At 69.7% G+C, this 55,103-nt stretch carries 59 protein-coding genes, 2 tRNA genes and 1 other RNA gene (2 of these 62 running past the window's edge); 33 read left to right on the forward strand and 29 right to left on the reverse strand.

Going from position 1 to position 55,103, the window contains the following annotated elements; translation table 11 throughout:
- The 7 genes in view from AXZ95_RS07910 to AXZ95_RS07940 are tightly spaced (each overlapping or abutting the next) and all read left to right on the forward strand, a layout consistent with a single transcriptional unit that may run on beyond the window.
- On the forward strand, positions 1-589 hold the 3' portion of the coding sequence (locus AXZ95_RS07910) for an ATP-grasp domain-containing protein (RefSeq protein ID WP_018190492.1). The gene continues 425 nt to the left of window position 1, outside the view; the window shows 589 of its 1,014 coding nt (coding positions 426-1,014); the start codon falls outside the window, past its left edge; the stop codon is at positions 587-589.
- Complete coding sequence (locus tag AXZ95_RS07915) at positions 586-1,359, forward strand: PHP domain-containing protein (protein WP_018190493.1); 774 nt, start codon at positions 586-588, stop codon at positions 1,357-1,359. The genes AXZ95_RS07910 and AXZ95_RS07915 overlap by 4 nt, the downstream gene beginning before the upstream one ends.
- Entirely contained in the window at positions 1,356-1,550 is a 195-nt protein-coding gene (locus AXZ95_RS07920) for a hypothetical protein (RefSeq protein WP_018190494.1), read from the forward strand. Before AXZ95_RS07915 ends, AXZ95_RS07920 begins: the two co-directional genes overlap by 4 nt.
- Complete coding sequence (locus AXZ95_RS07925; protein WP_018190495.1) at positions 1,543-1,932, forward strand: response regulator; 390 nt, start codon at positions 1,543-1,545, stop codon at positions 1,930-1,932. The genes AXZ95_RS07920 and AXZ95_RS07925 overlap by 8 nt, the downstream gene beginning before the upstream one ends.
- A complete protein-coding gene (locus tag AXZ95_RS07930) occupies positions 1,929-3,707 on the forward strand; it encodes an ATP-binding protein (protein ID WP_018190496.1) in 1,779 nt (592 codons plus the stop codon). Before AXZ95_RS07925 ends, AXZ95_RS07930 begins: the two co-directional genes overlap by 4 nt.
- Entirely contained in the window at positions 3,704-4,540 is an 837-nt protein-coding gene (locus AXZ95_RS07935; protein ID WP_018190497.1) for a carbon-nitrogen hydrolase family protein, read from the forward strand. Before AXZ95_RS07930 ends, AXZ95_RS07935 begins: the two co-directional genes overlap by 4 nt.
- Positions 4,540-4,920, forward strand: a complete 381-nt coding sequence (locus AXZ95_RS07940) for a hypothetical protein (RefSeq protein ID WP_018190498.1) — start codon at positions 4,540-4,542, stop codon at positions 4,918-4,920. The genes AXZ95_RS07935 and AXZ95_RS07940 overlap by 1 nt, the downstream gene beginning before the upstream one ends.
- A 34-nt stretch (positions 4,921-4,954) precedes the next feature.
- Here AXZ95_RS07940 and AXZ95_RS07945 read toward each other — a convergent pair whose 3' ends face one another.
- Positions 4,955-6,151 carry an aminotransferase class I/II-fold pyridoxal phosphate-dependent enzyme gene (locus AXZ95_RS07945; RefSeq protein WP_018190499.1) on the reverse strand — a complete coding sequence of 399 codons (1,197 nt, stop codon included), beginning with the start codon at positions 6,149-6,151 and terminating at the stop codon, positions 4,955-4,957.
- 145 nt (positions 6,152-6,296) lie between these two features.
- On the opposite strand from AXZ95_RS07945, the gene AXZ95_RS07950 reads away from it, so the two are divergent.
- The 4 genes from AXZ95_RS07950 (at position 6,297) to AXZ95_RS07965 (ending at position 10,947) form a co-directional block, all read left to right on the forward strand.
- Positions 6,297-8,081 (forward strand): trypsin-like peptidase domain-containing protein, encoded by a 1,785-nt coding sequence (locus tag AXZ95_RS07950; protein WP_018190500.1) that lies wholly within the window; start codon positions 6,297-6,299, stop codon positions 8,079-8,081.
- A gap of 124 nt (positions 8,082-8,205) precedes the next feature.
- On the forward strand, positions 8,206-9,249 hold the full coding sequence (locus tag AXZ95_RS07955; RefSeq protein WP_018190501.1) for a glycosyltransferase family 2 protein: 1,044 nt from the start codon (positions 8,206-8,208) through the stop codon (positions 9,247-9,249).
- A gap of 2 nt (positions 9,250-9,251) precedes the next feature.
- Positions 9,252-10,070 carry a CDP-alcohol phosphatidyltransferase family protein gene (locus AXZ95_RS07960; protein ID WP_018190502.1) on the forward strand — a complete coding sequence of 273 codons (819 nt, stop codon included), beginning with the start codon at positions 9,252-9,254 and terminating at the stop codon, positions 10,068-10,070.
- The gene (locus AXZ95_RS07965) at positions 10,063-10,947 is read left to right on the forward strand and encodes a glycosyltransferase (protein WP_018190503.1); all 885 of its coding nucleotides are present in this window, start codon (positions 10,063-10,065) and stop codon (positions 10,945-10,947) included. The genes AXZ95_RS07960 and AXZ95_RS07965 overlap by 8 nt, the downstream gene beginning before the upstream one ends.
- A 27-nt stretch (positions 10,948-10,974) precedes the next feature.
- Here the strand turns inward: AXZ95_RS07965 and AXZ95_RS07970 are convergent, their stop codons facing one another.
- The 6 genes from AXZ95_RS07970 to AXZ95_RS07995 all read right to left on the reverse strand — a co-directional run bounded on the left by AXZ95_RS07970 (position 10,975) and on the right by AXZ95_RS07995 (position 15,274).
- A complete protein-coding gene (locus tag AXZ95_RS07970) occupies positions 10,975-11,979 on the reverse strand; it encodes a hypothetical protein (RefSeq protein WP_018190504.1) in 1,005 nt (334 codons plus the stop codon).
- A 27-nt stretch (positions 11,980-12,006) separates the two neighbouring features.
- Positions 12,007-12,315: a helix-turn-helix transcriptional regulator gene (locus AXZ95_RS07975; RefSeq protein WP_018190505.1), complete on the reverse strand. Its 309-nt coding sequence runs from the start codon at positions 12,313-12,315 to the stop codon at positions 12,007-12,009.
- Between the two features lie 150 nt (positions 12,316-12,465).
- A complete protein-coding gene (locus tag AXZ95_RS07980; protein WP_133638814.1) occupies positions 12,466-12,783 on the reverse strand; it encodes a hypothetical protein in 318 nt (105 codons plus the stop codon).
- 126 nt (positions 12,784-12,909) lie between these two features.
- Positions 12,910-13,644 (reverse strand): ABC transporter ATP-binding protein, encoded by a 735-nt coding sequence (locus tag AXZ95_RS07985; RefSeq protein ID WP_018190507.1) that lies wholly within the window; start codon positions 13,642-13,644, stop codon positions 12,910-12,912.
- Positions 13,645-14,508, reverse strand: a complete 864-nt coding sequence (locus AXZ95_RS07990) for an ABC transporter permease (RefSeq protein WP_018190508.1) — start codon at positions 14,506-14,508, stop codon at positions 13,645-13,647. It lies immediately after the preceding gene.
- A gap of 73 nt (positions 14,509-14,581) precedes the next feature.
- Positions 14,582-15,274 carry a phosphocholine cytidylyltransferase family protein gene (locus AXZ95_RS07995; protein WP_026307130.1) on the reverse strand — a complete coding sequence of 231 codons (693 nt, stop codon included), beginning with the start codon at positions 15,272-15,274 and terminating at the stop codon, positions 14,582-14,584.
- A 381-nt stretch (positions 15,275-15,655) separates the two neighbouring features.
- On the opposite strand from AXZ95_RS07995, the gene AXZ95_RS08000 reads away from it, so the two are divergent.
- The 3 genes from AXZ95_RS08000 to AXZ95_RS08010 are packed head-to-tail and all read left to right on the forward strand — an operon-like array spanning position 15,656 to position 18,544.
- Positions 15,656-16,654, forward strand: a complete 999-nt coding sequence (locus AXZ95_RS08000; RefSeq protein WP_018190510.1) for an ABC transporter ATP-binding protein — start codon at positions 15,656-15,658, stop codon at positions 16,652-16,654.
- A complete protein-coding gene (locus AXZ95_RS08005; RefSeq protein WP_231374381.1) occupies positions 16,630-18,207 on the forward strand; it encodes a hypothetical protein in 1,578 nt (525 codons plus the stop codon). The genes AXZ95_RS08000 and AXZ95_RS08005 overlap by 25 nt, the downstream gene beginning before the upstream one ends.
- Positions 18,208-18,265: 58 nt before the next feature.
- Entirely contained in the window at positions 18,266-18,544 is a 279-nt protein-coding gene (locus AXZ95_RS08010; protein ID WP_018190512.1) for a DUF3039 domain-containing protein, read from the forward strand.
- A gap of 27 nt (positions 18,545-18,571) precedes the next feature.
- Here the strand turns inward: AXZ95_RS08010 and AXZ95_RS08015 are convergent, their stop codons facing one another.
- Entirely contained in the window at positions 18,572-19,888 is a 1,317-nt protein-coding gene (locus tag AXZ95_RS08015; RefSeq protein WP_018190513.1) for a nicotinate phosphoribosyltransferase, read from the reverse strand.
- 72 nt (positions 19,889-19,960) lie between these two features.
- Here AXZ95_RS08015 and murI point away from each other — a divergent pair, with 72 nt between their 5' ends.
- From murI to AXZ95_RS08035, 4 genes are all read left to right on the forward strand, one after another.
- Complete coding sequence (murI, locus tag AXZ95_RS08020) at positions 19,961-20,779, forward strand: glutamate racemase (RefSeq protein ID WP_018190514.1); 819 nt, start codon at positions 19,961-19,963, stop codon at positions 20,777-20,779.
- 48 nt (positions 20,780-20,827) lie between these two features.
- Entirely contained in the window at positions 20,828-21,583 is a 756-nt protein-coding gene (gene rph / locus AXZ95_RS08025; protein ID WP_018190515.1) for a ribonuclease PH, read from the forward strand.
- 2 nt (positions 21,584-21,585) lie between these two features.
- Entirely contained in the window at positions 21,586-22,179 is a 594-nt protein-coding gene (gene rdgB, locus AXZ95_RS08030) for an RdgB/HAM1 family non-canonical purine NTP pyrophosphatase (RefSeq protein WP_018190516.1), read from the forward strand.
- A gap of 72 nt (positions 22,180-22,251) precedes the next feature.
- Positions 22,252-23,154, forward strand: coding sequence for a cation diffusion facilitator family transporter (locus AXZ95_RS08035; RefSeq protein WP_018190517.1), 903 nt, complete (start codon positions 22,252-22,254; stop codon positions 23,152-23,154).
- A gap of 49 nt (positions 23,155-23,203) precedes the next feature.
- Here AXZ95_RS08035 and AXZ95_RS08040 read toward each other — a convergent pair whose 3' ends face one another.
- From AXZ95_RS08040 to AXZ95_RS08055, 4 genes are all read right to left on the reverse strand, one after another.
- Positions 23,204-23,980: a VTT domain-containing protein gene (locus AXZ95_RS08040; RefSeq protein ID WP_231371057.1), complete on the reverse strand. Its 777-nt coding sequence runs from the start codon at positions 23,978-23,980 to the stop codon at positions 23,204-23,206.
- 69 nt (positions 23,981-24,049) lie between these two features.
- Positions 24,050-24,129: transfer RNA gene (locus AXZ95_RS08045), tRNA-Leu, on the reverse strand.
- 16 nt (positions 24,130-24,145) lie between these two features.
- Positions 24,146-25,183, reverse strand: a complete 1,038-nt coding sequence (locus AXZ95_RS08050; RefSeq protein WP_018190519.1) for an LLM class flavin-dependent oxidoreductase — start codon at positions 25,181-25,183, stop codon at positions 24,146-24,148.
- A 64-nt stretch (positions 25,184-25,247) separates the two neighbouring features.
- Positions 25,248-26,513, reverse strand: coding sequence for an MFS transporter (locus tag AXZ95_RS08055; protein ID WP_018190520.1), 1,266 nt, complete (start codon positions 26,511-26,513; stop codon positions 25,248-25,250).
- 89 nt (positions 26,514-26,602) lie between these two features.
- Between AXZ95_RS08055 and prfB the strand changes: the two genes are divergently transcribed.
- The 6 genes from prfB (at position 26,603) to AXZ95_RS08085 (ending at position 32,372) form a co-directional block, all read left to right on the forward strand.
- Positions 26,603-27,715 carry a peptide chain release factor 2 gene (gene prfB / locus AXZ95_RS08060; RefSeq protein WP_018190521.1) on the forward strand — a complete coding sequence of 371 codons (1,113 nt, stop codon included), beginning with the start codon at positions 26,603-26,605 and terminating at the stop codon, positions 27,713-27,715.
- Positions 27,716-28,139: 424 nt separating this feature from the next.
- Positions 28,140-29,306 (forward strand): cell division ATP-binding protein FtsE, encoded by a 1,167-nt coding sequence (ftsE, locus tag AXZ95_RS08065; protein WP_018190522.1) that lies wholly within the window; start codon positions 28,140-28,142, stop codon positions 29,304-29,306.
- Entirely contained in the window at positions 29,303-30,208 is a 906-nt protein-coding gene (gene ftsX, locus AXZ95_RS08070) for a permease-like cell division protein FtsX (RefSeq protein WP_018190523.1), read from the forward strand. Before ftsE ends, ftsX begins: the two co-directional genes overlap by 4 nt.
- 91 nt (positions 30,209-30,299) lie before the next feature.
- The gene (gene smpB / locus AXZ95_RS08075) at positions 30,300-30,776 is read left to right on the forward strand and encodes an SsrA-binding protein SmpB (protein ID WP_018190524.1); all 477 of its coding nucleotides are present in this window, start codon (positions 30,300-30,302) and stop codon (positions 30,774-30,776) included.
- A gap of 46 nt (positions 30,777-30,822) precedes the next feature.
- Positions 30,823-31,563 (forward strand): tyrosine-protein phosphatase, encoded by a 741-nt coding sequence (locus AXZ95_RS08080; protein WP_018190525.1) that lies wholly within the window; start codon positions 30,823-30,825, stop codon positions 31,561-31,563.
- 122 nt (positions 31,564-31,685) lie between these two features.
- On the forward strand, positions 31,686-32,372 hold the full coding sequence (locus AXZ95_RS08085; protein WP_231374382.1) for a DUF5666 domain-containing protein: 687 nt from the start codon (positions 31,686-31,688) through the stop codon (positions 32,370-32,372).
- A 19-nt stretch (positions 32,373-32,391) separates the two neighbouring features.
- On the opposite strand, the gene AXZ95_RS08090 is transcribed toward AXZ95_RS08085, so the two are convergent.
- On the reverse strand, positions 32,392-33,060 hold the full coding sequence (locus tag AXZ95_RS08090) for an SIMPL domain-containing protein (RefSeq protein WP_018190527.1): 669 nt from the start codon (positions 33,058-33,060) through the stop codon (positions 32,392-32,394).
- A 128-nt stretch (positions 33,061-33,188) separates the two neighbouring features.
- Here AXZ95_RS08090 and ssrA point away from each other — a divergent pair.
- The 4 genes from ssrA (at position 33,189) to AXZ95_RS08105 (ending at position 36,739) form a co-directional block, all read left to right on the forward strand.
- Positions 33,189-33,583, forward strand: a transfer-messenger RNA (tmRNA) gene (gene ssrA, locus AXZ95_RS08095).
- A gap of 149 nt (positions 33,584-33,732) precedes the next feature.
- Entirely contained in the window at positions 33,733-34,206 is a 474-nt protein-coding gene (locus tag AXZ95_RS08100) for a DUF6325 family protein (protein ID WP_018190528.1), read from the forward strand.
- A gap of 1 nt (position 34,207) precedes the next feature.
- Positions 34,208-34,363, forward strand: a complete 156-nt coding sequence (locus tag AXZ95_RS19595; RefSeq protein WP_018190529.1) for a hypothetical protein — start codon at positions 34,208-34,210, stop codon at positions 34,361-34,363.
- Between the two features lie 9 nt (positions 34,364-34,372).
- Positions 34,373-36,739 (forward strand): arylsulfatase, encoded by a 2,367-nt coding sequence (locus tag AXZ95_RS08105; RefSeq protein ID WP_018190530.1) that lies wholly within the window; start codon positions 34,373-34,375, stop codon positions 36,737-36,739.
- 57 nt (positions 36,740-36,796) lie between these two features.
- Here AXZ95_RS08105 and AXZ95_RS08110 read toward each other — a convergent pair whose 3' ends face one another.
- The 5 genes from AXZ95_RS08110 to AXZ95_RS08130 form a co-directional block, all read right to left on the reverse strand.
- A complete protein-coding gene (locus tag AXZ95_RS08110; protein ID WP_231374383.1) occupies positions 36,797-37,471 on the reverse strand; it encodes a copper resistance CopC family protein in 675 nt (224 codons plus the stop codon).
- A 4-nt stretch (positions 37,472-37,475) separates the two neighbouring features.
- A complete protein-coding gene (locus AXZ95_RS08115; RefSeq protein WP_018190532.1) occupies positions 37,476-38,210 on the reverse strand; it encodes a YcnI family protein in 735 nt (244 codons plus the stop codon).
- 102 nt (positions 38,211-38,312) lie between these two features.
- Complete coding sequence (locus tag AXZ95_RS08120) at positions 38,313-38,921, reverse strand: hypothetical protein (protein WP_231374384.1); 609 nt, start codon at positions 38,919-38,921, stop codon at positions 38,313-38,315.
- Positions 38,922-39,000: 79 nt separating this feature from the next.
- Positions 39,001-39,831, reverse strand: a complete 831-nt coding sequence (locus tag AXZ95_RS08125; protein ID WP_018190534.1) for an alpha/beta hydrolase — start codon at positions 39,829-39,831, stop codon at positions 39,001-39,003.
- Positions 39,828-40,844: an adenosine deaminase gene (locus AXZ95_RS08130; protein ID WP_018190535.1), complete on the reverse strand. Its 1,017-nt coding sequence runs from the start codon at positions 40,842-40,844 to the stop codon at positions 39,828-39,830. The genes AXZ95_RS08125 and AXZ95_RS08130 overlap by 4 nt, the downstream gene beginning before the upstream one ends.
- 80 nt (positions 40,845-40,924) lie before the next feature.
- Between AXZ95_RS08130 and AXZ95_RS08135 the strand changes: the two genes are divergently transcribed.
- Entirely contained in the window at positions 40,925-41,371 is a 447-nt protein-coding gene (locus AXZ95_RS08135; RefSeq protein WP_026307133.1) for a DUF2809 domain-containing protein, read from the forward strand.
- On the opposite strand, the gene AXZ95_RS08140 is transcribed toward AXZ95_RS08135, so the two are convergent.
- The 4 genes from AXZ95_RS08140 to AXZ95_RS08155 are packed head-to-tail and all read right to left on the reverse strand — an operon-like array spanning position 41,274 to position 45,274.
- Positions 41,274-42,254, reverse strand: coding sequence for an NAD(P)H-quinone oxidoreductase (locus AXZ95_RS08140; protein ID WP_018190536.1), 981 nt, complete (start codon positions 42,252-42,254; stop codon positions 41,274-41,276). The genes AXZ95_RS08135 and AXZ95_RS08140 overlap by 98 nt on opposite strands.
- On the reverse strand, positions 42,254-43,510 hold the full coding sequence (locus tag AXZ95_RS08145; RefSeq protein WP_018190537.1) for an ABC transporter permease: 1,257 nt from the start codon (positions 43,508-43,510) through the stop codon (positions 42,254-42,256). The genes AXZ95_RS08140 and AXZ95_RS08145 overlap by 1 nt, the downstream gene beginning before the upstream one ends.
- Before the next feature lie 2 nt (positions 43,511-43,512).
- Positions 43,513-44,448, reverse strand: coding sequence for an ABC transporter ATP-binding protein (locus AXZ95_RS08150; RefSeq protein ID WP_018190538.1), 936 nt, complete (start codon positions 44,446-44,448; stop codon positions 43,513-43,515).
- A 10-nt stretch (positions 44,449-44,458) separates the two neighbouring features.
- Entirely contained in the window at positions 44,459-45,274 is an 816-nt protein-coding gene (locus AXZ95_RS08155) for an inositol monophosphatase family protein (protein ID WP_018190539.1), read from the reverse strand.
- A gap of 59 nt (positions 45,275-45,333) precedes the next feature.
- On the opposite strand from AXZ95_RS08155, the gene AXZ95_RS08160 reads away from it, so the two are divergent.
- From AXZ95_RS08160 to AXZ95_RS08170, 3 genes are all read left to right on the forward strand, one after another.
- Positions 45,334-45,681 carry a hypothetical protein gene (locus AXZ95_RS08160; RefSeq protein WP_018190540.1) on the forward strand — a complete coding sequence of 116 codons (348 nt, stop codon included), beginning with the start codon at positions 45,334-45,336 and terminating at the stop codon, positions 45,679-45,681.
- A gap of 107 nt (positions 45,682-45,788) precedes the next feature.
- Positions 45,789-46,892, forward strand: coding sequence for an AI-2E family transporter (locus AXZ95_RS08165; protein ID WP_018190541.1), 1,104 nt, complete (start codon positions 45,789-45,791; stop codon positions 46,890-46,892).
- A gap of 77 nt (positions 46,893-46,969) precedes the next feature.
- A tRNA-Lys gene (locus AXZ95_RS08170) sits at positions 46,970-47,045 on the forward strand.
- Positions 47,046-47,121: 76 nt separating this feature from the next.
- Here the strand turns inward: AXZ95_RS08170 and AXZ95_RS08175 are convergent.
- From AXZ95_RS08175 to AXZ95_RS08200, 7 genes are all read right to left on the reverse strand, one after another.
- Positions 47,122-48,243 carry an acyl-CoA desaturase gene (locus tag AXZ95_RS08175; protein ID WP_018190542.1) on the reverse strand — a complete coding sequence of 374 codons (1,122 nt, stop codon included), beginning with the start codon at positions 48,241-48,243 and terminating at the stop codon, positions 47,122-47,124.
- Between the two features lie 99 nt (positions 48,244-48,342).
- Entirely contained in the window at positions 48,343-48,513 is a 171-nt protein-coding gene (locus AXZ95_RS19600) for a hypothetical protein (protein ID WP_018190543.1), read from the reverse strand.
- Between the two features lie 9 nt (positions 48,514-48,522).
- Positions 48,523-49,026 carry a hypothetical protein gene (locus tag AXZ95_RS08180; protein WP_133638816.1) on the reverse strand — a complete coding sequence of 168 codons (504 nt, stop codon included), beginning with the start codon at positions 49,024-49,026 and terminating at the stop codon, positions 48,523-48,525.
- Between the two features lie 23 nt (positions 49,027-49,049).
- The gene (locus AXZ95_RS08185; protein WP_018190545.1) at positions 49,050-50,159 is read right to left on the reverse strand and encodes an acyltransferase; all 1,110 of its coding nucleotides are present in this window, start codon (positions 50,157-50,159) and stop codon (positions 49,050-49,052) included.
- 26 nt (positions 50,160-50,185) lie between these two features.
- Positions 50,186-51,028: an NAD(P)-dependent oxidoreductase gene (locus tag AXZ95_RS08190; RefSeq protein WP_018190546.1), complete on the reverse strand. Its 843-nt coding sequence runs from the start codon at positions 51,026-51,028 to the stop codon at positions 50,186-50,188.
- 44 nt (positions 51,029-51,072) lie between these two features.
- Positions 51,073-52,353: a sigma-70 family RNA polymerase sigma factor gene (locus AXZ95_RS08195; RefSeq protein WP_018190547.1), complete on the reverse strand. Its 1,281-nt coding sequence runs from the start codon at positions 52,351-52,353 to the stop codon at positions 51,073-51,075.
- A 14-nt stretch (positions 52,354-52,367) separates the two neighbouring features.
- Positions 52,368-52,709, reverse strand: coding sequence for a YciI family protein (locus AXZ95_RS08200; RefSeq protein ID WP_018190548.1), 342 nt, complete (start codon positions 52,707-52,709; stop codon positions 52,368-52,370).
- A gap of 500 nt (positions 52,710-53,209) precedes the next feature.
- Between AXZ95_RS08200 and AXZ95_RS08205 the strand changes: the two genes are divergently transcribed.
- Positions 53,210-55,103 carry the 5' portion of an alpha/beta hydrolase gene (locus AXZ95_RS08205; RefSeq protein WP_018190549.1) on the forward strand. 80 nt of this gene lie beyond the right edge of the window, so 1,894 of the gene's 1,974 nt are visible here — the first part of the coding sequence; the start codon lies at positions 53,210-53,212; the stop codon falls past the right edge of the window.

The raw sequence follows: 55,103 nt of genomic DNA on the forward strand, positions 1-55,103 counted from the left end.
GGGCGTCGGCGCCGACTGGACTTTCCCGGTCATCATCAAGCCGCGCAGCGGCGCCGGATCACGGGGCGTCCGCCTCATCGCGGATCGCGGCACTCTGGAGGCCCTCGGCACCGACGAGAGCATCATCATCCAGGAGAACCTGCCCGGCGAGGAGTTCTCCGTCGACGTCCTCGCGGGGCTCGACGGCAACGTCATCGCGGCCGTCCCGCGGTCGCGGGAGCGCGTGGACTCGGGCGTCTCGATCGCCGGACGCACGGTGCGGCGGGCCGAGCTCTCCGACACCGCCGCGGCGGTCGCCCGCGCGATCGGCCTCACGGGCGTCGCGAACGTGCAGCTGCGGTACAGCACCGACGGCATCCCGGCGCTGCTCGAGGTGAACCCGCGCTTCCCCGGCGCCATGCCGCTGACCATCGCGGCCGGGGTCGACATGCCGTCCCTCCTGCTCGACCTGGTCCTCGGCCGGCCCGTGCCATCGGCCGTCGACTTCGAGGAGCTCGCCAACGTGCGGTTCCTGGAGGACGTCTTCCTCGCTCCCGGCGACGTGCTCGTCTCCGAGAACGCGGCGCACGCGGAGGGTCCGGAGGAGTGAGCGCGACGGAGGCCGGCCGGCTGCCCGCGCTGCTGCACGGCGACTTCCACGTCCACTCGACGTTCTCGGACGACGCGCGGAGCACCCTGGCGGAGAACATCGCCGCGGCGTCCGCCGTCGGCCTGCGGACGATCCGCCTCACCGACCACGTGCGCGCGTCGACGACCTGGGTCCCCGAGTTCCTCTCCGCGGTCGCGGGGGAGCGCGTCCCGGACGGTCTGACGGTGCTCACCGGGGTGGAGGCGAAGCTGCTGGATGCGTCGGGCGCCGTCGACATCCCACCCGGCCTGGTCGTCGGCTCCGGTGGGGTGGATGCCGTCGTCATCGGCGACCACCAGTTCCCCGGCACGGACGGCCCCTGGTCGCCCACGGCCACGCGCGAGCGGCTCGACGCCGGCCTGTCGGACGACGACGCGCTCGACCTGCTCATCGAGGGCAGCATCCGCGCGATGGAGCGCACTCCGCACGCGCAGCTGGCGCACTGGTTCTCGATCCTGCCGAAGGTCGGCCTCGATGAGACGCGGCTCGGGGAGCATCGACTGGCGGCCTGGGCTCAGGCCGCCGCGGCGACCGGGACCATCGTCGAGGTCAACGAGAAGTGGAACTGCCCCGGCCCGGACGCCATCGCGGCGCTGCTGGACGCCGGAGCGCGTATCGTCGCCTCCACCGACAGTCATGTCGCCGCCGATGTCGGGCGCTACGACCGCGTCCCCGCTCTGCTGGACGAAGCCGTCGCGCGGGTGGGCGCGGAGAAGGAGGACGCACGGTGAGCCCAGCCCGACACTCGTCCGGAGAACCCGCGGGGTATTCGGCCGAGCCCTCCGGTGAACTCCGCGAGCGCATCCAGGACGAGCTGGATCGTGACCGCCGCTGGGAGTTCCGCCTCCCGCTCTTCGGCGGGATCGCGCTGCTGATCTGCGCCGCGATCGTCGTCGTCCGGACGGTGTTCCTCCATGTCTGAGCGCAAGCGGGTCGTGATCGCGGACGACGATGACGACATCCGCGGGCTGATGACCATCGCCGCGAACCGTGCGGGGGTGGAGATCGTCGCGGCCGTCGACAACGGCTCCGCCGCCCTCGCCGCCGTCCAGGCGGGCGGGATCGACCTGGCCGTCCTCGACATCTCGATGCCCGGACTCAACGGCGTGGAGGTGGCCGAGGCGATCCGCGCGGACGACGGCACCCGCTCGACCCTCATCCTCATGGTGTCGGCGTCGGTCCAGCTGCTCACGGACCACGGTGTCGTGGCCGACCGGTCGGACAGCTTCATCGTCAAACCGTTCAGCCCGCGCGTGCTGTCGACCCGCATCCGCGAGATGCTCGAACTGGGGGAGCCCGCATGACCCTCGACCGGTGGCTCAGCCGCCTCCCGCTGGATTCGCCCTCGGCGTTCATGAAGCAGGTCCCGACGATCGTCGGCTTCGCGATCGCCGCGCTCATCGCCGCTCTGCCGAACGGCGTGCCCATCACGAACGCCCCGCTGTTCCTGGCCGGCATCGCCCTGGTGGTCGTCGCGACCGTGTTCTCGCTCATCATCCCGTGGCGGCATCTGCATCCGGAGTGGGCGGTCGTCATCCCGGTTCTGTCGTTGCTCGCGGTCGGGCTGCTGCGGCTCGGGACGGGCTCATCGGCCTCGCCGTTCGTCGTGCTGACCCTGCTGCCGTTCGTCTGGATCGCCTCCGAGGCGGGCCGGATCAACATCCTCATCGCCTCGCTTACGACGTTCGTCGTGCTCTTGGCGCCGCTCGTGGTGGACGGGGCCACCCGGTCGGCGGGCGACGTCGTCCGCGCGTTCTTCTCGCCGGTCATCTACCTGATCGTCGCGATCGTGATCAACGAGATCGCGCACAGGATGCGGGTGCAGCTGGCCGCGGCGCGGGAGGCCGGGGACCGACAGGAGACCCTGCTCGCCCAGGCCGTGCAGGCGCAGGACGAGCTGGTGCTCAACGAGGCGAGGCTGAAGACCGCGAACCGCCTCATCCAGAGCATCTGGAACGCCGTAACCGAGCAGTCCGTCATCGGCACCGACCTCGACGGACTCATCGACGTATGGAACCCCGGCGCGGAGAAGATGCTCGGCTTGACCGAGAAGCAGGTGCTCGACGGCAAGTACCACATCATCGACTTCCACCTGTCGTCCGAGCTCGCGGAGCGGCTGCAGGATATGGATGCGCGGTTCACGACCGTCTCCAGCACCGACGACTTCTCGGCCCTGGTCGACACCGTCCGTGCCGGATCGGCCGATGTGCGCGACTGGACGTACGTGCGGCCGGACGGCAAGCGCGTCGTCGTCCAGGTGGCGGCGACACCGCGCATCGACGAGAACGGCCACCGGGTCGGCTTCATCTTCGTGGCGACGGACATGACCGAGGCGCGCGAGTTCGCTCGGCTCAAGGACGAGTTCGTCGGGCTCATCTCGCACGAGCTGCGGACCCCGCTCAGCTCGATCCTGGGCTACCTGGAGCTGCTGCGCGACGATGACGAGGATCCGCTGTCGGAGGAGCAGCTGCAGTATCTGGCGGTCGCCGAGCGCAACGCGCACCGGCTGCTCCGTCTGGTCGGCGACCTGCTCTTCACCGCACAGGTGGAGTCGGGGCGGTTCCCGCTCGACATCAAGGACGTCGAGCTGAACACGGTGGTCGCAGCCTCCGTGGAGTCCGCCCGCCCGGTCGCCGCGAACGCGGGCGTGACCCTGGTCGCCGAAGTCCCCGACCACACCGTCGATGTCCGCGGCGACACGCTCCGGCTCGGCCAGGCGGTCGACAACCTGGTCTCGAACGCGCTCAAGTTCACGCCGTCCGGCGGCACCGTCACCGTGGCGCTGCGCCACGAGGGCGACGAGGCTGTGATCGCCGTGAGGGACACCGGCATCGGCATCCCCGCCGTGGAGTTGAGCCAGCTGTCGCAGCGCTTCTTCCGTGCGTCCACCGCGACCCGCAACGCGGTTCCGGGCGTCGGACTCGGCCTGACCATCACGAAGGCCATCGTGACCGCTCACGGCGGCCGCCTCGACATCGCCAGCGAGGAGGGGGTCGGAACGTCGATCAGCATCGTCCTGCCGGTGGAGACGCCGCGGCCCGTGACCGAGGCGATCCCGCACGTGGAGGTGGCGCCATGACCGACCGGCCTGCAGAGCTCACCGTCGACGACCGCACCATCGCGGTCGCGGTCGCCCAGTTCGCGCCGGGCGACGACCGGGTGCACAACCGGGATGTGGTCGCCGGCCTCATCGCGGTCGCGGCATCCCGCGGCGCCCGCCTCGTGATCCTGCCCGAGTACGCCTCGTACTTCACCGATCCGCTCGGGCCGTCGTTCGCCCGGAACGCCGAGCCGCTCGACGGCGACTTCGTCAGCTCCCTCTCCGCCGCCGCCCGCGAGCACGGGCTGTTCGTGGTGGCCGGCCTCGTCGAGCGCACCGATCAGGCGCACCGGTTCTCGAACACCCTCGTCGCGGTGGGTCCGTCGGGCGACGTGCTCGCGACGTACCGCAAGCAGCACCTCTACGACGCGTTCGGGGCGAAGGAGTCCGAGTGGGTCGTCCCGGGCGACCTGGACGAGCCGCAGACCTTCGAGGTGGACGGCGTGACCGTCGGCCTCCAGACCTGCTACGACCTGCGCTTCCCGGAGGTGACGCGTCGCCTCGCGGACGCCGGGGCGCTGCTGGTGGCCGTGCCCGCCGAATGGGTCCGTGGCCCGCTGAAGGAGTTCCACTGGTCGACGCTGCTCGCGGCGCGCGCCATCGAGAACACCCTCTACGTCGCCGCGGCCGACCACCCGCCGTCGATCGGGGTCGGCGCGAGCGCGATCCTCGATCCGATGGGGGTCACGCTGGCCGGACTCGCCGACACGACCGGTGTCGCCGTCGCCGACGTGTCGGTCGCACGGGTGCGTGAGGTGCGGGAGCGCAATCCCGCGCTCGCCCTGCGCCGCTACCGGGTGAGTCCGCTCTGATGGCGACGACGCACGACTTCTTCCTCACCGGCGACCACGAGCAGGGCCGCGGGATCGTCCTCGATGCCCTGCGCGGGCAGGGCTTCGCGGTGACGCCGGCGCCGAACGGCGCGTTCACCGTGCAGCGGGGGAGCACCGCCATGACCGTCCTCTTCGGCGGACTCGCCGGGTCGCAGCTGCGGATCACCTTCCTGCTGCGGTTCCAGGTCGATCAGGAGGGACGCCTGGTCGCCCGGCTGTCGCGCGACCAGGTGGGCGCGGCGGTGAGCGGCGGGGCGATCGGCGCCACCAAGGCCAAGGCCGTGTTCGAACAGTGCGTCGCCGACATCGGCGGCCGGCTTCGGGCGGCGCAGCTCTTCGCCGGCGAACTCCGCCAGTGACGGATCGGTCGATGCCGCTGCCGGTGTCGATCGCTCAGCGGGGCAGCGCGGCGAGTCGCCGTGCCGCCTCCTCGAGCACGTCGATGCGCTTGCAGAACGCGAACCGGACCAGGGATGCAGTCCGCGCCGAATACTCGCCCCGGCTGAACGCGCCGAGCGGCACCGCGACGACTCCGGCCAGCTCCGGCAGCCGACGGCACAGCTCGACGCCCTCCGGGAAGCCGAGCGGGGCTGCGTCGGCGACCACGAAGTAGGTCCCGTCCGAAGGAAAGACGCCGAAGCCGGCCGCGGCGAGCCCGGCGGAGAGCACATCCCGCTTGTGGGCCAGAGCCTCGGCGATGCCGGTGAAGTAGACGTCCGGGAGCCGCAGCCCCGCGGCGATCGCCGGCTGGAACGGCGCGCCGTTCACGTAGGTGAGGAACTGCTTCACGGCGAGCACCGCGGTGACGAGCTCCGGAGGGGCCGTCAACCAGCCGACCTTCCAGCCCGTCGTGTTGAAGGTCTTGCCACCGGACGAGATCGCGATCGTGCGCTCCCGGGCACCCGGCAGCGTCTCGATCGGGATGTGCTCTGGCCCGAACGTCAGGTGCTCGTAGACGGAGTCGGTGATGATCACGGCGTCGTGCCGCTCGGCCAGCTCTACGATCGCGGTGAGCGTCTCCCGGTCGAGCACGCTGCCTGTGGGATTGTGCGGTGTGTTCACGAGGATGGCGCGTGTGCGGTCGGTCACCGTCTCGCGCAGCCGGTCGAGGTCGGGGCGGAAGGCCGGCGGCTCCAGCGGCACGGTGCGGTGCACGCCGCCCGCCAGCGTGATCACGGCGCCGTACTCGTCGTAGTACGGCTCGAATGTGACCACCTCGTCGCCCGGTTCGAGCAGCGCGAGCAGCGTCGCCGCGATCGCCTCGGTCGCACCGGCGGTGATGAGGACCTCCCGGTCCGGGTCGAGCCCTATGCCGTAGAACCGCTTCTGGTGCTCGGCGACGGCGATGCGGAGGTCGGGGATGCCCATCCCGGGCGGGTACTGGTTCTCGCCGTCGCGGATGGCCGCCACGGCCGCCTCCAGCACCGCGGCGGGTCCGTCCTCGTCCGGGAACCCCTGGCCGAGGTTGATCGCGCCCGTCCGCGACGCCAGCGCGCTCATCTCGGCGAAGATCGTCGGCCGCACGGAGCCGTCGGCTCCGAGCAGTCCTGCACCCGTGGCGGCGCGCCGCCAGCCTCCCGTGATCGTCATAGGACAACGCTACGGCCTTACTCGCATCCAACCCATTGGGTACGTTGGGGAGAGTCATCGACACGCAGAAGGTCGCCCACAGCAACGGCAAATAGAACGCCCAGGTTCGCATCCCAAGCTGTCTGTGCTTGGAAGGAGCAACACCATGACCGACACCCCGAACACCCCGGAGCCCGCGAAGCCCCAGCACGACGCCGACACCGACGCGGTCGTGGATGCTGCCGGCACTGAGCGCACCAGCATCGAGCACACCGGCGCCGCGACCCCCGCAGCGCCGTCCGAGACCCCCGCCGCTCCGGCGGCGCAGACCCCCGCGGCCGAGACCCCGGCCGAGCAGGCTCCCGCAGCCGGCGCCGGATGGACCGCCCCGGCCGCGCAGAGCACCGGCGACACCGCCGCACAGCCGACGCAGCCGCAGCCCACCGCCGCGCAGCCGACCCAGCCGCAGCCCACCGCCGCGCAGCCGACGGTTCCGCAGCCCACCGGCGCGCCGTACCAGGCGCAGCAGCACCAGCCGCAGCCGCAGACCTACGGGCAGCCGTACGGCCAGCAGCAGCCGCCGCAGCAGCCGCAGCAGCCGCACTACGGCAACGGCGCCTTCGGCCAGCCCGCCGGGTACGGCCAGCAGCCGCAGCAGCCCTACGCCCCCAACGCCCACCAGCAGGGCTACGCCGGCGCACCGGGCGCCGCGACCGCCACGGCTCCGGCGAAGCCCGCCAAGAACCGCAGCACCGGCCTCATCATCGCGACGCTCGCCATCGGCGCGCTCGTCGGCGGCATCGCCGGCGCCGGAGCCGGTGTCGGCATCTACGCCGCCACCGACGGCGGCAACGCGACGATCAAGACCGTCTCCGGCCCGCAGAACATCACGGTGAACGACTCCAACGACGCGAGCACCATCACCGCGGTCGCTGCCAAGGCGTCCCCGAGCGTCGTCACCATCTCGGTGAGCGCGTCGAGCTCCGGCGGCACCGGCTCGGGCATCATCCTGACCTCCGACGGCTACGTGCTCACCAACACGCACGTCGTGACGCTCGACGGCCAGGCGGCCAACGTCAACGTGACGGTCACCGACAACGACGGCAAGATCTACACGGCCAAGATCGTCGGAACCGACCCGACCACCGACCTCGCCGTCATCAAGCTGGACAAGGCCTCCGGGCTGACCCCGATCAGCTGGGGCGACTCGAGCAAGCTCAACGTGGGCAACACCACGGTCGCCATCGGTGCGCCGCTCGGCCTCTCCGGCACGGTCACCGACGGCATCGTCAGCGCGCTCAACCGCAGCATCAGCATCGCCTCCTCGGCCGCTCCGAAGGACGACTCGAACAGCGACGGCGGCAGCCAGAACCCGTTCAACTTCGACTTCCCCGACCAGGGCGGTCAGCAGCAGCAACAGCAGCAGAGCGCCGGAACGATCTCGCTCCCGGTCATCCAGACCGACGCGTCCATCAACCCGGGCAACTCCGGTGGTGCGCTGCTCAACAGCAAGGGCGAACTGATCGGCGTCAACGTCGCCATCGCCAGCGCGGGCGGCTCGAGCTCCGACGGCTCGCAGTCCGGCAGCATCGGCGTCGGCTTCGCCATCCCGTCGAACCTGGCCAAGCGCGTCTCCGACGAGATCATCAAGAGCGGCTCCGCCACGCACGGCCTGCTGGGCGCGTCGGTCGCCGACGCGAGCACCGACAGCAAGGCCACCACCGTCGGCGCACTGATCAAGAGCGTCACCAGCGGCGGCGCCGCGGCGGGTGCGGGCCTCAAGGCCGGCGACATCGTGGTGAACCTCGACGACACCCCGATCACCGACGCCACCGACCTGACCGCCCAGGTCCGCGCGCAGGCGGCCGGCTCGAAGGTCGACGTCACCTACATCCGCGACGGTCAGACCAAGACCGCGACCGTGACGCTGGGGTCCCTCCCCGCCGAGTGATCGCGCCGACCGAGCACACCGAGAAGGGCCGTCCCGCAGGCGCGGGGCGGCCCTTCCCCGTTCCCGGCTGCGCCGCAGACCCGGCTGATAGGCTCGACGCCGACCCGCTACAGCGAAGGACCAGATGCCGGACGACATCGTGAACACCCTCCCCGGTGTCTCGTACGTGATGCCCGTGCTCAACGAGGTCACCCACGTGCGGGCCGCCGTCGACAGCCTTCTGGCGCAGGACTACGCCGGGCCGTTCGAGGTCACCATCGCCCTCGGTCCGAGCATGGACGGCACGACCCAGCTGGTCGAGGAGCTCGCGGCCGTCGACAGCCGCATCCGGGTCGTCGACAACGTCGTGGGCTCGACGCCCGCCGGTCTGAACCTCGCCATCCGCGAGTCGCAGTACCCGATCGTGATCCGGGTGGACGCGCACAGCGTCCTTCCGCCGGACTACGCGCGCGTCGCCGTGGAGACCATCCTGGAGACGGGCGCCGACAACGTCGGCGGACTGATGGATGCACAGGGCACCACCGACTTCGAGCGCGCCGTCGCGCGCGCATACGGGAGCCGCGTGGGCCTGGGCGGCACGAAGCTGCATGTCGGCGGCGAGGCCGGTCCGGCCGAGACGGTCTACCTCGGCGTGTTCCGCCGCGATCGCCTGATCGAGGTCGGCCTCTTCGACGAGGAGATCAAGCGCGGCCAGGACTGGGAGCTCAACCGGCGCCTCCGCACCACGGGTGGCACGGTCTGGTTCACGCCGCGGCTCAAGGTCACCTACCGCCCCCGCCCGAACCTGTACCGGCTCGCCCGGCAGTTCTTCTCCACCGGTATCTGGCGGGGCGAGCTCGCCCGGCGCTTCCCGGCATCCAATGGCCTGCGCTACTTCGCACCGCCCGTGATGGTGGTGGGCGTCGCCGTCGGCACGGTGCTCGGCATCGTCGGCATCATCCAGGCCCTCCTCGGCGCCGCGCCGTGGCTGCTCTGGGGCTTCGCCATCCCGGCTCTCTACGTGGTGATCGTCGTGATCTCCGCGCTGCTCTGGGGGCGACGCGACGGTTTTCGCCCGTTCCTGTGGTTTCTCGTAGTCTTGCCGTGCATCCACTTCAGCTGGGGGATCGGCTTCGTCCTCGGATACCTGTCGCTCACCCGCAACATCACGGCCCACACGGGAAGGTAGGCATGACCGCACCCGGACCTGCGGCGCACGGCGCCCGTCCGTCCTCGATCGCCGAGCTGAAGGCCGTCGCGCAGCCCCCAGAGGTGCGCGGACGCCGCAACGCGGAGCACTGGACGGCCTCGCTGTACCTCCGCAACCTGTCGCCGTATCTGACGTGGGTGCTGCTCAAGACCTCGATCTCGGCGAACGGCGTGACCGGCCTGATGATCCTGACGGGATGGGCGACCGCCGCGGCCCTGCTCATCCCGGGCATCGCCGGCGCGGCGCTCGCGCTGGTGCTCGGCCAGCTGCAGATGCTGGTGGACTGCTGCGACGGCGAGGTGGCGCGCTGGCGCCGCACGTCGTCGCCCGCGGGCATCTTCCTCGACAACGTCGGCCACTACTCGACAGAGACGCTGATCGCGATCGTCCTCGGCATCCGCGCGGCGGGCTATCCGCTGGAGACGCCGGAGGACTTCCTCTGGACGAACCTCGGCACCCTGCTCGCCCTGGTGATCGTGCTCAACAAGGCGCTGAACGACATGGTGCGCGTGGCGCGCGCCAACGCCGGACTGCCGAAGCTCGCCGACACGCAGTCGGAGTACGCGCCGACGCACGGGCTCATCGCGACGCTGCGGCGTGCGGCGAAGTTCCTCCCGTTCCACCGGCTGTACCACTCGGTGGAGCTCACCATCCTGATCTTCGTCTTCTCCATCGTCGGCCTGTTCATCGGCGCGACGCTCGCCGACCGCATCTTGCTCTGCGCGCTCGTCCCGCTGTCGATCCTGGCGCTGATCGGGCACTTCGTGACCATCATGGCGTCGCGGCGGGTCCGTGGCTGAGCTGCCCGCGGTCGCGGTCGTGGTGCTCACGCAGGGCGCCCGGCCGGTCGAACTGCGACGCGGCGTGGAGTCGGTGCTCGCCCAGGAGGGCGTGACCACCGACGTCGTCGTGGTCGGCAACGGGTGGGACCCGGCCACCGCAGATCCGGCGCTTCCCGCAGGCGTGCACGTGCTCGCCCTGCCCGACAACGTGGGCATCCCCGCCGGACGCAACGCGGGGGTGCCGCTGGTGCACGGCGAGTGGCTGTTCTTCCTCGACGACGATGCGGACATCCCGTCGCGCACGTTCCTGGCGGACGCCGTCGCCAAGCTCCGGGACGACCCCGGCATCGGGATGCTGCAGCCCCGGCTTCGCGTGCCCGACGGCGCGCCGGCGCCCCGGCGCTGGATCCCGCGCATCCGCAAGGGCGACCCGGAGCGCTCCAGCAATGTGTTCGCCGTGCTCGAGGCCGCCGTGTTGCTGCCGCGTGCCGTCTTCGAGCAGGCCGGCGGCTGGGCCGATCCGTTCTTCTATGCGCACGAGGGCATCGACCTCGCCTGGAAGGTCTGGGACCAGGGCAAGCGCGTCTGGTACGCGGGCGACCTCGTGGCGGAGCATCCGTCCGTGTCGCCGACCCGGCACTCGTACTACTACCGGCTCAACGCGCGGAACCGCGTGTGGCTGGCCCGCCGTAACCTCCCGGCTGTGCTCATCCCGCTCTATGTCGGATCGTGGACCGGCATCCAGTTGCTGCGCTGGTTCCGCAAGCCCGCCGTCCTGCGTGCGTGGTTCGGCGGCTGGGCCGAGGGCTGGCGCACCGACCCGGGCGAGCGACGCCCGCTGCGGTGGAGGACCGTGGCGCGGATGACGGCAGCAGGACGGCCACCGATCGTCTGAACACCCGGTGGCGCCCCCTGGACGCGGTCAGCCGACCTGGCGCCGGCTTCCCGCCTCGCCGTCGTCTGCGGAGCCCTCAGCGGCGGTCCCACCGCCTGTGGGCGCGTCGGCCGGAGCGCCGGAGGGGCCGGACTCGATGACGTACGGACCCCGCGGCAGTTCGGACTCGATGGCCTCCGTCGGCGCATCCTTCCGCCGCCCGCGGCGGGGGAGTGCGCCCCGGAGCACGGTGCCCACCCGGACCACGCGCGTGCCGGTCGCCGTACCGAGGCGACGCACCGCTCCCGGGCCTTCGTTCGGGGTGAGGACCTCGGGGATGACGAGCGGTGGCGGGCCGAACGCGAGACGCGCGTTCTGCACGACGCGTCGCCCGAGGATGTTGTTGCCCGTGCCGCCGATGACGGCACCGACGCCGAACGGGATGGCGCGGGCGAGGATGCTCGCCCCGCCGCGCACCGCGAACTGGCGGATGAACGCGTTCTTCAGCCGGTCGACCAGCGGACCGACGACCATGCTCGGAAGCGTCGAGGTGACGAGCTCGCCCCAGTAGGCGGTACGGGTCACACCGCCCCCGCCGAACTGGCCGGCCAACTGACGCACGAGGTCGGATCCCTCTTTGCCGAGCATCATCGTGAGCACCAGGGCCCTGGCGCGCTCGGGGTCGTCGACGGCGATGCCGTGCAACTCGCTCATCGACTGCGCGTACAGGGCGGTCGCCTCCAGGAAACCGGCCGTCTCCAGCCCGGAGAGGGCTAGGGTGATGCCGGTGCCGATCGCCGGGATGACGGCGGTGGCTCCGACCGCGGCCCCACCACTCGTCACGGCGGCGAGGTACCGGCGTTCGAGGATGCGGGCCAGTTCGTCCGCGGACGCGTCCGGGTGACGGCGGCGGATGCTGCGCAGGTGGGCCACCACGACCGGCCGTTGGATGCCGAGAAAGCGGTCCAGGGTCGTGTTCACCGCGCGCGGGGTGTCTCCGCCGCGCGACGGTCCTCCGGTGACGGAGATGATCGGTTGCTGCTTCTTAGCCATCTCCTCAGAGTGTAGGCCGGTTCCCGATCAAGACGACCGGCGGCGCCGTTCCCGTGCGCTCAGGTAGTCGCGCGCCGACAGCACGCGGACGTCGCTCGGCAGGTGTTCGGTCGAGATGTCCTGCGTGAGCGTCGACACGTCGGTCCCGAGCACCGCCGCGATGCGCATCATCGTCAGCAGGCTGGGGTTCGCCCCTCCGCGTTCGATCTTGCCGAAGTTGGTCACGTGCATGGCGGCGAGGCTCGCGATCGCCTCCTGGCTGAGGCCCAGGCGGACACGGGCACGACGGATGCGTTCGCCGAGCAGGAGGGCGGCGGTCCCTGCGGGGTTCTTCATAGTTCATCAGTGAAGAGCCGAACGCCCCTTCTGCTCCAGAGCACGAGCACCCCGAACGTCGAACCTCACGCGTTGGTCACAGAAAATGCCGGTGATACCGGTATTCCGCGGGAGCCCTCCGGGCCGCGCGTGCGACCCGGAGAGCGCTCGTCAGAAGCTGATCTGCCAGAGGTACTCGCGGCCGTCCGGCGGGAACCACCGCACGACCAGCACGGTGTCGCGGGCCGGTTCCGGGCCGGACAGGCTCGCCCGGACAGCCTCGCCCGGTGGCACGGAGGTGGGCGCGCTGACCCGCAGCCGGGCGCTTCCGGAGACGCTCAGGGTCACCCCGTTGAGCGTCTCCTTCCCCGCATTGACCAGGCGGTAGTGGGGTGCCGCGGAGCGGTCGACCAGCCACGGGACGGGGTACGCCAGGCGGCGCGGACGAGGGGCGGGAGAGGGGCTGCGAAGAAACCGGAGACGATTCATGCGACGACGCTAACCAGCCCCTCCGACGCTCGACGCCCCGAAATCGGGCACGAACACCACTTCCGGGGAGAACCCGCCGAAATCTTTTCTGGGGACGGTTTCACGCCCTGGGGAGAACGCTCGAACTCAGGTGCCGTAGTCGGCGTTGTACAGCTCCAGGACATCCCCGATCGGTCCGTCGAGCACGAGCGCGCCCTTGTCGAGGTAGAGCCCGCGTTCGCAGAAGCGCCGCAGGTCCTTCTCGTTGTGCGAGACGAAGAACAGCGTCCTCCCGCCCGCCAGGAGCTCCTCGATGCGCCGATAGCACTTCTCCCGGAAGCCGCGGTCGCCGACGGCCAGCACCTCGTCGACGAGCAGCACCGGCTCCTCCAGCTGCGAGATGACGGAGAACGCGATGCGCACCTTCATGCCGCTCGACAGATGCTTGTACGGGGTGTCGACGAAGTCGCCGATCTCGGCGAAGTCGATGATCTCGCCGAACCGCTCGTCGATCTGGGAGCGGGTCATGCCGTGCAGGCCGGCCGTCAGGTAGACGTTGTCGCGCACCGTGAGGTCGTCGACGAATCCACCCGTGATCTCGATCAGCGGGGCGACCCCGTCGCGCACGGTCACGGTTCCCTCGTCCGGCAGCATGACGCCGGCGACGAGCTTCAGGAGCGTCGACTTGCCCTGGCCGTTGCGGCCGACCACGCCGATCGCCTCACCCGGCTGCACGTCGAAACTGACGTTGCGGAGCGCCCAGAAGTCGTCCGGGCGCACCCGGCGCTCGCGGGTGGAGAAGAGATCCTTGAACGAGCGGCGGGCTCCGCGATTGCGGCGGAAGCGCACGCCGAGACCGTCGACGGCGATGACGGGGGGCACTCAGATCTCCTTCAGGACGTCGCGCTCGAAGTGCTTGAAGACGAGCCAGCCGATCCCCAGCAGCACCAGTGACATCGCCGCGCTGACGCCGACCAGGAACCAGTCCAGCTCCTCGGCGAAGAACGCCGAGCGGTAGAGGCTGAAGATGCCGGTGAGCGGGTTGAACGCCGACCAGAAATGCAGCGAGAACAGCACGTCCGTCTGCGCGCCGGGATGGGCGGTGAGGTAGGCGGCGCAGTGCCGCGCGGCGATTCCTGCCCCGCACCCGCCGGGCAGGTCGCGGGCGCTGTAGATGATGGGGGAGGCGTAGAAGAGGAAGCGGAGTGCCAGCTTCACGGCGCGCTCCAGGTCGCGGAAGAACACGACGAGCGGCGCCACGATCAGCCCGACGCCGATGGTCAGCACCGTCTGGATGAGGATCGCGACAGGGAACAGCAGCACGTCGACGTTGAGGCGCGCGCCCGTGAGCACGGCGAAGAACGCCAGCACCGGCAAGGACAGCAGGAACTCGATGCCTTTGGACGCAACGATCCGGTTCACCCAGATGGTCCGCGGGATCATCGTCGAGCGGATCAGCTTCGCCTCGCGGATGAACGCCCGCGTGCTGTCCGAGACGGCGCCGTTGAACCACATCCACGGCAGCAGGGCGGCGAGCAGGAAGACGATGTACGGGTTCTCACCGACATCGCGCTTGAAGATGACCGTGAAGACGAACCAGTAGATCGCGCTCATCACGAGCGGATCGAGGATCGACCACAGGTAGCCGAGGACGCTCGTCGAGTAGCGGACGCGGAGGTCGCGCTTGGTCAGCAGCCAGAGCGAGTGCCGGTAGCGCGAGAAGCGCGAACGCTGCGCAGGGCGCACTTCAGTCGGGATACTGGTCACGAGAACCCATCGTATTGATCGAAGCCGCGTGAAAGCTCACGCCGACATCCGACTATACGAAAAGATTCGCGCGCTCCAGGTCCTCCTGGAAGTCGACCTCGACGGCGTACAGGTCCGAGATGTCCACCGGCTCGACCAGCAGGCGGTCCTGCTCGATCGCCAGCTCGATGCCGCGCTCGAAGTAGTCCTGGTCGCCGACGCGCTGCAGCTGACGCAGCAGGGCGGCCTTGTCGCCGGAGGAGATGTAGTTGATGCCGACCGCCTCGCCGAGACCGCCCTTGACGGTCTTGGACAGCTCCTGGATGTAGCCCTCCGGGCCGGTCGTGTACTTGACCTCCTCGTCCGCGACGGACGAGGTGTTCACGGTGACGAAGGTCTGGTCGCGGGCCACCATGGCGGCACCGCGTACGAGGACGGCCGGGTCGAAGACCACGTCGCCGTTCATCCAGAGCACGCCGCCGGGGCCCGATGCCTGCAGGGCGCGCATGAGGCTCTTGGAGGTGTTGGTCTGGTCGTACTGCTCGTTGTAGACGAACTGGGCGTCCGGGAACGCCTCGATGATGTGCTCCAGCTTGTAGCCGACGACGATCGTCACCTGGGCGTCCTTGCCGAACGCCGCGTGGATGTTGTCGAACTGCTGCTGCATGATGGTGCGGCCGTCGTTCAGTTCGGTCAGCGGCTTCGGAAGGCTCCGTCCGAGTCGGCTTCCCATGCCGGCCGCGAGAATCACTACCTGGGTCGTCACAATCATCTCCTTGTCCTACGCGGCCCGGCCTGTGCAGCGACTTCCTTCGTCGCCGCCGGCCTCGCCCGGGAGAGGCTCACCCAGGAATTCATCCGCGCTTACGCGTTTAGACACCCCTTCATGCCTCCCACAGACTACCGGGGGGCATACGCGGGGGGCAGGGGTTGACGGATGTCGTTGTTGGGTCGTTATGTTCCTCACAGGACATTCGGAGCAGACCGATCGCGTCACGCTCGTGCGGGGGGTACGCAGGCGCGTGGGTATTGGTACGTTAGCGGGGTGAGTTCCGAGCACGCGCGTCCCCAGAGCACTGAGCCCGAGGAGGGTCGGGCGACGGAAGCGGCGGAGACGGCGAAACGGGGATCACAGAGGGGGGACACCATGGCGGAGGCTGCAGAGCCGACGACCGCGCAGGGCGGGGCCGACACCGGCCCGGCACCACGGGCGAAGCGTGCCCCGGCGAAGACGGCTGCGGCCGCCGCCGGCACGAGCACTCGCGCTCCGCGGACGAGAACGACCGCGGCGAAGCCGCGGCAGAGCACACGCACGAAGACCGAGACGGCCGCGGCGGGCGCCGCCCCGACCGTCGTGCTGGAGGCGCCGAAACCGGTGGAGACCCGGCCGACGGTGCTGACCATCAGCGGTGTGCAGAAGCGCTACGGCGACACGGTCGCCGTCGACGGGGTGACCCTCGACATCGCGGAAGGGTCCTTCTACGGGATCGTCGGACCGAACGGCGCAGGTAAGACGACGACGCTCTCGATCATCACCGGGCTGCTCCGGCCGGACGCCGGCCGCGTCGTCGTCCACGGCGTCGATGTCTGGGCGGAGCCGGTCCGTGCGAAGCACATCATCGGCGTGCTGCCGGACAAGCTCCGGCTGTTCGACCGCCTCACCGGCGCCCAGTTCCTCCGTTACGCCGGCACCCTGCGCGGGCTGAGCGCCAAGACCGTCCGTGCTCGGACAGGCGACCTCGCCGCCGCGTTCGGGATCGAGGACGCCCTCGACCGCCTCGTCGCCGACTACTCCGCCGGAATGACCAAGAAGATCGCCCTGGCCGCCGCCATGATCCACTCGCCGCGGCTCCTCGTTCTCGACGAGCCGTTCGAGTCGGTCGACCCGGTGTCGGCGGCGAACATCATCGACATCCTGCAGCGCTACACCGCGGCGGGCGGAACGGTCGTCGTCTCGAGTCACGGCATGGACATGATCCAGCGCGTGTGCGACAGCGTCGCCATCATCGTCCGCGGGCAGGTGCTGGCCTCCGGGACCATCGACGAGGTGCGCGGCGAGCAGACGCTCGAAGAGCGCTTCGTCGACCTGGCCGGCGGTCGCAAGGCAGCGGAAGGCATGGAGTGGTTGCACAGTTTCTCGGACTGAAGCTGCGGATCATGGGCAACGCCTTCCGGCGGAGCCCGTGGCAGATCTTCGGCCTGGTGATCGGGCTGCTCTACGGAGGCTTCATCACCGTCCTCGTCGTCGGCTCGCTGGTCGCCGCACGGCTCGTCCCGGATGTCGCGGCGACGCACAGCGTCCTCGTCGTCATCGGGTCGGTGGTGCTCGCGGGGTTCGCCCTGCTCCCGCTGCTCTTCGGCGTCGACGACACGCTCGACCCGCGGGAGTTCGCGCTCTTCGGCATCCCGAACCGATCGCTCGCCACCGGCCTGCTGCTGGCCGGCCTGCTCGGCATCCCGTCGCTCGTGCTCATCATCTGCGCGGCGACCACGGTCGTCACGTGGTCGCAGAACCCCGGAACGGTGCTGGTCGCCCTGATCTGCGCGGTCGTGGTGGTGCTCACCTGTGTGCTGGCCTCGCGCGTCACGACCGCGATCGCCCACTCGATGCTGTCGACGCGCCGGTCCCGCGAGGCGGGCGGCGTCATCGGCATCCTGCTGCTCGTGCTCATCGGCCCGGTGCTGCTCCTGCTTGTCACGGTCGACTGGGGCCGCGACGGTCTCGGAGCCCTCGGCGGCGCGGCCGGCTGGCTCGCGTGGACGCCGCTCGGCGCCATGTGGTCGGCGCCCGGCGCGGCCGCGCAGGGCGACTGGGGCGCTGCCGTGCTGCAGCTGATCATCGCGCTCGTCACACTCGGCCTGCTCTGGCTCGGCTGGACGGCGCTCGTCGCCTACGTCGTCGCGTCGCCGGAACGCGAGCAGCGGTCGAAGGACTACCACGGCCTCGGCTGGTTCGACCGGCTGCCCGGCGGCCCGACCGCCGCGATCGCCGGGCGCTCGATGACCTACTGGGGCAGGGATGCGCGCTACTGGGTGTCGATCGTCCTCATCCCGGTGATCCCGGTCGCGGTGGTGGTCGCGCTCGCCCTCGCCGGGCTCCCGTGGCACTTCATCGTCCTCGTGCCGCTGCCGCTGGTGTGCCTGTTCCTCGGCTGGAGCATCCACAACGACCTGGCCTACGACAGCACCGCGATCTGGCTGCACCTCGTGTCGGGCACGCGCGGCATGGCGGACCGCGCCGGGCGGATGTTCCCGCCGGTCGTGGTGGGCATTCCGGTGCTCGTGGTCGGCTCCATCGCCACGACGATCGTCTTCGGCGACTGGGCCGTGCTGCCGTCGGTCGCGGCGCTGAGCGGGGCGATCCTGGTCATCGGGCTGGGCCTCTCCAGTATCTCGTCCGCGCTGTTCCCGTACCCGGCGACGAAACCGGGCGACAGCGCGTTCACGCAGCCGCAGACCTCGGGCGCCTCCGCGGCGCTGGTCCAGTCGCTGAGCTTCTTCGCCATCCTGATCCTCGCCTCGCCAGTGCTGGTGTTCCTGGTCCTCGGGATCACCGTCAACGCGTTCTGGCTGGCGATCGCGCCGGTCGCGGCGGTGCTGATCGGCTTCGCCACCCTGTTCTTCGGGATCTGGCTGGGCGGCCGGGTGTTCGACCGCCGCGGGCCCGAGATCATGGCCTTCGCGAACCGCAACGACTGAGCGGGCGCTTGTCGGGCATCCCCGACGCATCCACCCGTACGGCGTCTAAACTGGTGGCATGAACGAAGCGAGCATCTCCGAGCCGGGCGGCCAGCCGAGCGGCGGCGGGGCGACGACGCTCGACCGCGAGCTCGAAGAGCTCCTGCAGAACCAGGAGCCGGGCGACCACGAGCGCTTCTCGCACTACGTCAAGAAGGAGCAGATCCTCGAGTCGGCCCTCACGGGCAAGCCGGTGAAGGCGCTGTGCGGCAAGATGTGGACGCCGAACCGCGACCCCGAGAAGTTCCCGGTGTGCCCGACCTGCCGCGAGATCTACGAGGGCCTGCAGGGCGAGTAGCCCTCGGGCCACGTCGCCCGGCCGGGCTCAGCCGAAGAGCGTGGGCAGCACGGGGTCGCCGCGGCCCAGACGGAATGCCTCGTCCGGCAGCTCCGCCATGGCGAGCGCGCGGTGCTCGCGCGCCCGGCGCGTCCCCTCGACGCCCAGGTGCTCGCGGTGCACCTCGCCGTCCGTGATCAGCGGCACCAGGAGGTCGCGCCCGCTGTCGTCCGGCGTGTCTCCCTTCTCGACGATGTGCACCACCTCGGCCACCGCCGTCCCGCGCGCGTCGAGCCGGCGGATGGGGTGCTTGCGGCCGCCGATGCTGGCCTTGCCGTCCGACTTCTTGGCGACGGAGATCCACTCTCCGCCGTCGCCGCTGCGGTGGGCGACGAGCTTGTAGACCATGCCGGAGGCGGGATGCCCGGAGCCGGTCACGACGGAGGTGCCGACCCCGTAGGAGTCGACGGGGGAGGCGGCGAGGGCTGCGATCGTGAACTCGTCGAGGTCGTTGGTGACGGTGATGCGGGTCTTCGTGGCGCCGAGGGAGTCGAGCTGCTGGCGCACCTGCTTGACCAGCTTGGGCAGGTCGCCCGAGTCGAGCCGCACGGCGCCGAGCTCCGGACCGGCCACCTTCACGGCCGTCTCGATCGCCTTCTCGACGTCGAAGGTGTCGACCAGGAGCGTGGTGCCGGGGCCGAGCGCATCCACCTGTGCCCGGAAGGCGTCCTCCTCGGAGTCGTGCAGGAGAGTGAAGGCGTGGGCCGCGGTCCCCATCGTCGGCACGCCCCACGTGCGCCCGGCCTCGAGGTTCGACGTCGCCGAGAACCCGGCGATGAAGGCGGCGCGGGCGGCAGCGACCGCCGAGCGCTCGTTCGCACGGCGTGAGCCCATCTCGGCCAGCGGGCGACCGACCGACGCGGCGACCATACGCGCGGCGGCCGAGGCCACGGCCGAATCGTAATTGAAGACGCTCAGAAGGAGGGTCTCGAGGATGACGCCCTCGGCGAAGGGGGCGTCCACGATGAAGAACGGCGATCCGGGGAAGAACAGCTCGCCCTCGCGGTAGCCGCGGATCGTGCCGGAGAAGCGGTAGTCGGCGAGCCAGTCGATGGTCTCGTCGCGCACCACGTGGTTGTCGCGCAGGAACTGCAGCTCGGCATCCTGGAACCGGAACTGCTCGATCAGTTCCAGGAGCCGTCCTGTCCCGGCGAGCACGCCGTAACGGCGTCCATCGGGAAGCCGGCGGGTGAACGCCTCGAACACGCACTCGCGGTCGTGGGTGCCGGCGAGCAGCGCGGCGTCGAGCATCGTGAGCTCGTAGCGGTCGGTCAGTAGCGCGGAGGACGCGGCTCTCTCGGTCACGTCGCCAGCCTACTCACGCCGCCCGGCCTACTCACGCCTCCGTGCGCCACCGGACCGGTAGGCTGGAGTGCTGTGACGGATGCGCCGATTGGGATCTTCGACTCGGGTGTGGGCGGGCTGACCGTCGCCCGGGCGATCCGCGATCAGCTGCCCAACGAGTCCATCCTCTACGTCGGCGACACCGCGCACTCCCCGTACGGGCCGAAGTCGATCGCCGATGTACGCCGCTACTCGCTCGAAGTGCTCGACTTCCTCGTCGACCAGGGCGTCAAGATGCTCGTCATCGCGTGCAACACCGCGTCTTCCGCGATGCTGCGGGATGCGCGCGAGCGCTACGACGTGCCGGTGATCGAGGTCATCCAGCCGGCTGTCCGGCGTGCCGTCTCCGCGACGCGCACCGGCCGGGTCGGGGTGATCGGCACGGTCGGCACCATCGCCTCCCGCGCCTACGAGGACGCCTTCGCCGCCGCACCCACCCTCCAGCTGTTCACGCAGGCGTGCCCGCGGTTCGTCGAGTTCGTGGAGGCGGGGGTCACCAGCGGCGAGGAGGTGCTGCGGGTCACCGCCGAGTACCTGCAGCCGCTCCGCGACGCCGACGTCGACACGCTAGTGCTCGGCTGCACGCACTACCCGTTCCTGAAGGGCGCGATCTCGTACGTGATGGGGGAGGGCGTCTCGCTCGTCTCCAGCGACACCGAGACCGCCAAGGACGTCTACCGCACCCTCGTCGGCCAGGGGCTCGAGCGCCGCTCGCCGCTGCCGCCGACCATCCACTACGAAGCCACCGGCTCGGACGCCGACACCTTTCTGCGTCTGGCCCACCGGTTCATCGGCCCCGAGGTCTCGCAGGTCGACCTGGTGCACACCGGCGTCATCGACCTCCCGCTCTGACCATCCCATCCACGCCCACGAGCCATTGATCCCACCGAGGAGACCTGAGTGACCGACATCACCCGCGCCGACGGGCGCACCCCGGACCAGCTGCGTCCCGTGACCATCGAGCGGGGCTGGAGCCGCCAGGCGGAGGGCTCCGCACTCATCTCCTTCGGCAACACCCGGGTGCTCTGCACCGCCTCCTTCACCAACGGCGTTCCGCGCTGGATGTCGGGCAAGGGCCGCGGCTGGGTCACGGCCGAGTACGCCATGCTTCCGCGCTCGACGAACGAGCGCATGGACCGGGAGTCGGTCAAGGGACGCGTCGGCGGCCGCACGCACGAGATCAGTCGTCTGGTCGGGCGCAGCCTGCGGGCCGTCGTCGACATGAAGGCGCTCGGCGAGAACACGATCGTCCTCGACTGCGACGTGCTGCAGGCCGACGGCGGCACACGCACCGCCGCGATCACCGGCGCCTACGTCGCCCTCGCGGAGGCGCTCGAGTGGGGTCGCGAGCACCGCTTCATCGGGCAGAAGGCGACGCCGCTGATCGACTCGGTCTCCGCGGTCTCGGTCGGCATCATCGACGGGACTCCGATGCTCGACCTCGCCTACGTCGAGGATGTGCGGGCCGAGACCGACATGAACGTCGTCGTGACCGGCCGCGGCCTCTTCGTGGAGGTGCAGGGCACCGCCGAGGGCGCGCCGTTCGACCGTGGCGAGCTGAACTCGCTCCTCGACCTCGCGCTCGCCGGCACGACCGAGCTCGCGGGCATCCAGACGGCGGCCCTCGCCCCGGCCGCGGCGGCCGCGGAGGCCTGAGCGTGGTCCGCGTCGTCCTCGCAACGCACAACCAGCACAAGGCGCGCGAGTTCCAGCAGATCCTCGGGCGGGAGGTTCCTGGCCTCGAGATCGTCGCCTACGACGGCCCCGAGCCGGTGGAGGACGGGGTCAGCTTCGAGGAGAACGCGCTGATCAAGGCGCGCGCCGCCGTCGCCCACACCGGGCTCCCCGCGCTCGCCGACGACTCGGGCATCTGCGTGGATGTGATGGGCGGCGCTCCGGGGATCTTCTCCGCCCGCTGGGCGGGCTCGCACGGCGACGCGGCAGCCAACCTGCGGCTGTTGCTCGATCAGCTGGCCGACATCCCGGACGCCGACCGCGCCGCGCACTTCACGGCTACCCTCGCGCTCGTCACGCCGGGTGGCGAGCCCACCGTCGTCCAGGGCATCTGGCCCGGAAGCATCGCACGCGAGCCGCGCGGGGAGAACGGGCACGGCTACGACCCGATCTTCGTGCCGGACGGACACGACATGACGGCGGCGCAGCTGGAGCCCTCGGCGAAGAACGCGGAGAGCCACCGCGCCCGAGCGCTGTCGGCGATCGTCCCGGCGCTGCGGGAGCTCGGCGAGAGCTGAGAACGGCACTCATTCCCATCTAGGTCTGGGCCCTGGCGGTGGAGCGAACTTCTCCCTAGCGTAGAAGCTGAGATGAGTCACGACCACGGCCACACCGCCAACCGCAACCGCCTGCTGATCGCCATCGGCATCGTGGCGGTCGTGCTCGTCGTCGAGGTCGTCGGCGCGTGGGTGAGCGGCTCCCTGTCGCTGCTGGCGGACGCCGGCCACATGCTCAGCGACCTGGCCGGGCTCATCATCGCGCTGATGGCGACCATCGTGGCCGCGCGCCCGGCGACGGACCGGCAGACGTTCGGCTTCCGTCGGGCCGAGGTGTTCGGCGCGCTCATCAACGGCCTCATCCTGGTCGTCGTCGCTGTGACGGTCACCGTCGGCGCGATCGGGCGGCTGGTGGGCGGCGAGACCGAGGTACACAGCATCCCGATGCTCGTCGTCGCGGCGATCGGACTCGTCGCCAACTTCGGCGCCCTGCTGGTGCTCCGGCCCTCCGCCGGTCACTCGATCAACATGCGCGGGGCGTACCTGGAGGTGTTCGGCGATCTGGTCGGGTCGGCCACCGTCATCGTTGCGGCGGTCGTCATCCTGCTCACCGGCTTCACCCCGGCCGACGCGATCGCATCCCTGCTGATCGCCGCCCTGATCGTGCCGCGCGCGTTCGTGCTGCTGCGCGACGTCGTGCGGGTGCTGAGCGAGGCGGCGCCGGCGGACACGGATGTCGCCGAAATCCGGGATCATATCCTCGGCACACCGGGCGTGGTGGCCGTGCACGACGTGCACGTCTGGGCGATCACGTCTGGCGCGCCGGTGTTCAGCGCTCACGTCGTCTGCGAGCCCGCGGTGTTCCGCGAGGGACGGACGGGCACCCTGCTCGACGAGCTCTCCGGCTGCCTGACGACGCACTTCGACGTGGAGCACTCCACGTTCCAGCTGGAGCCGGCGGAGCACGCCGCGCACGAGGACGAGTTCCACCGCTGACCCCGCGGCGCTGACCCGCTGGCGCACGCACGTCGGCGCGGTCGGCGGCTCAGGCCTCCGGGTGCGTGGGCGCGGGTGCCGGCTCGTCGACGACCGCGGGAGCGGCGGCGCTCTCGGCGGCCTTCCGCTTGGACTTGCGCAGCGACTGGAAGTAGTGGAACAGCGTCGGCACCAGCGTGATGACGACCGCGCCGATCAGGATGACGTCGATGTAGCTCGAGACGAAGTTCGCCACCGGCGGGATGTACCCGATCAGATAGCCGAAGAAGGTCAGGCCGGCGCCCCACAGCAGTGCGCCCAGGGCGTTGTACAGCGAGTACTTCTTGTAGCTCATGTGGCCGACGCCCGCGGCGACGGGCGCGAAGGTGCGCACGATCGGCACGAACCGGGCAACGATGACCGCGAGGGCCCCGAAGCGCTCGAAGAACTGGTTGGTGCGCCGCACGTTCTCCATCGAGAACAGTCCGGTCTCCTTGCGTTCGAAGATCCGTGGGCCGGCCTTGTGCCCGATGAGATACCCCGCCTCACCGCCGAGGAACGCGGCGAACGCGATGGCGAGGCAGACCCACCAGATGTCGACCCCGAACACCAGCGAGGTGTGCGTCAGCAGCCCCGAGATGATCAGCAAGGTGTCGCCAGGCAGGAGGAAGCCGACCAGCAGACCGGTCTCGGCGAAGACGATTCCGCAGACCACCAGGAGCGCCCACGGACCCGCCGAGTGGATGATGGTGTTCGGGTCGAGCCACGGGATGAGGCCGGCGTGATGGATCACGGTTCTCCAGGAGGGATCGGTGGGAAAGCTGAGCCCGAGTTTAGCGTCGGCCATGCGCTGGAAGCTGCACGAAGCGTGCGAATTCGGATCCGCCCGGGAAGATCATCCTGGGGTCGTACACGGTGCGGGAGAAGGGACTCGAACCCTCACGCCGAAGCACAGGAACCTAAATCCTGCGTGTCTGCCAGTTTCACCACTCCCGCAGTGCGCTGGGCGCGGCTACGACATTAGCTCATGGACGCGCGGAGCGACCTCTGTGCCGTATAGCTCGATCGAGCGCATCAGGTCGTCGTGGGGCAGCGTCCCGTTGCTCATCTTGATGTCGAAGCGCGAGGCGCCGAGTCCCTTCGCGGCGTAGGCGATCTTCTGCGCGACCGTCTCCGGCGAGCCGACGACGAGCGCGCCGTCCGGCCCCGCCTCGTGCTCGAAGCGCGCGCGGGAGGCCGGCGGCCAGCCGCGCTCGCGGCCGATCCGGTTCGTCATCACCTCGTAGTGCGGCCACAGGATGTCCTTGGCCTCCTGGTCCGTCTCGGCGATGAAGCCGGGGGAGTGCACGCCGATCGGGAGGGTGGTGTCCTGTCCGAACTGCTCCAGCGCCTTGCGGTACAGCTCCGCCAGCGGCTGGAACCGCATCGGGCCGCCGCCGATGATGGCGAGCACGAGCGGGAAGCCGTAGTGCGCCGCACGCACCACCGACTCCGGGCTCCCGCCGACGCCGATCCACGTCTTCAGCAGGCCGTGCTCGACGTGCGGGTACACCGACTGCCCGTCCAGGGAGGGGCGCAGCTCGCCCGTCCAGGTGACCGGCTCCTGCTTGCGCACCTCGGCGAACAGGTTCAGCTTCTCCTCGAACAGCTCCTCGTACTTCGCGAGGTCGTACCCGAACAGCGGGAAGGACTCGATGAACGATCCGCGCCCGAGGATGACCTCCGCGCGGCCTCCCGAGATGCCGTCGAGCGTCGCGAACCGCTGGAACACCCGCACCGGGTCGTCCGAGCTCAGCACCGTCACGGCGGACCCGAGGTGGATGCGCTCGGTCTGCCCCGCGATCGCCGCGAGCACGACCTCGGGCGCCGAGACGGCGAAGTCCTCGCGGTGGTGCTCGCCGACGCCGAAGAAGTCGAGGCCGACGCGGTCGGCCTGCACCCCCTCCGCCACGACGTTGCGCAGCGTCTGAGCCTGCGACAGCGGCTTCCCGTCGGCATCCAGCGTCACGTCGCCGAACGTGTCGATCCCGAGTTCCAGCTTCCCGGCCATGTCATCCCTCGATTCATGCGTCTGCATGGATATGCAAGCGCGTCGTCGGCCAGGGTATTCCGTGTCAGGTGGGGCGGGGTCTGCGCGGGACGTAGCGCGGGATGTAGCGGGCCAGCATCCCGGCGCCGACCAGTCCGAGCACGCCCATGACCCCGCTCGCGAACGCGATCGAGACGAGCGCGGTCAGCAGCGACACGAAGAGGGGAGCGGCGGCCTGCCCGGCGTCGGCGGAGAACCGCCACGCGCCGAGGAACGGCGCGGGACGGTCCTTCGGCGCCAGGTCGGCGCCGAGCGTCATCACGATGCCGGAGCCGATGCCGTTCGCCACCGAGAGGAACAGCGAGACGCCGATGTACCACGCGACCGCCGAGCTCAGGTCGTGCGAGAAGGCGAGCACCAGGAAGCCGAGACCGAGGCCGAGCATCGACGGGATGGCGCTCCACATCCGTCCGAACCGGTCCATGATCTGCCCGCTGGCGTAGAAGAGCGCGAAGTCGACGGCCCCGGCGAGACCGATGATCAGCGCCGTATTCGACTCGCTCAGCCCGATGGACACGGCCCAGAGAGGCATCAGGACGGTGCGGGCGGAGCGGATCGCTGCGACGAGGGAGACGCCGGCGGCCATCCGGAGGAGCACCTCGCGGAACGACCAGATGGTGCGGAACAGCCCGTGGGTGCGCTCCTCGGCCTCCTCCTCGCCGGTGGTCACCTGGGCGCCCGACTCGTCGGTCACCCGCGCGGAGGGCCCGAACATCTTCTCCGGGTCGGGGAGCGCCAGGAGCACGACGACCGAACCGAGGCAGCTGATGATGAAGATCCAGAAGACGGACTGCGTCGACCCCGTCACGGCGATGACGGCCGACGCGATGAGCGGGCCGATGAACCATCCAGCGCGGAAGATGCCGCCGAGCGTCGACAGTGCCCGTGCGCGGTAGCGGGCGGGAACGTACGACGTCATGAACGCGTGCCGCGCGAGGGCGAAGACGGCGGTCGCGATGCCGACGAGGAAGATGCCGGCCATCAGCACCCAGTAATTCGGCGCAAGAAGACAGATGATGACGCCGACGATCGCGACGACGGCCGCGCCGATCATGGAGGTGCGCTCGCCGACCCGCGACACCACCCATCCACTTGGGATGTCTCCGGCGAGCTCGCCCAGCATCACCATCGAGGCGATGAAGCCGGCCATCGCGAGGCTCGCGCCGAGGTTGCCTGCGGCGATGGGGATGATCGGGATGATCGCTCCCTCTCCGACGGAGAACAGCAGCGTCGGGAGGAAGGCGGCGAGGGCGACGGAGCGGAAGCTGAAGGGGCGCTCTTCGGAAGTCATTTCGTTAACACCGTACAACTTCCGTTCGCAGGCGCTCGCCCGGGACGCAGGGTCGGCGTCGGGGGCGGCCCGGTAGGCTGGAGGACGACATGATCGAACTCGACCTCTCCTCCCAGATCGCCGACCTGCGGTCCACTTTCTCCGACATCACCGCGGTGGTCGACGTCGACCGCCTGCGCGCCGACATCGCCGACCTCAGCGAGAAGGCGGGAGCCCCCGACCTCTGGGACGACACAGCCAACGCTCAGAAGGTGACAAGCGCGCTCAGCCATCGCCAGTCGGAGCTCGCGCGCATCACCGCGATCGAGCGCCGCCTCGACGACCTGGAGGTGCTGGTCGAGCTGGCCAACGAGGCGGAGGACGAGGAGTCGGCGGCCGAGGCCCGTACCGAGCTGCAGTCGCTGCAGGCCGCGCTCGGCGACCTCGAGGTGCAGACGCTGCTGAGCGGCGAGTACGACAACCGTGCGGCCATCGTGACCATCCGCTCGGGCGCCGGCGGCGACGACGCCACCGACTTCGCCGAGATGCTCATGCGCATGTACCTGCGCTGGGCGGAGCAGCACAAGTACCCGGTGAAGGTCATGGACACCTCCTACGCAGAGGGCGCGGGCATCAAGTCGGCGACCTTCGAGGTGGATGCGCCCTACGCGTTCGGAACGCTGTCGGTCGAGGCCGGTACGCACCGCCTCGCCCGCATCAGCCCGTTCGGCTCGGCCGACAAGCGCCAGACGTCGTTCGCGGCCGTCGAGGTCATCCCGCTGATGGAGGAGGCGACCGAGGTCGAGGTCCCGGAGGGCGACATCCGCGTGGATGTGTTCCGCTCGTCCGGCCCCGGCGGCCAGTCGGTCAACACCACCGACTCCGCGGTGCGCATCACCCACCTCCCGACCGGCCTCGTCGTCTCGATGCAGAACGAGAAGTCGCAGATCCAGAACCGCGCGGCCGCCATGCGCGTGCTGCAGACCCGCCTCCTGCTGTTGCAGAAGGAGGAGGAGGCCGCGAAGAAGAAGGAGCTCGCCGGCACCATCACGGCGAGCTGGGGCGACCAGATGCGCTCCTACTTCCTCTACGGCCAGCAGCTGGTGAAGGACCTCCGCACGGGATACGAGTCCGGCAACCCCAGCGCCGTGTTCGACGGCGACCTCGACGGCTTCATCGCCGCGGGCATCCGCTGGCGCGCGGGCAACAAGTCCGGGGATTAATCCGGGGGCGTCCTGCGGTCGGAAGCGGAGGCGTTTCGGGACAGCACCGGTGCGTCCACCTCCGTTCTGTCCACTCCCGGGTCTCGACCGTCCGAAGTGCCTCCCTTTACCGCGGGGATGGCCTGGTCGCGTTAACGCAACTCGTCGCTTCCTGCGGTCGGAATAGGAGGCGTTTCCGACCGACGCGCCGTGCTGGGGCACGGAGGGGAGGAGTTCGCGCCGGTACCGCCGCAGGTCTCCTCCGTTCGCGCACGCGCTTCGCGCGGGTGCCGTTGAGTCTGGATCGCGGGATGCATCCATGACGGTCGAGGGTGGGTGACCGCGGGGTAGGCGTGGATCGGGCGTCCGGCTGGCTGTCAGGGTTGTGGCGCACGGGCATGTCGCTACTGCGGATCGGAGCGGGACTGCTTAGTCTCAAGGGGTCATGATCCGGTTCGAACACGTATCCAAGCAGTACCCGGGCACAGCGCGCCCGGCACTCAACGGCATCAACCTGGAAGTGCTGCGCGGAGAGTTCGTCTTCCTCGTCGGCGCCTCCGGTTCCGGCAAGTCCAGCTGCCTGCGCCTCATCCTCAAAGAGGAGAAGCCGACAAAGGGCAAGATCCACGTGCTGGGGCAGGACCTCGGCACGATCTCGTCGCGCAAGGTTCCCTACTTCCGCCGCAATATCGGTGTCGTCTTCCAGGACTTCCGGCTGCTGCCGAACAAGAACGTCTTCCAGAACGTCGCCTTCACCCTGCAGGTGATCGGCAAGTCGCGCGGCTTCATCCAGGAGGCCGTACCCGACGTTCTGAAGATGGTCGGCCTCGACGGCAAGGCGCAGCGCCTGCCGCACGAGCTCTCGGGCGGTGAGCAGCAGCGCGTGGCGATCGCCCGAGCGGTGGTCAACAAGCCGCAGGTGCTCCTCGCCGACGAGCCGACCGGAAACCTCGACCCCGCGACGAGCGCCGGCATCATGGCCGTGCTCGAGCGCATCAACGCCGGAGGCACGACCGTCGTCATGGCGACGCACGAGGCCGCGATCGTCGACCAGATGAAGCGCCGCGTGATCGAGCTCGTGGGCGGCCAGATCGTGCGCGACGAGCGCCACGGCGGATACGGCTTCACGGCCGCGATCCCCATCGCGCAGCCGCTCGAGCGCGACGAACCGGTCTCCGCCGCGACGCCCGTCTTCGCAGGAGCCGCTGCCGCGTCGGCGCCGGCATCCGCCGCCCCGATGACCCGGCCGAACGCGCCGACCTCGACGCCGACCGCCCCGGTGGCGGTGCCGCAGGCCGCTCCGCAGCAGTCCGCACCCCAGCAGGCGGTGCCGCAGCAGGCGGCGCCCCAGCAACCCGCTCACGAGCCGCATCCCGCGCATCAGCCGCAGCACGCGCAGCCCGCGCATCAGCCGCAGCACGCGCAGCCCACCGAGCAGCCGCAGCCCGCCGCCTACCCGGCGCCCGTGCAGTTCGCGACCGCGCCCGTCCCTCCGGCGCCCGCGTCGGAGGAGCTCCCCGAACACTTGAACTTCACGGCGAACCTCGACCTCAGCGGTCTGCGCGAGGACTCCGACCGTGACGGCGACCAGAATGTGGGGCCGACGAAATGAGATTCGGACTCATCTGGTCGGAGGTCGGCAACGGCCTCCGTCGCAACCTGTCGATGGTCGTCTCGGTCATCCTCGTCACGTTCATTTCGCTGACGTTCGTCGGCACGGCCGTCCTGCTGCAGATGCAGATCGGCCAGATGAAGACCTACTGGTACGACCGCGCGCAGGTCGCCGTGTACATGTGCACGACGACCGACAACTGCGCGAGCGGACCGGCCACCGACCAGACCATCGAGGCGGTCAAGAAGCAGCTCGAGTCGCCGGAGCTCGCCCCCTACATCCAGAAGTTCTACTTCCAGGACCAGAAGCAGGGCTACGAGCAGTTCAAAGAGCAGTTCAAGGGCAACCAGATCGCCGACTTCGTCACGCCGGACATGATCCCGCAGACCTTCTGGGTGAACCTGAAGGACCCGAACCAGTCGGCGGTGCTCACCGAGACGCTCTCCGGTTCGGCCGGCGTGCAGAGCGTGGTCGACCAGCGGAGCTATTTGGATCAGATCTTCAGCATCCTGAACGCTGCGAGCTACACCGCGATCGGCATCGCCGCGCTCATGCTCGTGGCCGCTGTGCTGCTGATCGCCACGACCATCCGGCTCTCCGCGTTCTCGCGAAGGCGGGAGATCGGGATCATGCGGCTCGTCGGCGCGTCCAACCGGTTCATCCAGACGCCGTTCATCATCGAGGGCGTGATCGCGGCCCTGATCGGCTCGATCCTCGCCTCCGTCGTGATCGCGCTCGGCGTGCAGTTCTTCGTCCGCGGCTACCTCAGCCAGCGCATCCAGTCGATCAACTTCGTCGGGATGGAGCAGGCCTGGCTGGTGATCCCCATCCTGGTGGTGATCGGCGTGTTGCTGGCCGCCGCGTCGGCCAACTTCGCGATCAAGCGCTACCTGAAGGTCTGACACCCGCCCGCAGACCGGCGGAGGGCGATAGACTGGTCCGCTGCCCGGCACCGTGCCGGGCGTCGACCATCGCCGATGTGAGGAGCGAGCTGTGCCGAAGGAACGGGGCCAGAAGGTCGTGGCCACCAATCGCCGGGCGCGCCACGACTACACGATCGAGGACACCTTCGAGGCGGGCCTCGTGCTCACCGGGACCGAGGTGAAGTCGCTGCGGATGGGACGGGCGTCCCTCGTCGACGGCTACGCGTTCGTCGATGGAGGCGAGGCCTGGCTCGACGCCGTGCACATCCCGGAGTACGCGGACGGAACGTGGAACAACCACGCCCCCCGGCGCAAGCGGAAGCTGCTGCTGCACAAGGCGCAGATCCTGAAGATCGAGAACAAGGTCAAGCAGGGCGGCTACACGATCGTGCCGCTGTCGATCTACTTCAACGACGGCCGGGCGAAGGTCGAGATCGCTGTCGCCAAGGGCAAGCGCGAGTACGACAAGCGCCAGGCGCTGCGCGAGCGTCAGGACCAACGTGAGGCGCAGCGGGCGATGTCCACGCGCGGCCACCTGGGCGAGTGAGCGCCCGGGCGGAGTGACAGCCCGGGCGGAGTGACAGACTGAGGGTATGGACTCGACCGCTCAGCGCATCCCGATCGAAGGCACGTACAACTTCCGGGATGTCGGCGGGTACCCAATCGAGGGCGGTACGACCCGGCGGGGCAAGCTGTACCGGGCCGACGCGCTCGGCCGCCTCGGGCCGGCGGGCCGCGACGCCCTGCGCGAGCTGGGCGTCCGCATCGTGATCGACCTGCGCGACGACTTCGAGGTCGCGGCGCTGCCGGACGCCCTGGACGGGCTCGACGTCGAGGTGCTGCACCTCCCGGTGTTCGAGGGGTCGGGCGCGTCCGCCTCCACCGTCGGGGCCACTATCGTGCACCTGTACGACAAGATCGTCTTCCAGCACACCGATGTCATCGTGCGCGCGCTGCGCGAGATCGCGGACACGGGGGAGGAGCCTGTGGTCGTCCACTGCACGGCCGGCAAGGACCGCACCGGCATCGTCGTCGCACTCGCCCTGCTGGCGGTCGGGGTCGACCGGGAGACCGTCGTGTCCGACTATGCGGTCACCGAGGACAACCTGCGCGGACCGTGGCTCGAAGGGATGCTGGAGCTCGTCCGCGGCTACGGCGTCGAGGTCACGCCGGACCTCCGGATCATCCTCGGCGGAAGCCCGCGCGAGGCGCTGGAGACCACGATCGACCGGATCGAGCAGCGTGCGGGGAGCGTGCGACAGTACCTGCTCGACGCCGGGCTGGACGAGGTGGAGCTCGCCAAGCTGCGATCCGTGCTGGTGGAGCCGGCCTGACGCTCTCCGATGCTGATGCTGCGACGCCGCGCTCTGGCGTTCTCAGGTCGGCGTCCGGATTCTCATCGGACCCATAACCGCCTCCCAGCGCCAACAACGCTGTCGGATGCTTTCATGTGACCATGAGCAACACGCCGCCCACCGATCCCACCGAGCCGCTGCCGCCCTACCAGGGCCAGACGCCGCCGCCCGGTCCTGCCGCGCCGGCGGCTCCGGCGGCTCCGGCAGCGCCGGCCGCGACTACGTCAGCGCCGGTCGTCGGTGAGCCGTTCTACAAACGACACGGTCTGGCGTTCGCGATCTCGACGCTCGTGCTGTCGATCGTCGTGCTGCTCGGCCTCGTCACGGCCGGCTCCTTCGCGGTCGCCAGCGTGGTGTCGCACCTGGGTGGGCACGCGATCTCGCACGTCCTCCCCGGTCAGGGCCACGGACAGCAGCCGGGTGTTCCCGGTATGCCGGGGCGTCCGGGTGACGGCGGCGGGAACGGTAACGGCGGCGGTCAGCAGGGTGGAGGGGAGGACCAGAAGGGGCGCGTCCTGCTCCGCGGCACCATCGCATCCATCTCGGGGGACACCTGGACGATCGACCGCGGGAGCGGTGCGTCGGTCGAGGTGCGGGTGACGTCGTCGACCGTCTTCGGCTCGCCGATGCAGTCGGCATCGAAGTCGGACTTCGCGAAGGGCGACGAGGTGATCGTGATCGCCAAGCGTGCAGACGACAGCGTGACCGCGACGCGCGTGCTCAAGCTGGATGCGTTCCCGACCCGTCCGCCGTCGACGCCGGGGACACCGCAGACTCCCGGTTCCTGAGGCTCTGGACTGCGGCTCGTCAGGAGGCGGAGAACCGCGCGTGCACCTGCACCGCGATCGTCAGCTCCTCCGGCTTGAGCGAGAGAGTGGAGCCCCCGGTGTCGGCAGACACCGCCCGGGCGAACAACGGCTGCGGCGGCTGACCGGGGGCCGAACCGTCGCCGAGCATGCCGGGGTCGCTGAGGGCGAGGGGCTTCACCGTCGTGAGTCCGAGGCTCGTCGCGTACACGGTCGCCTTCGCGACGGCGTTCTCGACCGCCCGTCGCCGCGCCTCCTGCGTCAGGCTCTGCCGGCGCGCCTCCGTCAGCGACCAGGTCACCCCGTCCACCGCGACGCCGTCGAGCAGCGACACTACGCCGACCCAATCGGACAGTGCGGCCAGGTCGTTGAAAAGGGCGTCGATCCCGACCTCGGCATGGTGCACGACGTCGAGCCGGCGGCCGTCGTTGCTCCAGGGTCGGTCGCCCCAGACCCGCAGCTGGTCGGAGGACCACTGGGTGACGGGTCCGCTCTGCGGGTTGTGGAGGTCGCGCAGCTCGCTGCTGAGCTGGAGCTGGCGCTGCGTCGTGAGGGCGAGCACCTCATCCCGCGACGGCCCCTCGTAGGAGACCCGGAGCCGCGCCGCTCCGCGCTCGGCCGGGTGCCGCAGCTCGTACTCTCCCTGGACGGTGATGATCGTGTCGGCCATTCCCCGATGGTGGCATAAACGGCCGCTCGACGATGTTGTACTATGAGTAGCTGCCCGCCCTGGCGGCGGCGCCAGTATCTGGACAACTCAACAGCGCGTGACAGCGACCCGGCCACTCGGCCGCGCATGGGGATGATCGGTTTCGACATTGTCTGCGTGACTGTGAGAAGCGGGTCGAGGATGCATGGTTATCTCGTTAACGATCCATGCGAAAAAATAAGTGCCAATAACAAGAGCACTGTCTCGGCCAAGGCCGACTTCGCCCTCGCGGCGTAAGTTCACCTCCGCCATTTGAGAGACCGTCAGACCGGGAATCGTCCTCTACCCGGATCCTGGCGTCAGCTAGAGGACTTGCTTCTGCATTGAGCATCAGGGTGCAGAGGGACTTCCACTGATACTGGGCCCGTCGGAGCAGGTGCCAGCGACAAGCTCCGGGGCCGAGAAAGCGATTTCACTGGCTACGCCCGTAGAAGGCACATGACCACAGCAGTGGACGGGGGTTCGATTCCCCCCATCTCCACCATCAGGTCGCTGTCACGTGTTGTTGTCGAAAGTCCCCCGGAATCCCGGGGGACTTTCGTGTTTCTGACGCGTCGCAAACACTGCCTGTCCGCGAGTGGACCCTCCCTGCGACACTGAGCCGGAAATGACCGGACCAGTGGGAGGTACACCATGACCGATGACGTTGAATCCGTCGCCCCGATCGACTTCGTGATCATCGAATTCCCGGCGGGGCAGCAGAACTTCTCGGGGGAGGTGATCGACGAACTGCTCGCTCTTGTCGACGCGGGCATCATCCGCCTGGTGGATGCGATCGTCCTCGTCAAGGACGAGGACGGCTCCGTCGAGGCCGTCGAGCTGTCGGAGCTGGAGGGCCCGTCGGCCCTCGCCACGCTCGCGGAGCAGCTGGCCGACTTCCTGGCGGAGGCCGACATCGCGACCCTGTCCGAGGCGATGGAGCCGGGCAGCGTCGCCGGCGCGATCGTCTACGAGAACCTGTGGGCGGCGCCGTTCGCGGCCGCCGCACGCCGGGCCGGAGGCAGGCTCATCGCCGACGGCCGCATCCACAGCCAGGACATCGCCGACGCCCTCGAGGCGGAAGCCGAACTCGAAGCAGCAGAAGAGCAGGAAGAGCAGGGAGTCTGAGATGTTGAGAGCAGCACGAGTCGGACGGGTCGGCGTCGTCCGCGCGCCCGTCGCGAAGGCGGCCGTGGTCACCCGCGCCGTCACACCGGGCCCAGCGCCCGTGGCCAAGGCGGCCGTCGTCGGCGCCGCCGTGACCCCGCGCCGCCGGCGCATCTGAGGAGGCGTCATGGCCATCGACCGCGCAGCCCGCAGCGTCCTGCCGATCCCGGACCGACCGTCGCCCGGACTCACCACGTATGACGCGAAGGACCCCGACACGTCGTATCCGCCGATCACCCCGCTGCGGCCACCGGAGGGTGCGCCCAACGTCCTGGTGATCCTCATCGACGACGTCGGATTCGGCGCATCCAGCGCCTTCGGTGGCCCCTGCGCCACCCCGAACGCGGAGCGTCTCGCCGCGAACGGGTTGACCTACAACCGTTTCCATACGACGGCGCTGTGCGCCCCGACCCGCGCGGCGCTGCTCTCCGGGCGCAACCACCACTCTGTGGGGATGGGCAGCATCACCGAGACGGCGACCTCGGCGCCCGGAAACAGCTCGCTGCGGCCGAACACCAAGGCGCCGCTCGCCATGACCCTCAAGCTGAACGGATACTCGACCGCGCAGTTCGGCAAGTGCCATGAGGTCCCGGTGTGGCAGTCGTCGCCGATGGGACCGTTCGACGCCTGGCCGTCCGCGGGTGGAGGCTTCGAGACCTTCTACGGGTTCATCGGGGGAGAGGACAACCAGTGGGATCCGGCCCTCTATGACGGGACGACCCCCGTCGAGCCGCCGGCCACCCCGGAGGAGGGGTACCACCTGACGGAGGACCTCGCCGACCACGCCTCCACCTGGATCCGGACGCAGAAGGCGCTCATGCCGGACAAGCCGTTCTTCGTGTACTTCGCGCCAGGCGCGACGCATGCGCCGCACCACGTGCCGAAGGAGTGGGCCGACAAGTACGCCGGGAAGTTCGCCGGCGGGTGGGATGCGCTCCGCGAGCAGACCTTCGCGCGCCAGAAGGAGCTCGGGGTGATCCCCGCGGACGCCGAGCTGACCCCGCGGAACCCAGAGATCCCGGCCTGGGACGACATGCCCGACGAGCTGAAGCCGGTGCTGGAGCGCGAGATGGAGGTCTACGCCGGGTTCCTCGAGCACACCGACCACCACGTCGGCCGGGTGCTCGACACGATCGAGGACCTCGGCATCCTCGACAACACGCTGATCTACTACATCATCGGCGACAACGGCGCATCGGCCGAGGGGACGCTGAACGGCGCCTTCAACGAGATGGCCAACTTCAACGGTATGGCCGCGCTCGAGACGCCGGAATTCCTGCTCTCGAAGCTGGACGAGCTCGGCAGCCCGAGCTCGTACAACCACTATGCGGTGGGCTGGGCCTGGGCGATGGACACGCCCTTCCAGTGGACCAAGCAGGTCGCCTCCCACTGGGGCGGCACCCGCAACGGCACCATCGTGCACTGGCCGGACCGCATCACCGACAAGGGCGGTCTGCGGTCGCAGTTCACCCACTGCATCGACATCGCGCCGACGGTGCTGGAGGCCGCAGGGCTTCCGGAGCCCACGTTCGTGAACGGAGTCCAGCAGTCGCCGATCGAAGGCACCAGCATGGTCTATACGTTCGACAGCGCGGACGAGCCGGAGCGGCACGACCTCCAGTACTTCGAGATGTTCGGCAACCGCGGCATCTACTTCAAGGGGTGGAGCGCCGTCACGAAGCACCGCACGCCGTGGAACCTGGTCGGCGGCACCGTCCCGGCCTTCGACGACGACGTGTGGGAGCTGTACGACGGGAACGTCGACTACAGCCAGGCGCGCGACCTCTCCGCCGAGCAACCGGACCGCCTCCACGCGCTGCAGAGGCTGTGGCTGATCGAGGCGGTGAAGTACAACGTGGTCCCGCTCGACGACCGCACGGCCGAACGGCTCAGCCCGCAGATGGCCGGGCGCCCCGTCCTCGTGCACGGCAACAGCCAGCTCCTGTACCCGGGGATGGGCCGGCTGTCCGAGAACAGCGTCATCAGCCTGAAGAACCGCTCGTTCTCGGTCACCGCCGAGCTGGAGATCCCGGACGGCGGAGCATCGGGCGTGGTCGTCGCGCAGGGCGGCCGCTTCGGCGGATGGGCCCTCTACCTGGTCGACGGCGTCGCGCGCTTCACCTACAACGTCCTGGGCATCCAGCTGTTCACGACCGAAGCCGGGGAACCGGTGCCGGCGGGGACACGGCAGGTGCGCGCCGAGTTCGCCTACGACGGCGGCGGCCTGGCGAAGGGCGGCGATGTCACGCTCTACTACGACGGCCGCGAGGTCGGCTCCGGGCGGATCGGGGTCACACAGCCCATGATCTTCTCGGCCGACGAGACGACCGATGTGGGCTACGAGTCGGGGACTCCCGTCTCGCCCGACTACACGACCGCCACGAGCCGGTTCACCGGGCGCATCCGCTGGGTGCAGCTCGATGCCGGGCTGGACGACAACGACCACTTCATCGACGACGACGAGCGACTGCGGGTGGCGATGGCTCGTCAGTGACGGGGTGGTGGTTCCGCGCCGGCGGACGACGGTCGGTCGTCCGCCGGCGCGGAGTGGTCAGGACTCTTCGTCCGCCTTCGGCTGAGCAGGACGTCGGCGGCCGGTGAGCACGACCACGAGCACGCCGATCAGGGCGAGCACCACGATCCCGACACCGATCCCGATCACCAGCGCGATGCTTCCGGAGTCCGAGCTCCCCGCCGCCCCGGCGGCGGGGGCCGGACTCGACGTCGCGGCGCCGGTGCTCTGTCCACCCGCTGTGGCCGCACCCGCCGCGCACGCCGGCGGGCCGTCGCTGCCGGGCGCTGCCGCGGTCCCTGCCGGAGGCTGGTAGGTGAACGGGATGGTGCCGGACACGGTGTGCCCGTCCGCCGAGACGATCTGCCAGGTCACCGTGTACGCCCCCGCTGCACCGAGGGCCACCGGAGCCGTGACCGTGCGGTCGGCGATGGTGGGGCAGCCCGTCTCGTAGTGACGGTTCGCAGCGTCGGTGACCTGCACCAGCGACGACGAGCCGTCGCCGCTGAGGTCGAGCACGCGGTCGTTGAACGTGAGGGATGCGCTCTCGAGCGGCGTCGCCTGGGTGGAGCCGGCCGACGGCGTGCTCTGCACGAGGTAGTCGTGAGCGCTGGCCGCCGCGGCGGGGACGACCGCCAGCAGGCACGCCAGCGCGACACCGGCGAGAGCGGACACGGCCGAGGGCCGCATCCGGGCGCGGGCTGTCCGGGTCACCGCGTCAGCCTCGCGGGCTCGTCGCCGTGCCGCGGCGCGTGAGGGCGAACACCGCCACGACCAGGGCGATCGCACCCAGCGCGAGTCCTCCGATCCCGAGACCGATCGCGACGGCGTCGCTGGCCGCGGACGACGCCGTCGGCGCAGGCGCGGCCGGTGTGCTCGTCATCAGCGGGCCTGCGGCGCCGTCCTCCGCGGGCGGCGCGTCCGTGACGTAGAGGGTCGGGGCCGGGTGCTCCGGCTCTTTCCCGTCGGCGGGGGTCTTCTCATCCCAGTCCACGACCGTGCCGTCGGAGTAGGTCTGCTGGGTAGGCAGCAGGATGCTGCCGGTGTCGGGGACCGCCCCCGCCGAGATGACGAACTGCTGGAACTCGCCCGGTGCGACCTGCACGCCGGGGTCCGCCGTCCAGATCACCTTCACCGGCGCCTCCGTGATGGTGCCGTCATCCGTCTTCACCGGCTTCGCGAGCTTCTCGGTGACGACCTGGGTCGTCCAGCCGGTGAGCGGCTGGTAGGAGACGGAGGTGAACGGGGTGGCGGTGGGCAGATCCACCTCCAGTTTGACCGTGCCGGCGGTGGCGGACTCGGTGGGCACCTTGAACGCCAGCGTGGCGTAGCTGCCCGGCTGAGCCTGGTCGGGATTCACCCGGACGTGGGCGCTGGCGGCGAGGGGGAACGAGAGGGCGAGGGCGGCGGCGGCCACGGTGGCGGCCGCGCCCGTGAGGAAACGCGTGTTCATGAGAAGGGTCCGATTCTCGACCGCGTGCTGCGGCCGGGTAGGCAGATGGGTGGGAGAACCGCGAGAGGCGGCAGACCTCTGCCCGGCGGGGGAGCGGAGAGCTCAGGCCGGGCCCATCAGCGCCGGAGGACCCCGGTGACGGAGGCGCCCGAGCACGACCGTGCGATCGGGGAGGATCACCGGGACCGTCTCGACCCGCGCCTGCGCTACCGGCACGTCGACGACGGCGACCGCGGTCAGCAGCCGCCGCAGCGAGAAGGCGGTGAACTCGGAGACCGCCACGAACACGCGCTCGCCGTAGCGGAGCGCTGCGAGGGTGAGGAGGGCGGCGGCGGCGTGGGCCAGCCACATCCACGATCCGCTGATCGAGATGCCGGGCATCGGCGTCGCTGCCGCACCGTCCGTCACCATCGTGAGGTGCGATCCGGGATGGAGGTGGCCGGTCGCTCCCGCGAAGTGCGCGGACGGGCTCAACGAGAACAGCGCGTGGAACAGGAACTGGCTGAGCGCGACCGACGAGGCCGACCGCCACAGCGTCGACCGCTTGCCGGCGAGGACGATGCAGCCGAGCCCAGAGAACACCAGGCTGAGCGTCAATGCCACCGCGCTCGGCGGCAGTCCTCCGCCCGCGACGTGGAACAGCGCGGCGACGAAGGTCGCGAAGCCGGCGGCAATGAGGCCGCGAGCCACACGTGCGCTGCGCGTAGACATGTCACTCCGTCGAAGGTGGGGGCAGGACGAGTCTACCCACAGGGGGTCGGGCCGGTCGGGCGCCGTCCGCGGTGGGTGGCTACGTCGACGCCTGGGCCAGCGCCCAGTCGAGCGTCACGCCGAGGGTCGTCAGCACCGAGATGTGGCCATCGCGCGGGCGGATCCACAGCTCGGCGTCGGGGAGGCGTTCGAGGAGGGAGGCCGCGTGCTGGGGTGGGACGACACGGTCGGAGCCGCCCTGCACCAGGAGGACCGGGGTCCGGACCGCACGCAGATCGAAGCCCCACGGCGAGACGTAGGCCAGGTCGTCGTCGGCCTCGCCCGCGGGTCCCTCCGCCGCTCCGGCGCCCGCGTCCGTCCCGAGGGGACCCCAGTCGGCATTCAGCGTGTCGTAGTCGCGCGGGGTGAAGGACTCGGGATCGAACTCGGCGGTCTCGGCGTACGCCAGCCGGGCCTCGCGGCCGGAAAGGGCGGCGCGGAGGGCGTCGGGGGACGCCATCCCGGAGAACCAATCGGGGGAGCCGTCGAACGGCGAGAGGCCGGCGAGCGTGACGATCGCGGCCACCCGTTCCGGTTCGAGGGCGCCCAGCGCGAGAGCGTGCGGGCCGCCCCCGGACGCGCCGACGGTGACGAACCGCTCCACGCCGAGGAGGTCGGCCACCGCGAGGATGTCGAGCGCCGCATCCGCGATCGAACGCCCAGGGCGGACATCCGAGCCGGGATAGCCGGGCCGCGTGACGGAGAGTACGCGCATCCCGCGCGCCTCGGCGGCAGCGGCCACCGGGGCGATCACAGCACCCGTCTGCGGCGTGCCGTGGTGCCAGACGAGCACGGGGGCATCCGGAGCGTCGCCGGTGTCGAAGAAGCGGAGCGCTCGGCCGTCGGCCGTGCGCACATCGTGCCGGGTCACGCGCGCCAGCCGTCCAGCTCGGCGAAGAGCTCCGCCTTGCGGGCGTCCGACGCGAATGACGCCTCGATCGAGGTGCGGGCGAACCGGCGGGCCTGATCCGCGGAGAGGCCCAGCGCATCCCGGACCGCGGCGAAGTTCTGCCCGACGTAGCCGCCGAAGTACGCGGGGTCGTCGGAGTTCACGGTGACGCGGACGCCCGCCGCATCCAGCCGGTGCAGGGGGTGGTCGCTGAGGTCCGGCGTCGCCTGCAGGCGAACGTTCGAGAGGGGGCACACGGTGAGCGGGATGCGCTCCTCGGCCAGCCGCGCGACGAGCTCCGGATCCTCGATCGAGCGGATGCCGTGGTCGATGCGCTCGGCATGCAGCAGGTCGAGCGCCTCCCGCACGTACGCGGGCGGGCCTTCCTCGCCGGCGTGGGCGACCGCGTGCAGGCCGGCGGCGCGGGCGCGGGCATAGACGCCCTCGAAGAGCGACGGCGGGTAGCCGACCTCGGCGGAGTCGAGCCCGACACCGACGATGCGGTCCGTGCGGCGGAGCCCGGCTGTCAGCGCCTCTTCGGCGGAGGCGACCGGCTGATCGCGCAGGAAACACAGGATGAGGCCCCCGGACATCCCGAGATCGCGCTCGGCCTCATCCAGCGCGTCGCCGATGCCGTCCACGACGTCGTCGAACGCGACACCGCGCGACGTGTGCGCCTGCGGGTCGAAGAACAGTTCGGCGTGGCGGACGCCCTGCGCGTGCGCGCGGCGGAGGTAGCGGCGGGTCAGCTCCGCGAAGTCCTCGCGGGTGCGCAGCACGGCCATCGTCGCGTAATACAGGTCGAGGAACGACTGCAGGTCGTCGAAGTCGTACTGCGCCGACAGCTCCTCGACCGTCGCGTAGGGGAGGTCGATGCCGTTGCGGGCGGCGAGCTCGAACGCGAGCTCCGGCTCCAGCGTCCCCTCGATGTGGAGGTGGAGCTCGGCCTTCGGGAGGGAGTTCAGGGCGTCGTCGGTGAGGGCGTCGTCGGTCATGCTCCGATCCTCCCACCGACGGACGGGGTTGCGCCGCACGGATGACGCGGCGGGAGCGCTGGTCCCGTTAGCCTCGCGTCATGAGACGTCGTATCGCGCTTGCCTGCGTCGGTCTCGCGCTTGTCGTCGTCGGACTCACCGTGGCGCGCGGGATGGACGGAGCGGTCGCGGCCTTCGTCGGCGACGCGCTCTACGCCGCACTCATCGTGGTCGTGATCGCGTTCCTCGCTCCACGCGCGTCCGCAGCGACTGTGGCCGTTGCCGCCTTCGCCGTGTGCGCCGCCGTCGAGCTATTCCAGCTGACCGGGGTGCCCGCAGCTCTGGCGGACTCCGTTCCGGCCGTCGCACTGGTGCTCGGAACGACCTTCCAGTGGACGGACCTGGTGGCCTACGCGATCGGCGCGATGCTGACGGGAGCGGTGGATGCGGTCAGCCGACGCGCAGCAGGATCTTCCCGCGGTGGGCCGACGACTCCATCCGCCGGTGCGCGGCCGACGCATCCTCCAGCGGGAACACCGAGTCGATGACCGGGCGCACGCGGCCGTCGGTCAGCAGCGGCCACACGTTCGCGCGCACGGCGGCGATGATCGCGACGCGCTCGGCGAGCGGCCGGGCGCGCAGCGTGGTGCCGTGGATGCTCGCGCGCTTCCGCATGAGCAGCCCCATGTCGACGGCGGCGGGAGTTCGATCGCGGACGGCGATGGACAGGATGCGGCCACCCGTCGCGAGAGCGTCCAGGTCGCGGGCGATGTACGCGCCGCCGACGATGTCGAGTACCACATCCACCCCGCGGCCGTCGGTGAAGGCCCGAGCGGCCTCGACGAAGTCCTGGGTGCGGTAGTCGACTGCGGCGTGCGCACCCACCTCCCGGCAGAACGCCGCCTTCTCCTCGCTGCCCGCTGTAGCGATGACATCCGCGCCGAGTGCGCGGCCCAGCTGGATCGCCATGGTCCCGATGCCGCTCGACCCGCCGTGGACGAGCAGGGCCTCTCCGGCAGCGAGCTTTCCGAGCGCGAAGACGTTCGACCAGACCGTTGCGGCGACCTCCGGCAGTCCGGCCGCCTCGACCAGGTCGACCGAGTCGGGCACGGGAAGGACCAGGCCGGCGTCGACAGTCACCAGTTCGGCGTAGCCGCCGCCCGGGAGCAGGGCGCAGACGCGGTCGCCGACCTGCCAGGCGTCGACGCCGTCGCCGACCGCATCCACGACGCCCGAGACTTCGAGCCCCGGCCAGTCGGGAGCGCCGGGCGGTGAGGGATAGTACCCGCGCCGCTGGCTCAAATCGGCTCCGTTGAGCCCGGCGGCCGTGACGCGGATCCGGACCTCGCCGGCCGCGGGGACCGGATCGGGCCGCTCGGCGATGGTCAGCGCGTCGGCGTCGCCCGGCTCCGGCACGACGACGGCGCGCATCAGGCGCCTCTCGCAGGCTGGGTCGGCTCGACGCGGTCTGTGCGGCGGCCCAACACATCCCGGATCCGCACCTTGCTCGAGTACTCGATCGATCCGTACCGGAACAGCCGGACGGCGATGCGCAGCACGATCACGGAGAGCACGAACAGCTCGACGATGATGATGATCGCCTGCCACAGCGGCAGCGACCCGAAGGCGTTCAGGATCAGCGCCGTGATGGGGGCCGTGTACGGGAAGTACGCCAGCAACTGCACGATCGGCGAGTTCGGGGAGCTGATGGCAAAGCCCGACGCGTAGAGCGGGATGACCACGGCGAAGATCACCACCGAGAACACCGGGGCCGCATCCTTCGCCGTCGGCATGACCGCGCCGACGGCCACCAGCGTTCCGGTGAACAGGGCGAACCCGCCGATCAGGATGAGCGCGCCGACGATCATCTTCTGCGGATCGAACACGAGCCCGCTGAGGTCGAAGTTCGGCAGTTGCAGCTGGTCCCGGAAGAACAGGTACCCGATGAGCATGGGCAGCGCGAACACCGCCAGCTGGATGATGCCGATCGCGAAGAGCGAGATGACCTTGCCGAGAAGCAGGTTCGTCGGGTTGATCGTCGTCAGGATCATCTCCGTGACGCGATTCTCCTTCTCTTCCAGCGTCGAGTTGAGCATCTGGTTGCCGAGGAACACGATGACGATGAAGAAGGCGGCCAGGAACACCAGGGCCGGGAGGATCGCCTCGAAGCCGGGTGCCCGCTTGCCGTCCGCGAACGTGGTGGTCGAGGTCTTCACATCCCCGCGGAGCACGGCGACATCGGTCGGGCTGTCCAGTTTCTGCTCGACGCTCGCCGAGAGGAGCGACTCGGCGACGGCCGAGTACTTGCTGTTCTGGAAGACGCCGGAGTCCTCGCCGTAGACGCGCACGGTCTGCTTCGCGGGATCGGCGGGGTATGCGAAGTAGGCGGGAGTCCCGCCGATCTGCACCTCCTCGACCCCCTCTGCCTCGGAGGCGATCTGGGTGCCGCCGTACTCCTTGGCGATGGTCGCGTCGATGAGACCGGAGTCGTCGGTGTACAGGAACTCGAAGCGCGAGTTCTTCTGCTGGTCGGCGGTGTTCGCGGTCGACACGTTCGAGGCGATGATCAGGCCGCCGAGGCCGAAGACGAGGATCGGGATGATGAGCGTGATCGCCCAGAACCGCCGCTTCGTGATGGTGCGGCGGAACTCGAACGAGATGACGGTGCTCAGATTGTGGCGGGCCATGCTCAGTCCTCCTCGCGGCTCTCGGCGCCGTAGACCTCGACGAAGATGTCGTCGAGCGACTTCCGGGTGGGGGAGAAGCGGGAGACGGGAACGCCCGCATCCACGAGTCCCCGTAGGATCGCGGCCGGGTCGACACCGTCGACGGCCTCCAATTCGGCATGGCCGCTCTCGTCGGACAGGATGCGGTACGAGGAGGACTCGGGCAGGCGGTCGGCGTCGTGGTCCACCTGGACGATCGTGCCGCCGAACTGCTCCTGCACCTCCTCGACCGTGCCGTAGGCGCGCGCGCCGCCGTCTTTCAGCAGGATGACGCGGTCGCAGAGACGCTCGACCTCCTCCATCTGGTGGGTCACCATCATGACGGTGGAGCCTGCGCGCTTCTGGTCGTCGATGATGTCCATCAGCAGGCGGCGGTTGACGGGGTCGAAGCCCTTGGTCGGCTCGTCGAGGATGAGCAGCTCCGGATCGTTCATGATCGTCACGCCCAGCTGTACCTTCTGCTGCTGGCCGCCGGAGAGCTTGTCGAGCCGCACCTTCTCCTTGTCGCCGATCCCCACGCGTTCGAGGTAGGAGCGGGACCACCGCCTGGCCTGCTCGGCGCCGAGGCCCTTGAGCCGGCCGAAGTAGACCATCACGTCGATCACGGACTCCTTCTTGTAGAGCCCACGCTCCTCCGGCAGGTAGCCGAGGCGCTCGCCGGCCTCCGGGCTGAACGGCTTGCCGTCGATGTGCAGCACACCCGCCGTCGGCTGGTAGATGCCGAGGAGTGCCCGGATGGTCGTGGTCTTGCCCGAGCCGTTGCTGCCGAGGAAGCCGAACGTCTCGCCGCGATTGATGTCGAACGACAGATCGCGGATCACCGTCGTGCGCCCGAAGTCCATCCGGAAGTTCGCGATGTGGACCAGTGGCTCCGTCGTCGTGGGTGTCTGTGCGCTCATCGTGGTCAGCCTAGGCGAGCGGCCCGGCGTCGGCGAGCGATTCCAGCAGGGCCGGGTGCAGCAGTCCGTTCGAGGCGAGCGACGACCCGTTGCCCGGGCCGGGCGTGCCGTCGACTGACGTGAACGTTCCGCCGGCCTCCTCCACGATCGGGATGAGCGCGGCGAGGTCGTACGTCTTCACGCCGAACTCGGCCACCGCATCCACCAGACCCTCGGCCAGCAGCATGTACGACCACATGTCGCCGTACGCGCGGTCGCGCCAGATGCGGCGGGTCAGGGCGATGAGGCGGTCGAGGTAGCCGGCTTCGTCCCACTGGGCGATGCTCTGGAAGCTCAGCGACGCGTGTTCCAGGTCGGCGACCCCGGAGACACGGATGCGGCGTGGCTCGGCGCCGGGCGCATCCGTCGTCCATGCGCCGCCACCGGTCACTGCCCACCAGCGCCGGCCCAGCGCGGGGGAGCTGACCACGCCGACGCGTGGGACGCCGTCGACGGCGAGGGCGATCAGCGTGCCCCAGACCGGCACGCCCCGCAGATAGTTGGCGGTGCCGTCGATCGGGTCGACGATCCACTGACGGGTCGTGTCGCCTTCCGTGCCGTACTCCTCGCCGAGGATGCCGTCCTCCGGCCGCTCGGCGGCGATCGTCTCGCGGATGGCGCGCTCGACGGCGAGGTCCGCCTCGGTCACCGGTGAGCGGTCGGGCTTCGTCTCGACGTGCAGGTCGCGGTCGAGGAAGTGCTCCAGCGAGATGCGGTCGGCCTCCTCTGCGAGCCGGAGGGCGAGGTCGAGGTCGGCGGCGAGGGCGGTGGATGTGGTGTCGGGCACGATCCGAGCCTAGCGTCGCGGCCTTGGCAGGGGACGTGGCCGAGGGTACCTGTGGAAACATGCGAAAGATCGTGTACGCAGGCTCAACGTTCTACACCGGGGATGCGCTCGCGGAAGCGCTGATGGACTACGCGCGGGCTCTCGCACGGCACGGCATCGCCGACACGGTCTTCGTGCCGGGCCGCACCATGCAGGGGGAGACCGACAAGGTGGAGCTGCTCGTCGGGCCCGCGAGCCAGATCGTGAGCGAACCGGTGGAGCTCGTGGGGGTCGAGATCGAAGACCAGGAGCTGGTCGCGCGGCTGCGGGAGATGACCGCGCAGTTGGCGCCGCGGAAACCGGCGGCAGAAGTGGCGGACGGTTCGACCGAAGAACGGGACAACCGCCCGTTCGACGACATGCTCTGACACCCGCCGGGTCCGTCGCCGGCGTCGCCTTCCCGCGCCGGCGCTTGTTGCCCGGCACCGCCTCCCAATACGCTCGCGGTAGCCCTGCGGGGCGGAGCGGAGGCACCATGCGTTTCATCCGGCGACCCGTGAGCGCGCGGGAGCGTGCCGCCGCCGCTGCTCCGGAGCCGCTCATGCGCCGCAGCCCGTTCCTGTTCGGCTACCTGATCGCGCTCGGTGCGATCGGCGCGGTCGCGACCGGCTTCATGCTGTACGGCCTGCGCTCGATCATCTTCTCCGTCTTCCTCGCGATGTTCGCGACCGTCGGGCTCGACCCGCTGATCCGCTGGTTCCAACGGCGCGGGATGCGGCGAGGCTGGGCGATCACCACCGTCATCCTCATCATCGTCGCCGTGCTGGTCGCGATCATCTGGGTGGTGGTGCCGCTCATCGTCCAGCAGGTCTCCTTCCTGGCCACGGCCGTCCCGCAGGAGATCACGAAGCTGCGGGCGGAGGGCTGGTTCGACACCGTCAACGAGGCGAGCAACGGGGTGGTCGGCCAGGTCGTCTCCTGGATCTCGCAACAGGTGCAGGACCCGCAGACCTGGGCGACCATCGGCAACGGGCTCGTCGGATTCGGCCTCTCTGTGCTGAACGCTGTCACGACCGGCTTCTTCATCGCCATCCTCACGATCTACTTCATCGCCTCCTACGACTCCACCAAGCAGGCTGCCTACCGGCTGGTGCGCCGCTCGCACCGCGACCGGTTCGAGAGCTACGCCGAGCGCATCCTGCAGAACTTCGGCAAGTATCTGAGCGGGATGGTGGTGCTGGCGTTCTGCAACTCGGTCTTCAGCCTCATCCTGCTTCTCGCCACCGGCGTCCCCGGTGCCTTCCTCATCGCGCTCGCCGCGTTCTTCATCACGCTCATCCCGCTCATCGGGACGGTGCTGACGACCGCCGTCATGTCGGTGCTCGCGTTCATCCACTCGCCCGTCAGCGGCGTGGTGGTGCTCGTGCTGATGCTCGTCTATATGCAGGTGGAGGCGTACATCCTCACGCCGCGGGTGATGGGGAAGGCGGTGCAGGTGCCCGGATCGGTCGTCCTGATCTCGGCGCTCGCCGGTTCGACGCTGTTCGGTCTGCCCGGAGCGCTCGTCGCCATCCCGATCTCGGCGGGCATCATCCTCATCATCAAAGAGGTCGTGATGCCCCGGAAGGAGCTCCGCTGACCCGAGCGATCCTCGATTGGCGAGAACCGCGAAACGGATGCTAATGTTGAGCCTCGGTTCGGGTAACCGGATCGGATGCGCCTCTAGCTCAATCGGCAGAGCAATTGACTCTTAATCAATGGGTTCAGGGTTCAAGTCCCTGGGGGCGCACCAAAGGAAAGCCCGGTCGCACGGAGAGTGCGGCCGGGCTTTCTTGTGCGTATTGCGCACCGCGTCCCCAACGCTGCCGTCACTCCGTCTTCGACGCGACCTGGCGCAGTTCCAGGAGCGGGCAGCTGAATGGGTCCTTGTCTCCGAGGCCGACCTGGTTGATGTGGCGCGTGACGATCGCGTACGACTGCAGGAGGCCCGTCTCGGTGTAGCGGGTGCCGTTCGCGTCGCAGAAGGCGCGGATCATCGGTGCGGCCCGGCGCAGGTGCGGGCGCGGCATCGAGGGGAAGAGGTGGTGCTCGATCTGGTAGTTGAGCCCGCCCATCAGGAAGTCGATGGTGCGTCCGCCCCGGATGTTGCGGCTCATCAGCACCTGCCGGCGGAGGAAGTCGAGCTTCATGTCGTGCGGCACCAGCGGCATCCCCTTGTGGTTCGGCGCGAACGACATCCCCATGTAGAAGCCGAACAGTCCCAGCTGGACACCGAGGAACGCGGCTGCCTTTCCCGGCGGCAGGACCAGGATCACGAGGGCCAGGTAGCCGAGGATGCGGACCGCGAGGAACGACACCTCCACGGCCCGGCGCCGCAGCTCACCGCGCGCGAACACCCGCCGAACGCTCGACGCGTGCAGCGACAGGCCCTCGAGAAGCAGGATGGGGAAGAAGAACCAGCCCTGGTGGCCGATGAGCCAATGCACGGGGCGGGAGCGTTTCGCCTCCACCTGCGCGGCCGTGAACGAGATCACCGGCAGCTCGATGTCGGGGTCGGCGCCCTCCTGGTTGGGATTGGCGTGGTGCCGGGTGTGCTTGTGCTGCCACCAGCCGTAGCTCATCCCGACGAACAGGTCGCCGACGATGAGGCAGATCCAGTCGTTCCAGCGGCCGGACCGGAAGATCTGGCGATGGGCGGCGTCGTGGCCGAGGAAGGCGATCTGCGTGAAGACGAACGCGAACACCACGGCGGTGACGAGCTGCCACCAGCTGTTGCCGATGATGACGAACGCCGCGATCATGGCCGCGGTGACGACGGGGACCAGGATGAGCTTGGTCCAGTAGTAGCCGTAGCGGCGGTGCAGGAGACCGGCCTCGCGGACCATCGTCGCGAGTTCGGAGTAGCCCCCGTCGCGTCCGGTCGAACGTGTGGCGGTCGAGCGTACGCCCGTGGGCTGGAGGTCCGTCGAGCGTGGAGACAGTTGCGACATTGCGGGCCCCGAATCGTTGCGAGTCGCGCCGGGGTCCGGGACGCTGTGTCGCCGATTCTACGCCGCCAATCACGATCGTGGCGGTATGGCGGCGACCTCTCAGGTGCGGTTGCGCTTGGCCAGCGTCGAGCGCCGGACCAGGCCGATCACCAGGGTCGCGATCACCAGCACGATGCCGATGATGCCCAGCCACAACAGCCCCTTGATGGCGAAGCCGACGATCGCGAGGATCAGCCAGAGCACGATGAGGACGATCACCAGGATGAGCATGCACCGAACCTACTCCGCGGGCGGCAGGAAGTAACCCGTCTCCGCGGGGGAAGGCTGGCTCACCCCCTCCCAGAGCGCCGACAGCTCGGCCGCCCAGTGGGCGGCGAGCGACCGCAGATGACTGTGCGTGAGACGGAATGACACCGGATGGCCCTCCTCGAACCGAACCTCCTCCGTTGCCCAGGGCGGCGCGCCTTCGTGGGCGAAGACAATGGTGATCGTTGCGCCGTCGGTATCCACCTCACTCCGTTCGAAGCGCAGCGCCGGCTCGATGAAGTCCAGGGAATCGGCGTGCGACGGATCGCTCTCGTCGACGCCGCCGGCCCCGGCAGCCGCCAGCCACTTCTCCAGCGCCCGTGCCTCCTGGATCGTCAGGCACGGGTCCGTGAACCGCCACTCTCGTCCATCGACGCCGCCGTGCCCGCGGATCACCAACCAGTCGCCGTCGCCGATGCCGTCGCCTGAGCCCGGGAGCAGATCCGGAAACTGGCGATCGTCGATCGTCAGCTCCACGAACCGGCCGTCGCCCTCGAACCTCACACTCGGCCGGTGACCGTCGCCGGGCCCGCCACCCGCGGACGCGCGACGAGGCGGTGGTGGAAGCGCCGCGCCAGTGGGCGCTCCAGCGCGAACCACGAGACCGTCGCCGCCGCCACCGTGAGGGGGAGCGCCAGCAGGAGGGTGATGTTCGGGTCCGGGGCGAAGCGCACCTGGAGCAGCAGGATGATCGGGTAGTGCCACAGGTACATGCCGTAGGAGATGCGGCCCAGGTAGTCGAACGGCGGCAGCGAGAAGATCCGGGTGAGCAGCGAGCTCTGGTGCGTCACGAGGAAGGCGATGAGCGCGCACGTCGCGATGCCGACGGCCGGGAGACCGATCGTGTAGTACAGGTAGACCTTCTTCTCGGCGCCGGCGACGTTGAACTCGGGGACGAGCACCGCGACCGCGGCGAGGTAGACGAGCGCCGGGCCGACCGCCCACGCGGAGACGCGGCGGAGGATGTTCCCGGCGCCCGCGTGGAACGCGACCGCCAGCAGAGCGCCCATCAGCAGCATGTCGACGCGGAAGGTCGTCGCGAACGTCTGGTACAGGTTGCTCGGGTCGAAGACGAGGAAGCGCGAGACCACCACCGCGAGCACCAGCACGCCGATGAGGATGGTGAGGGCGCGCAGCGGCCGGCGGAAGCGCAGCGCCAGGATGACCAGCAGCGGCCAGAGGATGTAGAACTGCTCCTCGACGGAGAGCGACCAGAGCGGTCCGAACGCGCCGAGCGCTCCGCTGTTGGTGATGACGATGAGCCAGTTGGAGAAGTAGAACAGCACGCCCGGCGTGGACGACAGCGTCGCCGGGGCGAGCGTCCCGAACCGACCGGGGAGGAACAGCGCGATGGTGTCGACGACCAGCACGAGCAGCAGGAGCGCGGGGACCAGGCGGAGGATGCGGCGGCCCCAGAAGCGCAACAGGTCGATGCGCCCCAGCTTCTCGTGCTCCCGGAGCAGCAGTGTCGTGATGAGATAACCGCTCAGGACGAAGAAGACGTCGACGCCGAATCCGCCGCCGTGCATCCACGAGACGTGGGCGTGCGCTGCGATCACCGCGAGGACGGCGAAGCATCGGATCCCGTCGAGTCCCTTGATTCTCTGCACAGGCAGAGAGTCTAGGTCACGTCGGCTCAGCGGTCGCGCGCGATCACCGAGAAGTCCTTGTCGCCGAGGCCCGCATCCGCGGCACGTTGCAGCTCGGCGGCGACGAGGGCGGCCGCCGGGAGCGGGGCGTCGGCGGTGGCGATCATCAGGCGGAGGTCCTTGGCGAGCAGGGAGGCGGAGAACTGGGTGTCGTCGAAGTCGCCGGACGCCACGACGGGACCCTTCATGCCGGCGATCGGGGCGATGGTGGTCAGCGGCAGCATCGAGAGCACCTCATCGGTGGACAGGCCGCCGGCGGTGCCGAGCCGGAGGGATTCGCTCAGCGCCTCCATCGAGATGGCCAGCGCCAGGTTGGCCACCAGCTTCGCGGCTGCCGCCTTCTCGGGGCGATCGAAGGTGCGGATCTTGTCCGGGTCCGCCCACAGGGCCACGACGTTGCGGCCTTCGCGGGCGGCGTCGTGCTCCCCGCCGATCAGCACCGCGAGGCTCCCGGCACGTGCCGGGGCAAGCGAGCCGACCACCGGCGAGTGGATGTAGCGCACGCTCGCATCCTCGGCCCACGCCGCGAAGTCGGCCGCGTCGGAGGGCGCGACGGTCGTGACGTCGATCCACAGTGCCCCCTCCGGGATCGGCAGGGACGGCTCGATCACGGTCTCGCGAACGGCCTCCGGGCCGAACAGGACGGTGATGACCGCGTCCGCCCCCTCGACCGCCTCGGCGGCAGAGGACGCGATGTGCGCGCCCCGGCGTCCGACCGCTTCGGCCGGTTCGGGGGACCGGTTCCACCCCGTGACGTGGTGACCGGCGTCGATGAGGTGGGTGACCAGCTCGCGGCCCATGCGGCCGAGCCCGAGGAAGGCGATGTCCATGTCATCCACTGTGCGCCTGCGGCCGCGCGCAGGGAAGGGGCGGGTCAACTCCGCCGGGTGAGCGCATCCCGTCGCGCGAGCAGGAACGTGCGCTCGGCGTCACCTCCGCACAGCGAGGCGGCGACGGCGTACTCGTCCGCGGCCTCGGCCGTCCGCCCGGCGCGCAGCAGGAGCCCGGCCCGGACGCCGTGGAGCAGGTAGAAGCCGGCGAGCGGTTCGCGCAGCGGCTCCAGCGCGGCCAGACCCGCATTCTCGCCCTCCACCTCCGCCACGGCGACTGCACGATTCAGCGCGACCACGGGCGTGGGGGAGGCGCGCAGCAGCTGGTCGTAGAGGGCGACGATCTGCGGCCAGTCCGTCTCGGAGGCCGTCGAGGCGTCGTCATGCACCGCTTGGATAGCCGCCTGCAGCTGGTACGGACCCGGCCGCCCGCGCGCCAGGCACAGGCGCACCAGCTCGTGGCCCTCGGCGATCTGCTCCGCGTTCCAGCGGGACCGGTCCTGCTCGGGGAGCGGGATGAGAGCGCCCGCCGCGTCGACCCGGGCCGCGCGGCGCGCATCCACCAGCAGCAGCAGGGCGAGGAGGCCGAGCACCTCCTCCTCGTCCGGAAGCAGGGAACGCAGTTCGCGTGCCAGCCGGATCGCCTCCGTGCACAGCTCCTCCCGCACGAGCCGGTCACCGGCGCTCGCTGCGTACCCCTCGCTGAACACGAGGTACACGACGGCCAGCACGGAGCGCAGCCGGGCGGGGAGGTCGTCGGCGGAGGGGATGCGGTACGGGATGTGCGCGTCACGGATCTTCGCCTTGGCGCGCGAGATGCGCTGCGCCATCGTCCGCTCGGGCACGAGGAACGCCCGGGCGATCTCGGCGGTGGTCAGGCCGCCGAGCAGGCGGAGGGTCAGGGCGACGCGTGCCTCCGGCGACAGGGCGGGATGGCAGCAGGTGAAGACGAGGCGGAGCCTGTCGTCGGCGATGGCGTCGGCAGCGGCGTCGGCGGCATCGGCAGAATCCGCACGGCCGTCGCCGGTCAGCTGCCGCAGCAGCATCGCCTCGGCTTCCTTCTCGCGCCCGACCGCATCCCGCCGCAGCCGGTCGATCGCTCGGCGGCGGGCGGTCGTGATGATCCAGCCGGCCGGCGCGGGCGGGATGCCGTCGCGCGGCCAGCGCTCGGCGGCGACGGCGAAGGCGTCCTGCACCGCGTCCTCTGCACGGTCGAGGTCGCCGAAGACGCGGTACAGCACGGAGACGGCGCGGCCGTACTGCTCCCGGAACACCGACGCGATCGCGGCGGCGTCCGGCAGCGGAACCGCCGCACCGTTCTCCATGCCGGGTGCTCCCGTCACTCCGCGAAGGGCCGCACCTCGATCGGCAGAGTGGTGGCCAGCGCGAGTCGCCTGCCCCACTCGAGCGCCGCATCCAGGTCCGGCGCCTCGACGATCGTGAAGCCGCCGAGATGCTCCTTGCCTTCAGCGAAGGGGCCGTCGGTGACGAGGACTTCGCCATCCTGCGGGCGCAGCACGGTGGAGGCCGACACCGGGAGCAGGCCGTTGGAGAACACCCAGGCGCCGGCCGCACGGATGTCGGCGTTCAGGGCGTCGAGGTCGCGCCCGATGGCGGCGAGCACCTCGGGCGGCGGGGCTGCTCCATCCGGCTGGTAGACGCTGAGCAGGTACTGGGTCATGGTCGTGTTCCTCTCCGGAGCGCCGCTGGGGAGGGCGCTCTCACCGTCTACACGAACACCCTGCCGCATTCTCGACAGCGGCGGCGGAATCCGCTCGCGTCTGTGTCCACCGGATCAGGCGAGCGTGCGACGGTGACGGTCCTCCGGCAGGAACAGTGCGGCGACGGGGATACGGTGCCGGCGATCGCAGGTCGGAGCGTTGATCCCGGGTGGACACGCTCCGCCCACCGTCCGGAGTTTGTCGTTCCTGCGCGAGGAGCGTTCTGGCCTGATCGTGACCGGAATCTAGGGGTCCGCGTTACGTGGTGGGCCCGCAGACTGGGCGCCGGACTGGGGACGCTCCTTCCAGGTGGTTACTGAAATCCACACTGTTGTTCAGCATGATTACACTGATGCCGTTGATACGGAATGTCTCATCAATATTCTCGATCACATGGAGAACGGGCCCCGTCGTGCTCTGAGGAGTTGGAGCGGTTGCGGCAGGAGAAAGCAGGAAAGTCGTGGGCTTGAACTATGACTCGGGCGACTCGGAAGCACTGAAAACCGCGCTCAAGGCGAACCTCGCAGCTGCGTCGGCAGTGCTGACGAAGCTGACGAGCGCATCCACCCGTCTGACCACCGCCCTGGGTACGGGAGAGCTATCCGGGAAGGGTTACTCGGCGGTCGATTCGTTGTTCGCGCAGATCATCGCGCCGTGCGTGACAGAGGCGCAGGACGAGATCGATGCGATTTCGGGCGAGCTGGAGACCTACACGAGCGAAGACTGCAAGGTGAGCACGTACGGGGTGCTCAAAGAAGACGAGTTGAACACGCAACTCACCGCGACGAAGAAGCAGCGCGACGCGACCGAACACCTGATCGAGGTCAACGCCAGCGCGGCGACCGCGGTGCCGGGGGTGGGTGATGCTCTGGAGCTGAAGAACGCCCAGTTGGAGTTGGTGCTGAACCAGCTCGAGAAGGACATCCACGAGCTGGAAGACAAGCTCACAGCGCTGCGCAGCTTCGCGTCGGCAACGACGGGGTTGTTCACGGAGAGTGTGAAGAAGTTATCTGCCGCCACCAGCGAGACCGTTGCTCTGCTCCATCAGCTCGCGTCCGGTGGTGACGGACGCGGCGCTGTGGCGGCCCGGATGAGGGCCGTCGGTTTCCTGGCCGAGCTGGGGTCGTCGAAGGACTGGACGTCCGCGACGCCGGAGGAGCTGTCATCCCTTCTGGACGAATTGTCCCCGTCACAGATGAAGACGATGCTGGCCGCGCACCCGGAACTCCTTCAGCGGTTCTGGGACCACCCTCCGGCACCGGAGAAGACGGCGGCATGGTGGAAGAAGCTCGACGCGACCCAGCGGAAGGAGTGGGCGAAAGCGGTCGCGAGGTTGGTCGGCAACCTGGACGGTGTTCCTCCGCGGGTGCGCTCGGACGCGAACCGTGAATGCCTGGTCGCGGACCTCAAGGACACGAAGAAGCGCCTCGCGGACGCGCAGGGCGATCCGGGCCTCACGTCGCCCCTCGAGGGGGTTCGCCAGCAGGCGCTGAATCGGCTCGCCGAGGCGCAGAAGCTGACCGAGACGCTCTCCCAGATCGACAAGGCCTACGGTAAGGGTCCGAAAGGAAGCCCCCCGCACGAGTTGTACGTCTACCAGCCCGGCGAACGCACCAAAGTCGCTGTCAGCACCGGACTGCTCGAAACCGCCGAGCACATCAGCGTCGTGGTGCCCGGCATGGGGACCACCGCCAACGACATCGGACAATACGGTAAAGCCGCCGAAGACATGCAGAAGCGACAGTCGAAGGCGTCCGGTGTTCCGCGTGGCAAGATCGCGGTGCTGTCGTGGTTGAACTACGACCCGCCCGGTGGAATGGATGTGTTGGGCGTCATCCGGAACGACCTCGCCAAGGCGGGGGCGGAACGCTTGGGCAGCACCCTGCGCGGGCTGACCGCGGTAAAGGGTTGGCCGGCGAATGCAGCAGGGCTCTCGGTCATAGCGCACTCCTACGGAACCAACGTCGCCACACTCGCTCTCGCGCAGAAGAGCGTGTCGGCGGGACACGTGGTGCTTCTCGGGTCTGCTGGTGTCGCGGGAAGCGTTCCATCGGCGGCTGCGCTTCACGTGCCGGGTGGGGAAGTGTATGCGGCGGAGGGTGTCCGGGACGAGTGGGCTGCTAAGGGGCGGCTCTTGTCCGGGCGCATCGACCCCACCAGTCCCGGTTTCGGCGCCCATACGTTTACCGCAGAGAGCACGACCCTCGATGGTTCCACGTTGGAGGGGATCACGAAGCACGGCCCTTTCGGCAACGGTCCGAAGAACCCAGATTCCTACAGTTACTTGGACAGTCGTACGTCAGCTCAGTACGCCACAGCCATGGCGACCATGGGGCGGGGTCAGGAGATCCCGA

It is taken from the genome of Leifsonia sp. 115AMFTsu3.1, assembly GCF_004362795.1.
In the GTDB taxonomy this organism is placed as follows: Bacteria; Actinomycetota; Actinomycetes; order Actinomycetales; family Microbacteriaceae; genus Leifsonia.

Bases quoted from the DNA above. Each gene is read 5' to 3' on its own strand.
- AXZ95_RS08195 (WP_018190547.1), bottom strand. From the start codon at position 52,353: ATGGAGAACGGTGCGGCGGTTCCGCTGCCGGACGCCGCCGCGATCGCG.
- AXZ95_RS19600 (WP_018190543.1), bottom strand. From the start codon at position 48,513: ATGCTCATCCTGGTGATCGTCCTCATCGTGCTCTGGCTGATCCTCGCG.
- AXZ95_RS07930 (WP_018190496.1), top strand. From the start codon at position 1,929: ATGACCCTCGACCGGTGGCTCAGCCGCCTCCCGCTGGATTCGCCCTCG.
- AXZ95_RS08115 (WP_018190532.1), bottom strand. From the start codon at position 38,210: ATGAACACGCGTTTCCTCACGGGCGCGGCCGCCACCGTGGCCGCCGCC.
- AXZ95_RS08010 (WP_018190512.1), top strand. From the start codon at position 18,266: ATGAACGAAGCGAGCATCTCCGAGCCGGGCGGCCAGCCGAGCGGCGGC.
- ftsX (WP_018190523.1), top strand. From the start codon at position 29,303: ATGAGATTCGGACTCATCTGGTCGGAGGTCGGCAACGGCCTCCGTCGC.
- AXZ95_RS08200 (WP_018190548.1), bottom strand. From the start codon at position 52,709: ATGACCCAGTACCTGCTCAGCGTCTACCAGCCGGATGGAGCAGCCCCG.
- AXZ95_RS08090 (WP_018190527.1), bottom strand. From the start codon at position 33,060: ATGGCCGACACGATCATCACCGTCCAGGGAGAGTACGAGCTGCGGCAC.
- ftsE (WP_018190522.1), top strand. From the start codon at position 28,140: ATGATCCGGTTCGAACACGTATCCAAGCAGTACCCGGGCACAGCGCGC.
- AXZ95_RS08130 (WP_018190535.1), bottom strand. From the start codon at position 40,844: ATGACCGACGACGCCCTCACCGACGACGCCCTGAACTCCCTCCCGAAG.
- AXZ95_RS07950 (WP_018190500.1), top strand. From the start codon at position 6,297: ATGACCGACACCCCGAACACCCCGGAGCCCGCGAAGCCCCAGCACGAC.
- AXZ95_RS08165 (WP_018190541.1), top strand. From the start codon at position 45,789: ATGCGTTTCATCCGGCGACCCGTGAGCGCGCGGGAGCGTGCCGCCGCC.
- AXZ95_RS08080 (WP_018190525.1), top strand. From the start codon at position 30,823: ATGGACTCGACCGCTCAGCGCATCCCGATCGAAGGCACGTACAACTTC.
- AXZ95_RS08040 (WP_231371057.1), bottom strand. From the start codon at position 23,980: ATGGCCGACGCTAAACTCGGGCTCAGCTTTCCCACCGATCCCTCCTGG.
- AXZ95_RS07975 (WP_018190505.1), bottom strand. From the start codon at position 12,315: ATGAAGAACCCCGCAGGGACCGCCGCCCTCCTGCTCGGCGAACGCATC.
- AXZ95_RS08135 (WP_026307133.1), top strand. From the start codon at position 40,925: ATGAGACGTCGTATCGCGCTTGCCTGCGTCGGTCTCGCGCTTGTCGTC.
- AXZ95_RS08175 (WP_018190542.1), bottom strand. From the start codon at position 48,243: ATGTCGCAACTGTCTCCACGCTCGACGGACCTCCAGCCCACGGGCGTA.
- AXZ95_RS08120 (WP_231374384.1), bottom strand. From the start codon at position 38,921: ATGTCTACGCGCAGCGCACGTGTGGCTCGCGGCCTCATTGCCGCCGGC.
- AXZ95_RS07935 (WP_018190497.1), top strand. From the start codon at position 3,704: ATGACCGACCGGCCTGCAGAGCTCACCGTCGACGACCGCACCATCGCG.
- AXZ95_RS08035 (WP_018190517.1), top strand. From the start codon at position 22,252: ATGAGTCACGACCACGGCCACACCGCCAACCGCAACCGCCTGCTGATC.
- AXZ95_RS07970 (WP_018190504.1), bottom strand. From the start codon at position 11,979: ATGGCTAAGAAGCAGCAACCGATCATCTCCGTCACCGGAGGACCGTCG.
- AXZ95_RS08145 (WP_018190537.1), bottom strand. From the start codon at position 43,510: ATGGCCCGCCACAATCTGAGCACCGTCATCTCGTTCGAGTTCCGCCGC.
- AXZ95_RS07955 (WP_018190501.1), top strand. From the start codon at position 8,206: ATGCCGGACGACATCGTGAACACCCTCCCCGGTGTCTCGTACGTGATG.
- AXZ95_RS08105 (WP_018190530.1), top strand. From the start codon at position 34,373: ATGGCCATCGACCGCGCAGCCCGCAGCGTCCTGCCGATCCCGGACCGA.
- prfB (WP_018190521.1), top strand. From the start codon at position 26,603: ATGATCGAACTCGACCTCTCCTCCCAGATCGCCGACCTGCGGTCCACT.
- AXZ95_RS08085 (WP_231374382.1), top strand. From the start codon at position 31,686: ATGAGCAACACGCCGCCCACCGATCCCACCGAGCCGCTGCCGCCCTAC.
- AXZ95_RS07945 (WP_018190499.1), bottom strand. From the start codon at position 6,151: ATGACGATCACGGGAGGCTGGCGGCGCGCCGCCACGGGTGCAGGACTG.
- AXZ95_RS07980 (WP_133638814.1), bottom strand. From the start codon at position 12,783: ATGAATCGTCTCCGGTTTCTTCGCAGCCCCTCTCCCGCCCCTCGTCCG.
- AXZ95_RS07940 (WP_018190498.1), top strand. From the start codon at position 4,540: ATGGCGACGACGCACGACTTCTTCCTCACCGGCGACCACGAGCAGGGC.
- AXZ95_RS08055 (WP_018190520.1), bottom strand. From the start codon at position 26,513: ATGACTTCCGAAGAGCGCCCCTTCAGCTTCCGCTCCGTCGCCCTCGCC.
- AXZ95_RS08000 (WP_018190510.1), top strand. From the start codon at position 15,656: ATGGCGGAGGCTGCAGAGCCGACGACCGCGCAGGGCGGGGCCGACACC.
- AXZ95_RS08150 (WP_018190538.1), bottom strand. From the start codon at position 44,448: ATGAGCGCACAGACACCCACGACGACGGAGCCACTGGTCCACATCGCG.
- AXZ95_RS08140 (WP_018190536.1), bottom strand. From the start codon at position 42,254: ATGCGCGCCGTCGTCGTGCCGGAGCCGGGCGACGCCGACGCGCTGACC.
- AXZ95_RS08100 (WP_018190528.1), top strand. From the start codon at position 33,733: ATGACCGATGACGTTGAATCCGTCGCCCCGATCGACTTCGTGATCATC.
- AXZ95_RS07960 (WP_018190502.1), top strand. From the start codon at position 9,252: ATGACCGCACCCGGACCTGCGGCGCACGGCGCCCGTCCGTCCTCGATC.
- AXZ95_RS07925 (WP_018190495.1), top strand. From the start codon at position 1,543: ATGTCTGAGCGCAAGCGGGTCGTGATCGCGGACGACGATGACGACATC.
- AXZ95_RS19595 (WP_018190529.1), top strand. From the start codon at position 34,208: ATGTTGAGAGCAGCACGAGTCGGACGGGTCGGCGTCGTCCGCGCGCCC.
- AXZ95_RS08050 (WP_018190519.1), bottom strand. From the start codon at position 25,183: ATGGCCGGGAAGCTGGAACTCGGGATCGACACGTTCGGCGACGTGACG.
- AXZ95_RS08160 (WP_018190540.1), top strand. From the start codon at position 45,334: ATGCGAAAGATCGTGTACGCAGGCTCAACGTTCTACACCGGGGATGCG.
- AXZ95_RS08190 (WP_018190546.1), bottom strand. From the start codon at position 51,028: ATGGACATCGCCTTCCTCGGGCTCGGCCGCATGGGCCGCGAGCTGGTC.